The sequence below is a fragment of the Actinomycetospora sp. 2LY8.5 genome (assembly GCF_057180585.1).
Genome location: NZ_JBXUHE010000030.1, coordinates 1 through 57,671, shown reverse-complemented (window position 1 = coordinate 57,671; position 57,671 = coordinate 1). Strand labels below are relative to the sequence as shown.

50 protein-coding genes, 2 tRNA genes and 1 rRNA gene (1 of these 53 running past the window's edge) are annotated in these 57,671 nt (G+C 73.4%); 18 read left to right on the top strand and 35 right to left on the bottom strand.

Translation table 11 applies throughout. From position 1 onward, the window contains the following. The 3 genes from AC2A1K_RS25610 to tig all read right to left on the bottom strand — a co-directional run. Nucleotides 1-534, bottom strand: partial view of an ATP-dependent Clp protease proteolytic subunit gene (locus AC2A1K_RS25610; RefSeq protein ID WP_483899159.1) — the 5' portion only. It extends 120 nt beyond the left edge of the window; the window shows 534 of its 654 coding nt (coding positions 1-534); its start codon is at nt 532-534; the stop codon falls past the left edge of the window. Between the two features lie 17 nt (nt 535-551). Next, complete coding sequence (locus AC2A1K_RS25605; protein ID WP_483899194.1) at nt 552-1,154, bottom strand: ATP-dependent Clp protease proteolytic subunit; 603 nt, start codon at nt 1,152-1,154, stop codon at nt 552-554. Nucleotides 1,155-1,351: 197 nt separating this feature from the next. Further along, complete coding sequence (gene tig, locus AC2A1K_RS25600; protein ID WP_483899158.1) at nt 1,352-2,869, bottom strand: trigger factor; 1,518 nt, start codon at nt 2,867-2,869, stop codon at nt 1,352-1,354. A 607-nt stretch (nt 2,870-3,476) separates the two neighbouring features. On the opposite strand from tig, the gene AC2A1K_RS25595 reads away from it, so the two are divergent. Next, complete coding sequence (locus tag AC2A1K_RS25595; protein WP_483899157.1) at nt 3,477-4,259, top strand: pentapeptide repeat-containing protein; 783 nt, start codon at nt 3,477-3,479, stop codon at nt 4,257-4,259. Here the strand turns inward: AC2A1K_RS25595 and AC2A1K_RS25590 are convergent, their stop codons facing one another. From AC2A1K_RS25590 to AC2A1K_RS25580, 3 genes are all read right to left on the bottom strand, one after another. Further along, the gene (locus AC2A1K_RS25590; protein WP_483899156.1) at nt 4,260-4,616 is read right to left on the bottom strand and encodes a DUF4180 domain-containing protein; all 357 of its coding nucleotides are present in this window, start codon (nt 4,614-4,616) and stop codon (nt 4,260-4,262) included. A 319-nt stretch (nt 4,617-4,935) separates the two neighbouring features. Continuing rightward, a complete protein-coding gene (locus tag AC2A1K_RS25585) occupies nt 4,936-5,130 on the bottom strand; it encodes a helix-hairpin-helix domain-containing protein (RefSeq protein ID WP_483899155.1) in 195 nt (64 codons plus the stop codon). Between the two features lie 502 nt (nt 5,131-5,632). Then, a tRNA-Pro gene (locus AC2A1K_RS25580) sits at nt 5,633-5,706 on the bottom strand. 384 nt (nt 5,707-6,090) lie between these two features. On the opposite strand from AC2A1K_RS25580, the gene AC2A1K_RS25575 reads away from it, so the two are divergent. Both AC2A1K_RS25575 and AC2A1K_RS25570 read left to right on the top strand, forming a co-directional pair. Then, nucleotides 6,091-6,164: transfer RNA gene (locus AC2A1K_RS25575), tRNA-Gly, on the top strand. 142 nt (nt 6,165-6,306) lie between these two features. Beyond that, a complete protein-coding gene (locus AC2A1K_RS25570) occupies nt 6,307-6,840 on the top strand; it encodes a GNAT family N-acetyltransferase (RefSeq protein WP_483899154.1) in 534 nt (177 codons plus the stop codon). A 63-nt stretch (nt 6,841-6,903) separates the two neighbouring features. Here AC2A1K_RS25570 and AC2A1K_RS25565 read toward each other — a convergent pair whose 3' ends face one another. After that, nucleotides 6,904-7,413 (bottom strand): tyrosine-type recombinase/integrase, encoded by a 510-nt coding sequence (locus tag AC2A1K_RS25565; protein WP_483899193.1) that lies wholly within the window; start codon nt 7,411-7,413, stop codon nt 6,904-6,906. A 167-nt stretch (nt 7,414-7,580) separates the two neighbouring features. On the opposite strand from AC2A1K_RS25565, the gene AC2A1K_RS25560 reads away from it, so the two are divergent. Further along, on the top strand, nt 7,581-7,940 hold the full coding sequence (locus AC2A1K_RS25560; RefSeq protein WP_483899153.1) for a hypothetical protein: 360 nt from the start codon (nt 7,581-7,583) through the stop codon (nt 7,938-7,940). A 691-nt stretch (nt 7,941-8,631) separates the two neighbouring features. On the opposite strand, the gene AC2A1K_RS25555 is transcribed toward AC2A1K_RS25560, so the two are convergent. Further along, the gene (locus AC2A1K_RS25555; RefSeq protein WP_483899152.1) at nt 8,632-9,594 is read right to left on the bottom strand and encodes a DMT family transporter; all 963 of its coding nucleotides are present in this window, start codon (nt 9,592-9,594) and stop codon (nt 8,632-8,634) included. 47 nt (nt 9,595-9,641) lie between these two features. Beyond that, the gene (locus AC2A1K_RS25550) at nt 9,642-10,814 is read right to left on the bottom strand and encodes a serine hydrolase domain-containing protein (protein WP_483899151.1); all 1,173 of its coding nucleotides are present in this window, start codon (nt 10,812-10,814) and stop codon (nt 9,642-9,644) included. 120 nt (nt 10,815-10,934) lie between these two features. Here AC2A1K_RS25550 and wsfD point away from each other — a divergent pair, with 120 nt between their 5' ends. From wsfD to AC2A1K_RS25530, 4 genes are all read left to right on the top strand, one after another. Continuing rightward, nucleotides 10,935-12,428: a glycan biosynthesis hexose transferase WsfD gene (wsfD, locus tag AC2A1K_RS25545; protein WP_483899150.1), complete on the top strand. Its 1,494-nt coding sequence runs from the start codon at nt 10,935-10,937 to the stop codon at nt 12,426-12,428. A 9-nt stretch (nt 12,429-12,437) separates the two neighbouring features. Then, nucleotides 12,438-13,343, top strand: coding sequence for an NADP-dependent oxidoreductase (locus AC2A1K_RS25540; protein WP_483899149.1), 906 nt, complete (start codon nt 12,438-12,440; stop codon nt 13,341-13,343). Nucleotides 13,344-13,608: 265 nt separating this feature from the next. After that, nucleotides 13,609-13,869 (top strand): hypothetical protein, encoded by a 261-nt coding sequence (locus AC2A1K_RS25535; protein ID WP_483899148.1) that lies wholly within the window; start codon nt 13,609-13,611, stop codon nt 13,867-13,869. 146 nt (nt 13,870-14,015) lie between these two features. Continuing rightward, the gene (locus AC2A1K_RS25530) at nt 14,016-14,642 is read left to right on the top strand and encodes a TetR/AcrR family transcriptional regulator (protein WP_483899147.1); all 627 of its coding nucleotides are present in this window, start codon (nt 14,016-14,018) and stop codon (nt 14,640-14,642) included. Here AC2A1K_RS25530 and AC2A1K_RS25525 read toward each other — a convergent pair. The 5 genes from AC2A1K_RS25525 to AC2A1K_RS25505 all read right to left on the bottom strand — a co-directional run bounded on the left by AC2A1K_RS25525 (nt 14,639) and on the right by AC2A1K_RS25505 (nt 19,065). After that, a complete protein-coding gene (locus AC2A1K_RS25525; RefSeq protein WP_483899146.1) occupies nt 14,639-15,997 on the bottom strand; it encodes a uracil-xanthine permease family protein in 1,359 nt (452 codons plus the stop codon). The two genes, AC2A1K_RS25530 and AC2A1K_RS25525, sit on opposite strands and share 4 nt — an antisense overlap. A 24-nt stretch (nt 15,998-16,021) precedes the next feature. Further along, nucleotides 16,022-16,591: a TetR/AcrR family transcriptional regulator gene (locus tag AC2A1K_RS25520; protein ID WP_483899145.1), complete on the bottom strand. Its 570-nt coding sequence runs from the start codon at nt 16,589-16,591 to the stop codon at nt 16,022-16,024. A gap of 36 nt (nt 16,592-16,627) precedes the next feature. Next, nucleotides 16,628-16,822 (bottom strand): ferredoxin, encoded by a 195-nt coding sequence (locus tag AC2A1K_RS25515; RefSeq protein WP_483899144.1) that lies wholly within the window; start codon nt 16,820-16,822, stop codon nt 16,628-16,630. Between the two features lie 25 nt (nt 16,823-16,847). After that, complete coding sequence (locus AC2A1K_RS25510; RefSeq protein ID WP_483899143.1) at nt 16,848-18,071, bottom strand: cytochrome P450; 1,224 nt, start codon at nt 18,069-18,071, stop codon at nt 16,848-16,850. A gap of 106 nt (nt 18,072-18,177) precedes the next feature. Next, complete coding sequence (locus tag AC2A1K_RS25505) at nt 18,178-19,065, bottom strand: LysR family transcriptional regulator (protein ID WP_483899142.1); 888 nt, start codon at nt 19,063-19,065, stop codon at nt 18,178-18,180. 138 nt (nt 19,066-19,203) lie between these two features. On the opposite strand from AC2A1K_RS25505, the gene solA reads away from it, so the two are divergent. From solA to AC2A1K_RS25490, 3 genes are all read left to right on the top strand, one after another. Next, entirely contained in the window at nt 19,204-20,403 is a 1,200-nt protein-coding gene (gene solA, locus AC2A1K_RS25500) for an N-methyl-L-tryptophan oxidase (RefSeq protein WP_483899141.1), read from the top strand. Next, complete coding sequence (locus AC2A1K_RS25495; RefSeq protein WP_483899140.1) at nt 20,396-21,598, top strand: aromatic ring-hydroxylating oxygenase subunit alpha; 1,203 nt, start codon at nt 20,396-20,398, stop codon at nt 21,596-21,598. The genes solA and AC2A1K_RS25495 overlap by 8 nt, the downstream gene beginning before the upstream one ends. Before the next feature lie 226 nt (nt 21,599-21,824). After that, nucleotides 21,825-22,748 (top strand): SGNH/GDSL hydrolase family protein, encoded by a 924-nt coding sequence (locus AC2A1K_RS25490; protein WP_483899139.1) that lies wholly within the window; start codon nt 21,825-21,827, stop codon nt 22,746-22,748. Between the two features lie 9 nt (nt 22,749-22,757). Here AC2A1K_RS25490 and AC2A1K_RS25485 read toward each other — a convergent pair whose 3' ends face one another. The 6 genes from AC2A1K_RS25485 to AC2A1K_RS25460 form a co-directional block, all read right to left on the bottom strand. After that, on the bottom strand, nt 22,758-23,474 hold the full coding sequence (locus AC2A1K_RS25485; RefSeq protein WP_483899138.1) for a PIG-L deacetylase family protein: 717 nt from the start codon (nt 23,472-23,474) through the stop codon (nt 22,758-22,760). Nucleotides 23,475-23,508: 34 nt separating this feature from the next. Beyond that, nucleotides 23,509-23,847, bottom strand: coding sequence for an MmcQ/YjbR family DNA-binding protein (locus AC2A1K_RS25480; protein WP_483899192.1), 339 nt, complete (start codon nt 23,845-23,847; stop codon nt 23,509-23,511). Nucleotides 23,848-23,896: 49 nt separating this feature from the next. Next, a complete protein-coding gene (locus AC2A1K_RS25475; RefSeq protein ID WP_337702106.1) occupies nt 23,897-24,043 on the bottom strand; it encodes a hypothetical protein in 147 nt (48 codons plus the stop codon). Nucleotides 24,044-24,083: 40 nt separating this feature from the next. After that, nucleotides 24,084-25,025: a hypothetical protein gene (locus tag AC2A1K_RS25470; RefSeq protein WP_483899137.1), complete on the bottom strand. Its 942-nt coding sequence runs from the start codon at nt 25,023-25,025 to the stop codon at nt 24,084-24,086. Nucleotides 25,026-25,301: 276 nt separating this feature from the next. After that, nucleotides 25,302-26,117, bottom strand: a complete 816-nt coding sequence (locus AC2A1K_RS25465; RefSeq protein ID WP_483899136.1) for an Fpg/Nei family DNA glycosylase — start codon at nt 26,115-26,117, stop codon at nt 25,302-25,304. Nucleotides 26,118-26,145: 28 nt separating this feature from the next. Further along, on the bottom strand, nt 26,146-26,616 hold the full coding sequence (locus tag AC2A1K_RS25460) for a ribose-5-phosphate isomerase (protein ID WP_483899135.1): 471 nt from the start codon (nt 26,614-26,616) through the stop codon (nt 26,146-26,148). Between the two features lie 185 nt (nt 26,617-26,801). Between AC2A1K_RS25460 and AC2A1K_RS25455 the strand changes: the two genes are divergently transcribed. From AC2A1K_RS25455 to AC2A1K_RS25445, 3 genes are read left to right on the top strand one after another with little or no spacing between them, the layout of a single operon-like run. Continuing rightward, nucleotides 26,802-29,363: a glutamate--cysteine ligase gene (locus tag AC2A1K_RS25455; RefSeq protein WP_483899134.1), complete on the top strand. Its 2,562-nt coding sequence runs from the start codon at nt 26,802-26,804 to the stop codon at nt 29,361-29,363. Nucleotides 29,364-29,393: 30 nt separating this feature from the next. Further along, nucleotides 29,394-31,169: an N-acetylglutaminylglutamine amidotransferase gene (locus AC2A1K_RS25450; RefSeq protein WP_483899133.1), complete on the top strand. Its 1,776-nt coding sequence runs from the start codon at nt 29,394-29,396 to the stop codon at nt 31,167-31,169. 13 nt (nt 31,170-31,182) lie between these two features. Next, nucleotides 31,183-33,039, top strand: coding sequence for a S9 family peptidase (locus AC2A1K_RS25445; protein WP_483899132.1), 1,857 nt, complete (start codon nt 31,183-31,185; stop codon nt 33,037-33,039). A gap of 85 nt (nt 33,040-33,124) precedes the next feature. Here the strand turns inward: AC2A1K_RS25445 and AC2A1K_RS25440 are convergent, their stop codons facing one another. Beyond that, entirely contained in the window at nt 33,125-34,228 is a 1,104-nt protein-coding gene (locus AC2A1K_RS25440) for an acyltransferase family protein (protein WP_483899131.1), read from the bottom strand. 20 nt (nt 34,229-34,248) lie between these two features. On the opposite strand from AC2A1K_RS25440, the gene AC2A1K_RS25435 reads away from it, so the two are divergent. Beyond that, nucleotides 34,249-34,605: a DUF488 domain-containing protein gene (locus AC2A1K_RS25435; protein ID WP_483899130.1), complete on the top strand. Its 357-nt coding sequence runs from the start codon at nt 34,249-34,251 to the stop codon at nt 34,603-34,605. On the opposite strand, the gene AC2A1K_RS25430 is transcribed toward AC2A1K_RS25435, so the two are convergent. Both AC2A1K_RS25430 and AC2A1K_RS25425 read right to left on the bottom strand, forming a co-directional pair. Next, complete coding sequence (locus AC2A1K_RS25430; protein ID WP_483899129.1) at nt 34,586-36,016, bottom strand: aldehyde dehydrogenase family protein; 1,431 nt, start codon at nt 36,014-36,016, stop codon at nt 34,586-34,588. The genes AC2A1K_RS25435 and AC2A1K_RS25430 overlap by 20 nt on opposite strands. A 267-nt stretch (nt 36,017-36,283) precedes the next feature. Next, the gene (locus AC2A1K_RS25425; protein WP_483899128.1) at nt 36,284-36,892 is read right to left on the bottom strand and encodes a mycothiol-dependent nitroreductase Rv2466c family protein; all 609 of its coding nucleotides are present in this window, start codon (nt 36,890-36,892) and stop codon (nt 36,284-36,286) included. 124 nt (nt 36,893-37,016) lie between these two features. Here AC2A1K_RS25425 and pepN point away from each other — a divergent pair, with 124 nt between their 5' ends. Then, the gene (gene pepN, locus AC2A1K_RS25420; protein WP_483899127.1) at nt 37,017-39,605 is read left to right on the top strand and encodes an aminopeptidase N; all 2,589 of its coding nucleotides are present in this window, start codon (nt 37,017-37,019) and stop codon (nt 39,603-39,605) included. Nucleotides 39,606-39,704: 99 nt separating this feature from the next. On the opposite strand, the gene AC2A1K_RS25415 is transcribed toward pepN, so the two are convergent. The 4 genes from AC2A1K_RS25415 to AC2A1K_RS25400 form a co-directional block, all read right to left on the bottom strand. After that, a complete protein-coding gene (locus AC2A1K_RS25415; RefSeq protein ID WP_483899126.1) occupies nt 39,705-40,235 on the bottom strand; it encodes a DUF5130 family protein in 531 nt (176 codons plus the stop codon). After that, entirely contained in the window at nt 40,222-40,476 is a 255-nt protein-coding gene (gene ctaJ / locus AC2A1K_RS25410; protein WP_483899125.1) for an aa3-type cytochrome oxidase subunit CtaJ, read from the bottom strand. Before ctaJ ends, AC2A1K_RS25415 begins: the two co-directional genes overlap by 14 nt. A gap of 52 nt (nt 40,477-40,528) precedes the next feature. After that, nucleotides 40,529-41,935, bottom strand: a complete 1,407-nt coding sequence (locus AC2A1K_RS25405) for an amidase (RefSeq protein ID WP_483899124.1) — start codon at nt 41,933-41,935, stop codon at nt 40,529-40,531. 94 nt (nt 41,936-42,029) lie between these two features. Further along, a complete protein-coding gene (locus AC2A1K_RS25400; protein WP_483899123.1) occupies nt 42,030-42,695 on the bottom strand; it encodes an HNH endonuclease in 666 nt (221 codons plus the stop codon). 304 nt (nt 42,696-42,999) lie between these two features. On the opposite strand from AC2A1K_RS25400, the gene AC2A1K_RS25395 reads away from it, so the two are divergent. Together AC2A1K_RS25395 and AC2A1K_RS25390 are read left to right on the top strand one after the other, a co-directional pair. Continuing rightward, nucleotides 43,000-44,001, top strand: coding sequence for a mechanosensitive ion channel family protein (locus tag AC2A1K_RS25395; RefSeq protein ID WP_483899191.1), 1,002 nt, complete (start codon nt 43,000-43,002; stop codon nt 43,999-44,001). A gap of 52 nt (nt 44,002-44,053) precedes the next feature. Continuing rightward, nucleotides 44,054-44,452: a globin gene (locus AC2A1K_RS25390; RefSeq protein ID WP_483899122.1), complete on the top strand. Its 399-nt coding sequence runs from the start codon at nt 44,054-44,056 to the stop codon at nt 44,450-44,452. Between the two features lie 123 nt (nt 44,453-44,575). On the opposite strand, the gene AC2A1K_RS25385 is transcribed toward AC2A1K_RS25390, so the two are convergent. The 8 genes from AC2A1K_RS25385 to rrf all read right to left on the bottom strand — a co-directional run. After that, nucleotides 44,576-45,148 carry a DUF8010 domain-containing protein gene (locus AC2A1K_RS25385; RefSeq protein WP_483899121.1) on the bottom strand — a complete coding sequence of 191 codons (573 nt, stop codon included), beginning with the start codon at nt 45,146-45,148 and terminating at the stop codon, nt 44,576-44,578. Then, complete coding sequence (locus AC2A1K_RS25380; protein ID WP_483899120.1) at nt 45,145-45,723, bottom strand: acyl-CoA thioesterase; 579 nt, start codon at nt 45,721-45,723, stop codon at nt 45,145-45,147. Before AC2A1K_RS25380 ends, AC2A1K_RS25385 begins: the two co-directional genes overlap by 4 nt. A 34-nt stretch (nt 45,724-45,757) precedes the next feature. After that, entirely contained in the window at nt 45,758-50,728 is a 4,971-nt protein-coding gene (locus AC2A1K_RS25375) for an NAD-glutamate dehydrogenase (RefSeq protein WP_483899119.1), read from the bottom strand. Nucleotides 50,729-50,894: 166 nt separating this feature from the next. Next, nucleotides 50,895-53,468, bottom strand: coding sequence for a hypothetical protein (locus AC2A1K_RS25370; protein WP_483899118.1), 2,574 nt, complete (start codon nt 53,466-53,468; stop codon nt 50,895-50,897). A 13-nt stretch (nt 53,469-53,481) separates the two neighbouring features. Continuing rightward, a complete protein-coding gene (ettA, locus tag AC2A1K_RS25365) occupies nt 53,482-55,158 on the bottom strand; it encodes an energy-dependent translational throttle protein EttA (RefSeq protein WP_483899117.1) in 1,677 nt (558 codons plus the stop codon). Then, entirely contained in the window at nt 55,134-56,387 is a 1,254-nt protein-coding gene (locus AC2A1K_RS25360) for an IS110 family RNA-guided transposase (RefSeq protein ID WP_483899116.1), read from the bottom strand. The genes ettA and AC2A1K_RS25360 overlap by 25 nt, the downstream gene beginning before the upstream one ends. Before the next feature lie 248 nt (nt 56,388-56,635). Then, nucleotides 56,636-57,271, bottom strand: a complete 636-nt coding sequence (locus tag AC2A1K_RS25355; RefSeq protein WP_483899115.1) for a single-stranded DNA-binding protein — start codon at nt 57,269-57,271, stop codon at nt 56,636-56,638. A 290-nt stretch (nt 57,272-57,561) separates the two neighbouring features. After that, nucleotides 57,562-57,671: ribosomal RNA gene (gene rrf / locus AC2A1K_RS25350) — 5S ribosomal RNA — on the bottom strand; the annotation flags it as partial.

Below are 57,671 nucleotides of genomic sequence, written 5' to 3'. Positions count from 1 at the left end.
GCGGTTGGTGTGCGCGGCGAGCGTCTCCTCCATGAGGCGGCGCATGCGCGAGATCTCGTTGGCCTGGATCTCCAGATCGGAGGCCTGGCCGTAGAAGCCCTCGGTGGCAGGCTGGTGGATCATCACGCGGGCGTTCGGCACGGCGAGACGCTTGCCGGGCGCGCCGGCGGCGAGGATCACCGCGGCGGCCGACGCGGCCTGGCCGAGGCACACCGTGGCGATGTCCGGGCGCACGTACTGCATCGTGTCGTAGATCGCCATGAGCGCCGTGAACGAGCCGCCGGGCGAGTTGATGTACATCGTGATGTCGCGGTCCGGGTCGTTCGACTCCAGGAACAGCAGCTGCGCCATCACGTCGTTCGCCGACGCGTCGTCGATCTGCACCCCGAGGAAGATGATCCTTTCCTCGAAGAGCTTGTTGTAGGGGTTGGACTCCTTGACGCCGTAGCTGGTGCGCTCGACGAAGGAGGGAAGGATGTAGCGCGCGTCCGGCGACGCCGGAGCCGTGCCGCCGGGCACGTGGAGCTCACTCATCTGCTCTGTCTCCTGTCTCAGGAACCGGACCCGTCGCCGTTGCTGCCGCGCTGCTCGCTCGCGCGCGTCACGACGTGGTCGATGAAGCCGTACTCGAGGGCCTCGTAGGGGTCGAACCAGCGGTCGCGGTCCGAGTCCTCGGTGATCCGCTCGAACGTCTGGCCGGTGTGCTCGGCGATCAGCTCGGCGAGCTGGCGCTTGAGCTTGCGCATCGACTCCGCGCGGATCGTGATGTCCGATTCCGTGCCGCCGAGGCCGCCGGAGGGCTGGTGCATCATGATCTGCGCGTGCGGCAGCGCGAGGCGCTTGCCGCGGGCCCCCGCCGAGAGCAGGAACTGCCCCATCGAGGCGGCGAGACCCATGGCGACCGTGGACACGTCCGGCTCGATCCACTCCATGGTGTCGTAGATCGCCATGCCGGCGGACACGGAGCCACCCGGCGAGTTGATGTAGAGCGTGATGTCGCTCTTCGGGTCCTCGGCCGAGAGCAGCAGCAGCTGGGCCGAGATCTGGTTGGCGATGGTGTCGTTGACTTCCTGGCCCAGGACCACGATGCGCTCCCGGAGGAGGCGCTCGTAGACCGAGTCGTTGAGCGACATCGACCCGCCGGCGGTGCGCATGACCGCCCCGGCCGGGTCGGTGAGGTGCTGGGTCACCTGTGTCCCTGCTTTCTTCGCTGAGGTGATCGGTCTGGCGTCGGTCGGGCCCACCGACCTCGACAGTAACCACCGGAGCGGGCCGGACAGTCCGTCGACGGGCCGTGTTCGCTCCTGGCCGATGGATCGCCCAGGAGCGTGGGCCGAGCGCGCCGGTGAGGTCAGGCGCGGGACGTGGAGTCCGGCGCGCCGACGACCTCGGTGTCGACCGAGCCGTCGGCCTCCACCTGCGAGCTGGGCGACTCCGGGTCGCTCGCGTCGGAGTCGGCGTCGGCCACCTGGGTGGCCTCGTCGGTGGGCCCGGCGGCCGCGTCGGCGCCCTCGGTGGCGGCAGCGTCGGCAGCGTCCTCGTCGTCACCGGCGGTGCCGAACAGCTCCGAGAGGTCGACCTCGGAGCCCCCGGGACCGGTGATCGTCGCGGCCTGCACGACGGTGGCGAGCGCCTTGCCCCGCCGGACGTCGGCGAAGATCGCGCCGAGCTGGTTGGCCTGCTGCGCCTGCTGGATGTACTCCTCGGGGCTCACCCCGAAGCGCTGGGCCTGCATCATGATGCGTTCCATCAGCTCGTTCTGCTCGACCTGGACGTTCGCCTCGTCGGCGATCTTGTCGAGGAGCAGCTGGGTCTTCACGGCCTGCTCGGCGTTGGTGCGCAGCTCGGTGTCGAACTCCTCGCGGGTCTGGCCCTGGGACTCGACGTACTCGGTGAGCTTCTGCTCGTCGTGGTCGAACTCGTGGACGGCCTCGTGGGCACGGACCTCGACCTCGGACTGCACGACCGACTCGGGCAGCGGCACGTCGGCCGCCTCGAGCAGGGCGTCGAGCACGCGGTCGCGCGCCTGGCTGCCCTGCTCCATCTTCTTGACGCGCCCGTAGCGGGTGCGCAGGTCGTCCTTGAGCTCGTCGAGCGTGTCGAACTCGCTCGCGAGCTGGGCGAACTCGTCGTCGGCCTCGGGGAGCTGGCGCTCCTTGACCGTCTGCACCGAGACGGTGACCTCGGCGTCCTGGCCGGCGTGGTCGCCGGCGACGAGCCGGGTGGTGAACTGCTTGGTCTCGCCGGCGCTCATGCCCTCGAGCGCCTCGTCGAGGCCCTCGATGAGCTGGCCGGACCCGACCTCGTGCGACATCCCCGTCGTCTGGGCCTCCTCGACGGCCTCGCCGTCGACGGTGGCCGACAGGTCGATGACGACGAAGTCACCGTTCTGCACGGCGCGCTCGACCCCGGTGAGCGTGCCGAAGCGCGCCTGCAGGCCCTTGAGCTGCTCGTCGACGTCGTCGTCGGTGACCTCGGCGTCGTCGACCTCCACGGCGATCGTGGTGTAGTCGGGCACCGTGATCTCGGGCCGGATGTCGACCTCGGCCGTGAAGGCGAGCTTGTCGCCGTCCTCGATCTCGGTGACCTCGATCTCGGGCTGGCCGAGCGGCTGGACCTCGGCCTCGGTGACGGCCTCGCCGTACTTGGCGGGCACGGCCTCGTTGACGACCTCCTCCAGCACGACGCCGCGGCCCAGGCGCTGGTCGAGGATGCGCGCGGGCGCCTTCCCGGGGCGGAAGCCCGGAATGCGCACCTGCTGCGCGATCTTCTTGTAGGCCTTGTCGAAGGTGGGCTTGAGCTCGTCGAAGGGCACCTCGACGGCGAGTTTGACGCGCGTCGGCGACAGGTGCTCGACGGTGGACTTCACTGGTCGTCTCTCCTCGGGGCAGGGCCATCGTGCGCTCGTGCGGTGACCTGCCCGCACCCCCAGGGCGTACGGGCGGGTCGGTCCGTGGCGTGACGCGGGAGGCCGTCCTCACCGCTCACGGTCGAGGAGCACCGGCGAGCCGGTGCCTGTACCTGCTGACGCGCCCGCCCGGGCGTGGCGGCGAGTCTAGACGTGACCCCCGACCGTTCGCCGTGGCGCCCGTGCCGACACGTTCCGGGCGCCGTCGATCTCGCCGGGCCGACCGCCGATCTCATGATCACCGTGCGTGTCACGGGCGCCCGCCGTCGCGCAGCGCCGCCCGTCTCCCGCACCGGGCATCGTGTCGCTCGTCCGGGCCGCGACACGCCGAGGAATGCCACCGTTCGGAGCACAGAGCACGTCCCCACCGCGCCGCGGGACACGTCCGGGTCGGCCTGGCACGGTGGGGACGCCTCGCACACCGCTCCCCAGCCGCGGGGCCCGCCATGAGGAGGGACATGAGCCCCATGAAGAAGATCCGTGCCAACATCGAGCGTGCCCTCGAGACGTTCGAGGTCCTCGCCGGCTACGGCACCAAGCGTCGCAAGCGCGCCCGACGCTGACTCCTGTGTCGGAGTCGGCGGCGACCCCACCGAGGTCGGCGGACTGCTCCCGCTGCCTGGCGCTCTGCTGCGTCGGGCCGTCGTTCGCCGCCTCGGCCGACTTCGCCGTCGACAAACCCGCCCGCACCCCCTGCCGCCACCTGCGCCCCGACGACGGGTGCGGCATCCACGACCGGCTCCGCGCCCGCGGCTTCCCGGGCTGCGCCGTGTTCGACTGTTTCGGTGCCGGTCAGCAGGTCGTCCAGGTGGCGTTCGGCGGCGCCGCGGTCCGGGTGCCGTCGATGTTCGACGCCCTCGAGGTCCTGCGCCCGCTGCACGAGGTCCTCGCCCTCCTCGACGAGGCCACCCGCTCACCGGTGGGCGCCGGGGCCGTCGAGCTCCGGGGACAGGTCGAGGAGATGGTGGCGCGGCCCGCCACCGCGCTCGGTGACATCGACGTCGGTGCCGTGCGGCGGGAGGCCGGCGCGCTGTTCGACGACCTCGTGGCCGCCGCGCACGCCGGGCGGCCGGGCGTGGACCTGCGTGGTGCCGACCTCCTCGGCGCCGACCTGCGTCGCCGGGATCTGCGCTCCGCCCGGCTGCGCGGCGCGCTGCTCGTCGGGGCCGACCTGCGCCGGGTCGACCTCGACCGCGCCGAGCTCCTCGGCGCCGACCTGCGGGGCGCCGACGTCCGCGGCGCGCGGCTCGCGGGCGCGCTGCTGCTCACCGGCCCGCAGCTCGAGGCCGCCCGCGGGGACGCGGCGACGACCGTGCCCGGCCACCTCGCGCGGCCGGAGCACTGGGCGTGATCACGCCCCGCTGAGCCGCTGCTCCAGTTCGTCGAGGTCGGCGACGAACCAGAGCTCGCGGCCCCTGTTGGCCTCGCGCACCCAGTCGTCGACAGGCCCGGACGTGTCGCTCAGCGCGCCGACGATCACCAGACGGAGCCGGTAGTTCACGAACTTCTGCACGATCGCGCCGGCGACCCCGTTCGAGAGCTGCGCGAACGCCGGGTCGAGCCGCTCCACCGGTACGGCGACGACGTCGGCCTCGGTGCCGTAGGTGTCCCCGATGACGTCGAGCGCGCTCGCCTCGTCGCGCAGGATCGGGCCGTCGCGGTCGAGAACCTGCACGCGGACGCCGTGGAGCTCGGAGATCGTGGTCACGACGCGATCCTCTCGTGGCGGGCGACCCGATTCGGAGCTGGAGTGGCGGCCCTGCCGGTGAAGAGCCACCTGTCACGGCAGGGCCGCCCGGGGCGGCTGCTGCGTGAACCGCTGCCCGCATGGTGCCCGGTGATCCGAACGAAGCGGACACGGGGGGAACCCGTCGCGGGCGCCCCGGGTCGACCATCGTCAGCACGTTCAGGCCCGTCTCCGGCCCTGGACGCGGGACGTGCTCGAGGTTCGCGTCGACGTACTCGACCGGGAAGCCCTGCCACGGCTCGATGGTCGTGTCGATGACGGTCAGCTCGACGGGCGCGCGTCAGGACAACTGCATCCCCCGCTCCGCGAGCGCTTCCCCCAGCAGCCGGATCGCCTTCGGCCCGACGCCGTGCAGGGCGAGGAGGTCCTTCGCGACGACGCCGTCGAGCTGCTCGAGACGCGTGTTCCCCGCCTCGAGGAGCGCGCCCGTCGCCGGGCGCCCGATGCTGCGCGGGAGATCGACGTCCTCGGTCACGAGGAAACCGTACGAAGCGGGCGGCGTTGTGGCGAGAGGCGCGTGCGGCCGGCGTTCGAGCGTGGTGATCATGCGTGTCGTGCCGGTCGCGGGCCATGCTCCGCCCGGATGCTCCGGGAACGCTGCCAGATCGGGTTCGACGAGCACCTGGAGCGATCTCCAGTCGGGCGCCCGCCCGAAGCGTCGATCGCGCGCCGGTCCCGGGGCCGGCCCGTGCGGGCGGCGGCCGGATCGTCGGGCGGGTCCCCGCGCGGCCGCATCCGCACCTGCGCCCGTATCACCGGGACGACGACGGGCGGCGACGCCGACGACCACGGCGATCAGCAGGAACGGTCCCAGCAGGGCGACGGTCCGCTCACCCACGACGGCCCCCGATCTCCACGAGCCGCACCGTGATCGACGGTCCGGCTGTGCGCGGATCGGCAGGCGCCCTCCCACGGATCGGCGGTGGGGAGATCCTCTTCGGTGCCTCCGGCGGTCGTGGTCACGCCGGCCGGCACGGTCGGGGTGGCGGGATTCGAACCCACGGCCCCTCGCTCCCAAAGCGAGTGCGCTACCAAGCTGCGCCACACCCCGTGACGGTAAGTCTAGGGGCGAGGCGCGGGGACCGCGGAGGCGCCGCTGCCTCCCGGTCAGGTGTCGCGCCGGACGTCAGTCCAGCCCGCGGACGATGTGGTCGTCCTCCGTGCCCTCGACCCTGTCGACGACCTCTGTTGCGGTGATCATCATCTTTCTCCCTCCCACGTCGCGACTGCTCTCCCCATGGTGGCGAGGAGTAGACACCTACCGTCGCGTATTCGTAGGACGTCACTCTCGGCTGATCGTTCCAGTCGATCGGTCAAGAGTCTTTCCGGATCGTTCAGGAAGTCGTCGAGGCCTCGTCGCCCGCCGTTTCCACAGGACGTACCTCGACCCACCGGACAGGGCGGGGAGGGGCCATCCGCTACGGTGGAACCCGCCGCGGGCGTAGCTCAATGGTAGAGCCCCAGTCTTCCAAACTGGCTACGCGGGTTCGATTCCCGTCGCCCGCTCCACAGCAACACCGCAGGTCAGCGCAGCGTCGACCACGGCGGCGTGTCGTGGCACTTGCTCCTGGGCCCTTCGTTGTGCGATGAGCGTGCGATCAGCCCGAGGCTTCGAGGCTCTCCCGAAGGCCGTGTCAGGCACCCTCGGTGCATGGTCCAGATCGCCGGCAGCCGGGTCACTCTGCGCGCCTTCGAGCCCTCCGACGTCGAGGTCGCTTGGCGCTGGAGGCACGATCCCGCCGTCGTGCGTTGGTTGGAGACCGGGCGTCCGGAGTCGTTCCACCAGTTCCAGAGCCGATTCGACGAGGTCACACGTCCTCGTTACGAGCGCCTCGACCTCGCCATCGAGCCCCTCGACGACCGCACGCTGGTCGGGCTCGTCGGTCTGCGGGGTGCCACACCCGAGATGGGCGACGCCGAGCTTGCGGTCTACATCGGCGAGACCGACTACTGGGGTCGGGGTCTCGCCACCGACGCCGTCCGCACCATCTGCCGCTACGGCTTCGACGTCATGCGTCTGCACAAGATCTGGCTCAGCGTGTTCCCCCAGAACGAGAGCGCTCGCCACGTGTACGACAAGCTCGGGTTCGTCGAAGAGGGCCGGTTGCGCGAGGGCTACCGTGCCGAAGGCGCCTGGCACGACAAGCTGATCATGGGTCTCCTCTCCCACGAGCTGCGAGACTGACGCTGACAGGGACGCCCTGTACCGGACACGCGGACGCTAGGACGCCGCCGCATCGTCGTCCTCCTACTCTTCCTCGTCCTCTTCAGTCGACCGCACTCGCTCGACGTGAGCGCTGAGGCTGTCCGCGACCGCCCAGTCCCGGTCGTCGCTGGCGTGCTGGTAGATCAGCGCTGCGCGCATCGACGCGTGGCCCATACGCCGCGTCAGCTCCCGTGTGCTGACGCCCGAGATCGCCGCGAGCTGGTTGCCCGTGTGCCGCAGGTCGTGGACGTGGAACCCGGCAGGTAGCCCGACCTTGAGCACCGTCTTCGTCCATGCCGTCTTCCGGTGGACGTTGCCCCGACACAGCGCCGCGCCTCGCGCTCCGGTGAACTGCAGGCCTGCGGGGCCCGGCTCGCCGAAGCGCTCGACGTGCTCGGCCAGCTCCTCGACCAGGACGTCAGGCAACGCAACGCCCCGGACACCTGCCTCCGACTTCGGAGGCCCGACGACCATCTCCCCGCCCTGGGTCTGTCCGGGCCGCAGTGCGATCAGCTCACCCGCCAGCCCGGTGAACGCCACCGCCAGGACCAGCGCCCGGGAGCGCCCCGGGAGCGCGGCCCGGAGGCAAAGACCTGCGGGACCGAGGCGAACGGTCGCTCCGTGTTCGGTGCTGGCCAGCGCCCTTGATGCGGCACGGGTTCCGTGTCACACGCCCGTGGTCGACCGCTGTCGTCATCACCGCATGCAGGAACCTCATCATGCGCACTCGTCGTGACCTGCTCACCACCTGGGAGAACTGGTCGGCCCGCGACACCCTGGCCCCCGCCCGCGACCGCGTCACCACCGACGAAGCCCGTGAGAAGCTGCACCGTGCCTTCGACTGCACGCCCGAAGTCGACGCGCTCGACGCCCTGCGAGACGCCGCCGAGCTGGTCTCGCTGCTCGCCGGCTGGCAGTGGCAAACCGTCCACGCCGCCCGACGAGTCGGCGCCACGTGGGAACAGATCGCCAACGCCACCAACACCACCGTCGACGAGGCCCCGGGCGACTACGCCGCCGCCATCGAGCGCCAGGTGAACATCGGCGTGGACGTCACCGGCTACCGGGCGGTCCGGTGACCGTGCCGCTCTCGCGAGCCAATGCGGGGAAAGCTTCCCGCAGCGCTCCCCACTCCTGCCACTTCCCGATCAACCACGCTGCGACTTCCGCCTCGGTCATCCCGGGGAACTCGTCCATGAACGCCCGCAGTGTCCGGACAGCCTCCTCACGGTCGAGACCCTTCACCGCGGCGACCTCCAGGTACCCCTGCCGCGCAGCAGTAGGCCTGCCGCCACCAGCACCACGGCCCGGCAACTCGGCTCGCCAACGCATCACGTCGTCCAATCGCTCTGGCTCCCAGCCCGGCACTCCGTCCACTACGACGTCTGGGGCCGGGAACGGGTGGGAGGAATCGGGTCCATACCGGGCTCGCCACTTATGCACAGCGTGGCGTGTCACGCCCAGTCGCCCAGCCAGACCGACGACGCCGAGGTAGCAACGTGCCACGCCTTGTCGCCCCCGCTTCGACCCACGGGACTTCGCTCTGGGCAACAAGCTAGAGCCACAGTCGAACTTCGTCAACGGCCGAGACAACGTTGGACTTCGCGGCATCGTCGTGCGATCGGCGTGCGATGAGAGGAGCGGTCAACCAGGATCTGACGGGGATCGACCCGCCGGGCTCGGGCCCTGGTCGTGCCCTCTGATCCGAGGCAGGCGCGTCCTCACCGGCCGGCCTCGTCGTCGACTTCCTCGACGCCGAGGGCGTCGCGGTCATGCGGGATCCGCACGGGCACCTGTTCTGCCTCTTCGTCCCGGGCGCGTGAGCAGTCCGAGCCCGACGTACATGCCGACGAGCGCCACCGCGAGCCCGGCGACGGCGTGGAGCGTGAGCGACTCGCCCAGGATCGGGGCGGCGGCGAGCGCGGTCACCGCGGGGACGAGGTTGAGCAGCGAGCTGACGTGCACCGTCGAGCGCCACCGCAGCAGCACGAACATCAGCACGAACGCCCCCGCCGAGTTCACGACGCCGAGCCAGAGCGAGGCCCACCAGCCGGTCGCGTCGGCGGGCAGCCAGGCCGCGCCGAGGAACGGCATCGCGGCGGCGGTGACGACCAGCGAGGTCCCCATCTGCACCGCGACGCTCGTGGCGACGGGCGTGTCGTCGTTGAACCGCTTCTGGTACAGCGTCCCGGCGGCCATCGACAGCGCGCCCAGCACCGGCAGCGCGATCGTCCCGCCGAGGTCCCCGCCGAGCCGGTCGGACAGAACGATGTAGACCCCGCAGGCCCCGATGACCAGCCCGGTCACGGGCGCCGCGCCGAGGCGCGTGGAGAGCACCAGCGGTGTGAGCAGGCCGACGAGCAACGGCGCCATGCCCAGCACGAGGCTGGTGACGCCGGCCGGCACGCCGGCGGCGAGCCCCGCGTAGCAGAAGGCGAACTGCCCGACCTGCAGCAGCAGCGCCGTCACCACCAGGTGGACCCACGCCCGCCCGCGCGGCGGGGCAGGGCCCATGGCGACGACGGCGACCAGCACCACGACCAGCGCGACGAGGAATCGCCACAGCAGCACCGTCGGCACCGCCATGTGCGCGGTGGCGATCTTGCCGGCGATGAAGCCCGACGCGTAGACGGGCACGAACAGGGTGCTGAGCACCGGGACCAGCCAGGTCCGCGACGGTCCCGCGACGGCGACTCGCGGTGCCACGGGGCCGACGCGCCTGTCGCGGAGCATGGCCCCCAGTCCATAGCCCCGCTAACGACAACGCAAACGGTATCCGGTCACAACGCTGCGTAGAGCGCCGACTCGAAGTCGCCGTAGAGCTTCCACGCCTCGTGCTCGGAGATGAACGGCAGCGAGTTCGTGTAGATCGACGCGCAGATGCCCGTCGTGCGGTCGACCCAGAAGTGCGTGTTGAGCAGGCCGGCCCACGCACCGCTCCACGCCCGGCGGCGCCCGGGGACGTCGTCGGTGTTGAGCAGGAGCCCGTAGCCCCAGGTGAAGCCGGGCCCGAGGTGCAGGGTGTCGGTGGTCGCCGGGTCGGCGGTCGCGATCTCCTCGGGCAGCGGGATGCCGCCGAGCTGGTCGGAGAACGCGGCGTCCACCGTCTCCTGGCGCAGGATGCGCGCCCCGTCGAGCTCGCCGCCGCGCAGGAGGGCCCGCTCGAAGCGGATGTAGTCGCGGGGCGTCGAGTGGAGGCCGTGCCCGGCGGGCCACCACTCCGGGTAGTCGGGGAGGAAGTTGCCGGCCGACATCCACGCCCCGTCCTCGCCGCGCACGTGCACGGGGGTCTTGTTGCCCTGCCGCGCGTCGTCGAGGGCGAACATGGTGTCGTCCATGCCGAGCGGGCCGGTGACGTTCTCCTTGATCACCACGTCGAGCGTGGTGCCCGCGACGGCCTCGACGACGAGCCCGAGCCAGTCGGTGTTGATGCCGTACTCGTAGCGCGAGCCGGGGTCGGCGACCATCGGCGCGAAGAGGGCGCGCCGGTCGCCGGGCACGACGTTCGGCACGCCGGTGACCTGTTCGTACCGGCCGATGTCGGCGTTCCAGAACCAGTAGCTCAGCCCCGAGGTGTGGGTGACGAGGTGGCGGACCGTCGCCTTGCGCGCGGGCGTGCGCAGCTTCGGGGTGTCGCCGTCGAAGCCCTCGAGGACCTGAATCTCCGCGAACGACGGGACGTACTCCTCGACCGGCGCGTCGAGGTCCAGCTGGCCTCGTTCCACCTGTTGCAGGGCGGTGGTCGTGGCGACCATCTTGGTCATCGACATGATCCGGAAATGAGTGCCGCCCGAGACCTGGTCGGGCTCCCCGACGGCGCGCGGGCCTGCTCCGCCCTCGTAGAACACGCCGTCGGCGTCGGCGGCGATGGCGACGACGTGCGGCACGTCCCCGGCGTCGACCGCTCCCTGCAGCACCTTGTCGATCCCGGCGCCGTCGATCGTCCTGCTCATGGTGTGAACCTCCTGGAGTGACCGGCGGCACACAGTCTGGTGGGCCGGGCACTCCTCCGTCCCCGTCCGACCGGACAGGGCCCGGAGCCGACGACCGGGGCTCGGGCATCATGGGCGCCGATGGCGACGGGCACCGCGGAGACGGCCGTGACGAGCGGGCCGCCGCGACACGAGACGCGACCCGAGCCGCGCCACCGCGCCCTGATCGGGGTCGTCGCGGGTCTCGCGGCCACCGCGCTCGTCGTGCTCGCCACCCGGCTCTTCGCCCTCGGGGTCGAGGACAACGGTGACGGCTACCGCCTCTTCTGCGGCGCCGGCCTCACGCCGCTCACGGCGGACGGGTACGCGAGCTGGCGCGGCGGCTGGACCACCGACTTCGCCGTGGGACCGCCCGCCTGCGACGAGCCGGTGCCGTCCTCGGCGCTCCTGCTGGCCCGCGCGACCACGCTCCTCACCCCGGACACGTGGTCGCCGGTCGTGCTGGGGTGGACCTACGCCCTGCTCGTCGGCCTCGTGGTCGGGCTCGGCGCCTGGGCGGCCTCCGCCGCCGGCCGTCGCCGGGCCCTGGTCGTCGCGATCCCGGCGCTCCCCCTGGCCGCCGCCACGTTCCCGCGCTTCTTCGTCTCCACCTACAGCGAGCCCGCCGGTCTGCTCGGATGTGTCACCACCGCGGTGGGCGTGGCCGCGCTGCTGGTGACCCGCCCGGAGCACCGCGCGGCGCGGGGTGTCGCGCTGGCGCTGACCGCCGTCGGCGGGCTCGTCGCCACCACGGCCAAGGTCGCCTACATCCCCGTCCTCGGCGCGGCGGTCCTCGCGTGCGCGGTCGTGGCGGTCGGCGTGCGCAGACCCCGCGTCGCCGGGCCCGTCGTCGCCCTGGTGACCGTGATGCTCGCCGTGGCCCCCGTCGTCGCCGCGCTGGAGCGCCAGGAGGAGTTCTACGCGCCGGTCAACGCCCACAACCTCGTCTTCACGACGGTGCTGCTCGAGGTGGGTCCCTCGGCGACCCCGCCCCTGGGCCTGCCGCCCGACGCCGTCGCGCTCACCGGCAACGGCTACTTCAACGGTCCCCCACGCCCCGACGGCGTCCCGTGGTGGGAGGGCGCGGTGCTCGGCCGGCCGAACGAGACGCGGTCCGCGGCGTGGCTGCTGCTCGCCGAGCACCCCGCGGCGGCCGCCCGCGCCCTGGGCGTCGGGCTCCAGGCCACCACGCTGGCGGACCTGCCCTACCTCGACGCGCTGCCCGCCCCGTCGAGCGCGCCCTCGTCGCCGGACGGGCACCCGGGCTGGTCGGGGGCGCGCCAGCCCGATCTCGCCCAGGTCCTCGCCGACACCCGCCGCCCGCCGTGGCTGCCGACCGCGCTGGTGATCGTCGCGTTCGCGGCGGCGGCGACCGCGCGGTGGCAGGGCCGCGCCGGACGCTGGTCGCTCGCCGCCGGGCTCGCCGCCGCCACCGCGCTCGGTCTCGTGATCGTCGCGGTCGCCGGGGACGGCTACTTCGAGATCTTCAAGCACGTGTGGCTCGCGGCCTACCTGCTCGCGCTCTCCGCGCTCTGCCTGCTGGGCGGGGCCACGGCGGCGCTGTTCTCCCGATGGAGGGCCCGCGCCGGGGAGTAGGAAGGACCCGTGCACGCCTACGGATTCACCCGGGCCGGCGGCCCCGACCAGCAGGTCTACCTCGACGTCCCGGTGCCCGAGCCCGGGCCCGACCAGCTCCTCGTCCGCGCCCGCGCCGCCGGCGTGAACCCGGGCGACTGGCGGCTCCGCAACGGCGAGTACGGCCACGAGGGCCCGGCCGTGCTCGGGCGCGAGGTCGCCGGCACGGTCGTCGCGGTCGGCGAGGGCGTCACGGGCTTCACCGACGGCGACGAGGTGTTCGGCGGCTGCCCCGGCATGGTCGGTGGCTGGGCCGAGCAGGCGCTGGTGACGGCGTCGTTCGCCGCGCACCGCCCGGACGGGGTCTGCGCGCGCGACGCCGCCGCCCTGCCCGTCGCCGCCGGGACCGCGTACGACGCTCTCACGGCCCTCGCGCTGCCCGCAGGCGCCACGCTGCTCGTCAACGGCGCGGGCGGAGGGGTCGGCATCCCGATGGTGCAGCTCGCGCGCACCCGGGGCCTGCACGTGATCGGAACCGCGAGCGAGGGCAAGCAGGACCTGCTCGGGGACCTGGGCGCGACCGCCGTCGTCGGGAGCCGCGACGTCGCCCACCACGTGCGCGCGGTGGCCCCGGACGGCGTCGACGGCGTGTTCGACCTCGTCGGCGGGGACGCCCTGCGCGCGGTCGCCCCGCTCGTCGAGCCGTCCCACCTGTTCTCGGTCGCCGACAAGCCCCTGGTCGCCGAGCTCGGCGGCCGCGACATCCCCCGCGACCGCAGCACGGCGGTGCTCGACGACCTCGCCGCGCGCGTCGCCGCCGGCGACCTCGACCCCTGGGTCCGCACCGTCCTGCCGTTCGCGCGGGCCGCCGACGCCCTCGCCGCGGTGGAGGACGGACACGTGCTCGGCAAGGTCGTCATCGCGATGGACGCCTGACGCCCACCCCGAGCAGGAGATGTCACCGACAGCGAACACCATTGATGACATTTCACCCGAACGTTCTAGTCATCACTCCGTCGAGCGTTCCTGAGAGCCATCTGCTCAATCTGAATACTCCGTTCGGAGGGGCGTTTACCGCCGACCGTTTGACTGAGCGAACGTTCATCGAACGGCCCCTCGATGAACTGGCGCTCAGCGTCTCGGGAGACTCCTCGGCGCCGCGATCACCGCGGTGACGACAGACCCGAAGGGAAGATCAGGCATGAAGCGACTGCAGCGGATCGCCGCGGCGACCGCCCTCGCCGGCGCGGGCACCCTCGCCCTGTCCGGCGTGGCGAGCGCGACCGAGTCCCACTCGTCGGACGGCGGGAGCGAGTCGACGCACGGCCACAGCGAGGACCGCACCGGTCTGGTGACCGGGGTCGCCCAGGGCGTCGGCGGCCTTCTCGACGGCGTCGGTGGTGCCGCCGGCAGCGTGCTGGGGAGCGACGCGGTCGGCGACGTGGTCGACGGCCTGCTCTGACCGCACGGCGTTCCGACCCATCGGGGGAGCCGGAACGCCTGCCGACGAGCAGATGGGGGGTGCGGGGCCCGGTGGCGCCGGAATCGCCACCGGGCCTCGCACGCGTCGAGTTTGCAGGACAGTTCGACCATGACGACGCTGTGGCGGTGTCCGACCCGACCCCGCCCGGCGGCATCCCCCGTTCCGGCTCACGCGCCGAGGCGAAGGAGCGCACGCACGCCGGGCTGCTCGACGCCGCGGCCACCGTGTTCGCCGAGAAGGGCTACGGCGCCGCGTCGGTCGGGGAGATCGCCCGCACGGCCGGCGTGTCCGTCGGCGCCCTCTACGCGCACTTCCCCAGCAAGCAGGACCTCTTCCTCGCCCTCATGGATCGGCGTCGCGTCGCCGAGATGGGCGCCGCCCGCGGCTACCTCGCCGACGGCCTCCCGTCCGCCCTCGAGGCCCTCGACCGGCAGGTCGTCGACACCGCCGACGACGAGCGCGCCGCCCTCCTCGGCGCCGAGGCCTGGCTCTACGCCGTGCGGGACGCCGACTTCGGCGCGGACCTCGCCGCCCACCACGAGCGTCTGCTCGGCGACCTCCTGCCGCTGATCCGCGCCGAGCGCGAGCGCCGCGGCGTCGTCTGGACGCTGCGCGACGAGGAGGTCGCGGCGGTCGTGCTCGGAGTCTTCACCGGCCTCGTGCAGCACCGCCGCCTCGCCCGCGGCACCGTTCCGGCCGATCTCTACGGCCGGGCGCTGCTCGCGCTGCTCGACGGGCTGGCCACGGACTAGGACACGTCCTCGTCGTCCCGCTGCCCCTGAGCCGGCGCCAGCCGCCGCAGCGCGTGGTAGCCGACGATCACCACGATCGAGCCCAGCGCGATCCCCGACAGCGACCCGCCGCCGGCGGTCAGCGCCACGTCACCGATGCCGATGACGATGCCCGCGGCGAGCGGCACGAGGACTTCGGGCCGGGAGAAGTCGACCTTGTTCTCCACCCAGATCCGCGCTCCGAGCAGGCCGATCATCCCGTAGAGCACGACGGTGATACCGCCGAGCACGCCGCCGGGCGTGGCCGCGACCACCGCGCCGAACTTGGGACAGAAACCGATGAGGATCGCGACGACCGCCGCCACCCAGTACGCCGCGGTCGAGTACACGCGGGTCGCGGCCATGACGCCGATGTTCTCGGCGTAGGTCGTGGTCGGCGAGCCGCCGACGCCGCCCGCCACGGCCGTCGCGATGCCGTCCGCGGCGAGCGCCCGGCCGAGGTAGGGGTCGAGGTCCTCGCGGGTCATGCTCGCGACGCCCTTGACATGCCCGGTGTTCTCGGCGATCAGCGCGATCGCCACCGGCACGATCAGCAGGATCGCCGAGGCGCTGAACGCGGGCATGTGCAGCCCGGGCAGCTCCGGCGTGCCGAGCGGCAGCCCGATCCACGGGGCGTCGCCGACCCCGGAGAGGTCGACGCGCGGGTGCGCGGAGACGACGCCCGAGGCGTCCGGACCGGTGATCGGGCCGAGCGTGGCGTCGAGCAGCAGCGAGAGCGCGAACCCGACGACGAGCCCGACGAGCACCCCGAGCCGCGACAGCATGCCCCGCCCGGCGACGGCGGTGCCCATGACGACGAGCATCGTGATCAGTGCGACGAGCTCGTCCTGCGGCCAGTAGGTGCCGGCGACGACCGGGGCCAGGTTGAAGCCGATCAGCAGCACCACCGCGCCCGTCACCGCGGGCGGCAGCACGGCGGACACGAACCGGGACCCGCCGCGGTGCACTACGAGCCCGACGGCCGCGACGACCACGCCGCACACCGCGATCGCCCCGGTGACCTCGGCGCTCGTGCCCCCGTCGGCCCGGACCGCGGCGACGACGCCGACGAACGAGGCGCTGGTCCCGAGGTAGCTCGGCACGCGCCCGCGCGTCATCAGCAGGAACAGCATCGTCGCGAGCCCGGAGAGCAGGATCGCGAGGTTCGGGTCGAGGCCCATGAGCACGGGGAACACGAACGTCGCCCCGAACATCGCCAGCACGTGCTGGGCACCGAGGCCCACCGTGCGACCCCACGACAGCCGCTCGTCGGGCCGTACGACCTCACCGGCCGCGGGCGCCCGTCCGTCGCCGTGGACCGTCCATCCCTTGAGCACGGACGCCGAGACTAGGGAGCCCGGTCACTGCCCGCGCGGTCGCATGCCGTCGAGCACCAGACCGAGGTAGCGCGGCCAGCGCCGCGCCCCGTCCGCGCGGCCCTCGGCGGTGACGACGGCCATCTGCACGACGACGAGGAGGTCCTCGGGCTCGAGGTCGCCGCGCACCACGCCGGCGCTCTGCCCGCGGCGCAGCAGGTCACCGAGCGGCTCGAGCGTGCGGTGGGCGAGCTCGGGGGTGAAGGCCCCGACCGCCTTGGCGGCGGCCAGCAGCCCGCGGCGGCGGGTGACCCCGTCCACGAGCCCCTCGAGCACGCCGGTGAGCGCCGCCCACGGGTCGTCGACGGCCGCGGCGCGGGCCAGGAGCGGCTCGACGGACTCGGCGACGTAGTCGTCGAGCACGGCGGCGACCAGCTCGTCGCGCCCCGCGAAGCGGCGGTAGAGCGTCGAGGGTGCCACCCCGGCACGCCGGGCGACCTCCTCGAGCGCCACATCCGGCCCGTCGGCCTCGAGCGCGGCCCGCGCCGCGGCGAGGATCGCGGCGTGGTTGCGGGCGGCATCCGCGCGCAGGGGTCGATCCGGTGGCGCGGACATCGCCGTCACCTTAACCGGCGGTGCACGACCGGACGCTCAGTCGTCGACCAGCGAGAGCGCCCCGGACGGGCACTGGGCGACGGCGTTGCGGACCTCGGACACCTGGTCGGGTCCCGGGTGGTCCTCGAGCACCTCGACCAGGGCGTCGTCGTCCTGGTCGAAGACGTCCTCGGCGGCGAGCACGCAGTTGCCGGCGCCGATGCACAGGTCGCGGTCGGCCTGGATCTTCATGGTGATTCTCCCTCGGTGGTGGTGGTCACCAGGTCACGGGCAGCGCGCGCAGCCCGTGCACCACGGTGGCCGAGCGGAACTCGACCTCGTCGAACGGAATGGCCAGTGCGAGCCCCGGGAACCGTCGCAGCAGTGCGGGGAACGCCACCGCCATCTCGGCGCGGGCGAGCGGCGCGCCGAGGCAATGGTGCACCCCGTGGCCGAAGGCGACGTGCGGGGCGATCGCGCGGGTGACGTCCAGGTCGTCGGGGTGGTCGGTGGTCGCCGGGTCGCGGTTGGCGGCGGGCAGCGACAGGACGAGCAGCTCACCGGCCGCGACCGGGCGCCCGCCGACCGTCGTGTCGTGACGGACCAGCCGCGGCACCCCGGAGTGCACGACCGACAGGTAGCGCAGCAGCTCCTCGACCGCGGGGGCGACGGTGCCGGGCTCGTCGCGCACGTGCGCGAGCTGGTCGGGCGCGCGCAGCAGCGCGAGCGTGCCGAGGCCCAGCATGTTCGCCGTGGTCTCGTGGCCCGCGATGAGCAGCAGGGACGCGATCCCGATGAGCTCGTTGCGGGCGAGGTCGTCGCCGTGCTCACGGATCAGCATCCCGAGCATGTCGTCGCCGGGCGCCGACCGGGCGCGGTCGACCAGCTCGCCCATGTAGGCGCGGGACTCGGCGGCGACGCGGCCGCGCTCCTCGAGGGTGCGGCTGAGGTCGATCTGGCGGGTGGAGCGGCTCTGGAACTCGTCGCGGTCCGCGTACGGGACCCCGAGCAGCTCGCAGATGACGAGGCTCGGCACCGGCAGGGCGAAGGCGCTGACCAGGTCGGCGTACGGCCTCCGGCGCGTCGGCTCCGCTCCGCTTCGTGCCGCCCGGCGGCCCGCGGCCGCCATGGCGTCGAGGTGGTCGTCGACGATCTCGGCGATGCGCGGCTCGAGGCGGCGGATCCGCTTGACCGTGAACTCGCCGGTGAGCAGGCGGCGCAGCCGGGTGTGCTCGGGCGGGTCGGACGCGAGCAGGTTGCCGGCGCGGGGGTCCTCCTCCTGCTCGCCGTCGGGGGTGGGCAGCGGCGGCAGCCCGGTGTTGGAGAACCGCTCGGCGTCGCCGAGCACCTCGCGCACGTCGGCGTAGCGGGTCACGAGCCGGGCAGCGGTGCCGATGGCCGTCCGGATCGTCGGGAAGTCGTCCTCGTCGCGCGCCGCCTGCGTCTCCGGGACCGGGGCGAACCGGTCGCGCTGCATGTGGCGGGGAATGGTGGTGGGCATCGTCGCTCCCGAGGTCGGTTGCCGACGACGGTACTCGAACTGGGAGTAAACTTCCGTTTAGGCGACCCATGTGCGTACTTTCCGGGCCCATGGGCCCGGAAAGTACTCACGTACCCAGGGCGCGGGCCGTGTCGACGAAGTGGGCGACGGCGGGTGAGCGGTCGTTGCGGCGCCAGGCCACCTGCAGCGCGACCATCGGCACGTCGCCCGAGAGCGGACGGAACACCACGCCCGGCGGGCGCAGGTTCGCGTAGTACGCCGGCTGCAGCGACACCCCGAGCCCCGCGGCGACGAGGCCGAGCTGGGTCTCGATGTCCGCGCCCTCGGCCACGATGTCGGGGCTGAAGCCGTGCTCGCGGCAGTAGCTGGTGATGATGTCGAAGAACGCCATGCCCAGCGGCCGGGGCCAGAGCACGAACGATTCGTCGGCGAGCGCCTCGGGCTCGATCTCGTCGCGGTTCGCCAGCGGGTGATCCAGCGGCAGCGCGGCGAGCAGTGGCTCGGAGACGAGGTGCTCGACGGCCACGGTCGCCGTCGGCGGCGCCGCCCGCACCAGGCCGACGTCGAGCCGCCCGTCGGCGATCGCCACGATCTGTGCGGCGGTGTCCTGCTGGGAGACCTCGAGCTGCAGGTCGGGGAACGACGCCCGCATCGAGCGCAGGATGCGCGGAGTGATCGACGCGAGCGCCGTGCCGACCGATCCCACGACGAGCAGGCCCACCGCCCCGTTCGACGCCTGGGTCACCAACGACTGCGCGCGCTCGGCCTCGAACAGCACGCGCGGCGCCGCGTCCAGCAGCACGCGCCCGGCGGGCGTGAGCTCCGTGGCGCGGCTCGAGCGGTCGAACAGCGCCGCGCCGAGGGTCTTCTCCAGCGCCCGGATCTGCTGCGAGAGCGCCGGCTGGCTGACGTGCAGCCGCTTGGCCGCGCGGCTGAAGTGCAGCTCGGAGGCCACGGTGAGGAACACGCGCAGCTGCCTCAGCTCGACGTCCATGAACCGATCCTGCCCGCAGGCGACTCATAAGTCCGGCCTGATGAGACCAGTGGCAGGGCGGATCGCAGATCCGCTCCACACGAGCGGGTGAGCGGCGAGGGTGGAGACACATCCGAGAACCCACCCGGAGTGATCACCGTGCCTCGCACACGCCCCCGATCCGATCTGCGCCACGTCGTCGTCGGCTGCGGAGGCCTCGGCTCCGCCGCGGCCTACTGGCTCTCCCGCGCGGTCGGCGGCCGCGTCCTCGCCCTCGAGCGCCACGGCCTCGGCCACGACCACGGCGCCAGCCAGGACCACTCACGCATCATCCGCTACGCCCAGCACCAGGACGCCTACGCCGCCCTCGCCCACGACGCCTACGCGACGTGGCGCGACGTCGAGCGGGTCTCCGGACAGACGCTGGTCACCGAGACCGGTGGCCTGATCATCGAGGACGTCGAGGCCCGCCAGGGCCTGACCACCGGCGGGCGCGACATCGGCGGCTACGCCGCGGTGGCCGACCGCAACGACGTCGACTTCGAGCTCCTCGACGCCCGCGCGGTGCAGCGCCGCTGGCCGCAGTTCCGTCTCGCGGGCACCGAGGAGGCGATGTACCAGCGCCGCACCGGCATCGTCGACGCCGCCCGCGCCAACGCCACGCACCTCGCGCTCGCCCGGGGGCACGGCGCGGAGATCCGCGAGCACAGCCCCGTGCGCGCCCTGCGCCCGACCGCGAACCACGTCGAGGTCGTCCTCGACGACGAGGTCATCCGCGCCGAGCGCGTGATCGTCGCTGCGGACGCGCGCACCAACGAGGTGCTCGACGGGCTGTACGAGGTCCCGCTCACGGTCACCCAGGAGCAGGTCACCTACTACGCGACGCCGAACCTGCTCGACTTCTCGCCGTCCCGGTTCCCGGTGTTCATGTGGCACGGCGCGGACAACTTCTACGGTTTCCCCGTGTACGGCGAGGTCGCCACGAAGCTCGGGCAGCACATGGGCGGTCACGAGGTCACCGCCGACAGCCGCACCTACGAGCCGGACCCGCTGCGCCGCAAGCGCCAGGAGGAGTTCCTCGCCGAGCACGTTCCCGGCTTCCTCGGCCCGGAGCTCTACACGAAGACCTGCCTCTACACGATCCCGCCCGACCAGCACTACGTGATCGACACCGTGCCCGGCGAGCCGCGCGTGGCCGTCGGCGTCGGGGCCGGGCACGCGTTCAAGTTCGCCTCGCTGATCGGGCGCATCCTCGCCGAGCTCGCCACCACCGGGTCGAGCAGGCACCCGATCGGCACGTTCGCGCTCGACCGCCCGGCCCTGACCGACCCGAGCTGGGGGCGCGCCTTCCATGTCTGATCTGGTCGACCGCTCCCCCGGCTGGTCCCTGCCGCAGGCGGCCTACACCGACCCGGACGTCTTCGCCGCCGACCTCGACCACGTCTTCGCCGCGCACTGGCTGTTCGCCGGGCACACCGCCGAGCTCGACGAGCCCGGCCGTTACCTCACCGTCGACGTCGGACGCGACCGCGTGATCGTCGTCCGCGGCGAGGGCGGCGCCCTGCACGCCCACCACGACGTCTGCGCCCACCGCGGGTCGCGCGTCGCTCCCGAGAAGCGCGGGCAGGTCAAGGCGTTCGTGTGCCCGTACCACCAGTGGGTCTACGCGCTCGACGGCTCGCTGCGCTCGGCGCGGCTCATGGGCGACTGCTTCGCGACGAAGGCGTTCCGGCTCGCCCCGGTCGCGGTGCGCGAGACCGCAGGGCTGGTGTTCATCTGCCTCGCCGGAGGAGTCGATGGGGAGCCGCCGGCCTTCGAGCCCTTCGCCGACGCCCTCGAGCCCCGTCTCGGCCCGCACGGGCTCGCCGACGCGCGGATCGCGGTGCGCGAGCACTACCGCGTCGCGGCGAACTGGAAGACGCTCGTCGAGAACAACCGCGAGTGCTACCACTGCGCCGGCAGCCACCCCGAGTTCTCGCTGTCGAACTTCGACATCGGCGTCAACGGCGACGTGCGCACCAACCCGCGCTACGAGCGCGCGCTCGCCACGGCCCGCGCGCACTGGTCCGCCCAGGGCCTGCCGGCCCAGGACGTCAACTTCCCCGGCGGCGCCCCCTACCGCGTCGCGCGCCTGCCCCTGCGCGACGGCTTCCTGTCCGAGACCCTCGACGGCCGCCCGCTCGCCCCGCCGATGGGCTCGCTCTCGGACCCGGACGTCGGGAGCCTGCGCGTGATCTCGCTGCCGAACATGTGGGCGCACGCCAACGCGGACTACGCGGTGACGACCCGCCTGACCCCGATCGACGCGGGCACCACCGACGTCGAGCTCTGCTTCCTCGTCGCCCGTGACGTCACCGTCGACGAGGAGGCCCTCGCCGCGGTGTGGCGCGCGACCTCGGAGCAGGACTGGGAGCTGTGCGAGAAGAACTACGCCGGCGTCGCGTCGCGGGGCTACCGCCCGGGCCCGCTGTCCCCGGTCGTCGAGGCGTCGGTGGAGCTCTTCCTCGACTGGTACACCGCCGCCCTCACCACCTCCTGCTCCGCGGCCGCCTGACGCACGGGGTGTGTCGGCCCGGCGGCCACCTGCGGCACGAAGCGCAGCGAGAGCCGCCGCGCCGGAGGCGGACGACCGCGTCGAACGTCGGGAATCCCCACGATCACTCCACCCGTGTGGGTGGTCGAACCCCCTCGATGGCGTGACACCACCCCCTCGTGTGGCTGTCGAGACCGACACTGACCGCCGTCGGACGGCGTGATCATTGCGGAGATCGGGGGCGGGGATGGGCTGTCGATCGGTGGTGGCGACGGCGCTCGTGACGGCGGCGCTGGTCCTGGGCTCGGTGCCGGCCGTGGCGGCCGTCGGCGCCGGGAGCCCCGGCAGCGGCGGCGACGGCAACCGGCGGGTCGTGCTCGGCGATTCCTGGGCGGCGGGCACCGCGGCCGGCGACATCGAGCCCGGGTCCGGCCCCTGTCGGCGCAGCACGCTCGCCTACCCCGCGCTGCTCGCCCGCGCCGCCGGCGAGGCGGCCTGGACGTCGCGGGCGTGCGCGTCGGCGTCCGGCGGCGGGAACGGGCAGTTCACCTCGCTGTCGGACGCGACCGAGGTCGTCACCGCGACCGTCGGTGCCGACGCCACCGGGCTCGGCGCCCTCGGCGCGGCGTGCTCGAGCGCGGGCACGCCGGCCCGCTGCGACGAGGCCGCGGGCCGCTTCGACCGCGCGCTGCACGCGCTGCCGGGGTCGTTGGATCCCGCGCTCGCCGACATCCGCCGCCGCGCCCCGCGTGCCGCGGTGACCTTCACCGGCTATCCCCTCCTCGCCGAGGGCAAGGCCTGCCCGGCCGGGGCCGCGGACACCGCGCGGGCGGCCCGTCTCGACGACGCCGTGAACCGCCTCGACACGGTGCTCGCCGAACGCGTCGCCGCGGCGGGGATGCGTTTCGTCGACGCCCGCCCCGCGTTCGCGGGCCACGGTGTCTGCGGACAGGCGCCGTGGCTCACGCCGCTGACCGAGGGCGAGGCGCTCCTCGCCGGCGGCCCGAACGCCGAGGGTCACGCGATGGGCGTCCTGCCGGCGCTCGCCGCGGCCACGGCCACCCCCGCGCCGGCCCCGATCGCCACGACGCCGACCACCCCGACGGCACCCGCGACCACCCCCGCGCCGCCCGCCGACGGGCGCGCGGCGCCGGGGCTCTTCCCGGGCTGAGACCGGTCCTCAGCCGAACACCTCGAAGCGCACCCGCGCCCGGCCGTCCTCGTCGCCCGTGCTCATGAGGACGACCTCGCGGGCCTGCTCGGCGACCGGGCGCGGGTCGAGCGCCGCGAGGTAGGCCCGGTGCTCGGAGAGCGACGCGATCGCCGCGTCCCGGTACCCGGTCACGTCCAGCTCGTGCGTCGGCTGCGTCGACCCCGCGACCGCGACGTGCTTCACGCCGTCCCAGGGCTCGAAGCCCTCCTCCACGAGTTCCGGGAAGATCCACCGGTTGCCGGCGTCGCCGGCCGCGTCGATGGTCGCCCGGCCGACGGCCCGGTGGTCGGCGCTGTTCCACGCCCCGGGCCCGAACGTCTCGTGATGGCTGTTGACCACGACGAGCTCCGGGCGCGCGCGGCGGATCTCGCGCGCGAGGTCACGGCGCAGCTCGATCCCCTCGACGACGACGCCGTCGCGGTGATCGAGGAAGCGCACGTCGTGCACGCCGACCGCGGCGGCGCTCGCCCGTTCCTCCTGCTCACGCACGGCGGCCGCCTCGTCGGGCGGCGTGGTGGCGATCCCGGCCTCGCCGCGGGTCACGAGGACGTAGGACACCTCGCGCCCGGACGCCGTCCACGACGCGACCGCGGCGGCCGTGCCGTACTCGAGGTCGTCGGGGTGCGCGGCGACGGCCAGGACTCGCGCGAAGTCGTCGGGCAGGGCCGGCAGGTCGGTGCTCATGACGACCAGGGTGAAACCTGGAGCAATGTCGAGGTCAAGCACCCTCGTCGAGACGCGCCGAGAGCCGCTTCGGTGCGACGACCCGGTAGGCGTCGGTGACGACCTCGCGGACCTCGTCCCAGTCCGGCCCCTCGGGCTCGACGTCGAGGCGCATCCCGAGCCACCCGCGGTGCCCCACGTACGGCGGGACGAAGAACCGCGAGGGCTCGGCGGTGACCATCTCCTCCTGCGCCCCCTCGGGCGCGGCCACCCACATCGCGAGGTGCTCGTCGCCGTGGTGGTGGCCCACACAGCTCACGAACATCTTGCGCACGAACCACGAGGGCGACCCGTGGCTGATCTTCTCGGTGGTCTCGGGCAACGCGAGGCACATCTGGCGCAGGCGCTCGATCAGTTCCTGCGGGTCCACCCCGGCATCCTGCCTACAGGGCCAGCGCGCTCACCAGGGTGGCGATGACGAACACCGCCAGGACGATCAGGGTGACCACCCGGATCCAGGGCCGGTGCGTGGTCACCCCGGGCTCGGAGGCGCCCTCGGTGGGGTCGGTGCGCTCGGCGGGCTCGGTCATCTCGTTCCTCACGGACGGGACGGATCGGACAGCACCGAGGCTACCGACCGACGTGACCGACGCTCGCGTGCCGGCCCGAGTTCGGCCCCGGGGTGCCCCGGCGGGCGGCGACGGGGTCCTCGACGTCGGCGCGGTGGCGGGGCGCCTTCGGCGCCTCGGTCTCCGCGGCGTGGCGTCGTCCGGTGGAGCGCGGCGCGTGCCCGGACGTCCGGGCGCCCGCGGTCGGCAGTGGTCCGGAGATCAGCGAAGGGGCGCGCGGCGCCGGGGCGAGGTCGACGGGTGGTCCGAGCGCCGGGAGCGGCGTGGACGGGTCGAGCGGATCCGGCCGGGCGCTGCCGAAGGACAGCGAGGAGCCGGCACCGGCCAGCATGGTCGTCGCCGGCACCCCGGCGGCCGGGCGGGGTCGGGGCTGCGCGCGGGCGGGCTTCGGCGCCGCGGCGGCCGGGCGGATGGCCACCGTGGTGGGCTCGGGAACGGGAACGGGCTCGCGAACACGCTCGGGGGCGGGCACCGGGCGCTCGGGACGGCGGACGCGGGTCGCCACCCGCGGGGACTCGGCGGGGGCGGGACGGCGGGTGTCGGCGGCACCGCTTCGCGACGGCGCCGGGCGCCGGACCGCCTCGGTCCGCGCGGCGGCGGGACGCACCGCCTCCGTGCGCGCGGCAAGTGGCACCTCCTCCGTCCGGGGCGTGGCCTCCCGCTCCGGTACGGCCCCCGCGGGAACCGCCGACGACTTCGCCCGCCGCGGTCGGGGCCGGGCCGGGCGGACGGGCACCGGGACGACCTCCTCGACCGGCGCGGCGGGCACCGGCGCCGGTGCGGGCCGGCGGCGCTCGCGCAGGCGCTGCGCCACGGCCGACAGGAGATAGCCGAAACCGACGAGACCCCAGAACGCCACGAGCGCGATCTGGATCACGGTCGGGGGGTCGCTCAGCATCGCCACCTGCACGCCCGCGACCGCGAGGCCGGCGAGCCCGAGCACGAGTGCGAACCGTGAGCGAGTGGTCAGCTGCCACCGCCAACGCTTCTGGGTCTCCCGTGTCGAGGGTCGAGCTCCGCTGCGCTGCGTCTCCCGTGCCGATCGTCGAGCTCCGCTGCGCTGCGTCTCCCGTGCCACGCACACCTCCCACACCGGACCCGAGGACCCGGACAGAACGGACTCACTCGGAGACGTTACGTGACCGGTTCCCCCGTTCGGGATCGGCCATACGTCATCCCCTCGGGTGACGCATCGGTGCCGAGCACCGAAACGTAACGGTCAGGTCGCGGCCTGGCAGCGGGCGCACCAGAACAGATTGCGGCTCGCGTGCGTCCGTTTGCTGATCTCCGTGCTGCACACGCGACACGCCTGGCCCGTCCGGCGGTACACGTACACCTCGCGGCCACAGCTGGGTCGGTGCGGTTGGTCGTGCTCGTGATCACAGGACCGGTGCTCGTACCGGACGGTGTCGATCGCACCGCGGCGGACGCCGTCGGCGAGCAGGTCGACGAGGTCCGCCCACACCGCCTCCCATCGCTCCCGGCCGAGCTCGCGACCCGGAAGCAGCGGATCGAGACCGTGCCGGAAGAGCACCTCGGCGCGATAGACGTTCCCGACCCCGGCGACCACCGACTGGTCCATCAGCAACGTCGCCAGCGGCGCGCGGGAGCGCGAGATACGCGCCCACGCCGTCTCCGGATCGGTGTCGCGCCGCAGCGGGTCGGCGCCGAGCCGCGAGCGCAGGCCCTCGACCTCGCCCTCGGTGAGCACCTCGCAGGCGATCGGCCCGCGCAGGTCGGCCCAGTGCGTCGGGCCGACCATGCGCATCCGGACCTGGCCGCGCGGGGGCGTCTCGTCCCCGGTGTGCATCGTGAACGTCCCGTACAGCCCGAGGTGGACGTGCACGACGAGGTCGTCGGCGTAGACGTGGAAGAGGTGCTTGCCGTGGGCGTCGGCGCGCTGCAGCACCTGCCCGTCGACCAGCGCGGCGTCCTGGGCGAACCGGCCCTGCGGGGACGACACGGCCACCTCGCGCCCCACGAACCCTCGGGTGTGGGTCCGCACGAGGCGGCGGATCGTGTGGCCTTCGGGCACGCGCCCGCCTACCCCGCGCGGGAGCCGGTCACTCCTCGGGCAGAGCCGGGGGCACGCCGGTCTGCTCGTAGGCGCTCAGCATGTCGATGCGGCGCTGGTGACGTCCGCCCTCGAACGCGGTCGCGAGGAAGGCGTTCACGATCTCGGTGGCCTGCTCGTCGGTGTGCATCCGAGCGCCGACGGCCACGACCTGCGCGTTGTTGTGCTTGCGCGCGAGCTGCGCGGTCTCGACGCTCCACGCGAGCGCGGCGCGGCAGCCCGGCACCTTGTTGGCCGCGATCTGCTCGCCGTTGCCCGAGCCGCCGATGACGATGCCGAGGCTGCCCTCGGCCGACACGGTGCGCAGGCCGGTCTGAACGCAGAACGGCGGGTAGTCGTCGTTGGGGTCGAGCTCGGCGGGACCGACGTCCACGACGTCGTGGCCGGCCTTGGCCAGCTCGCGGAGCAGATGGGCCTTGAGCTCGAACCCGGCATGGTCCGATCCGACGAAGACGCGCACCGGCGCAGTGTGTCAGGGAGACCATGCCCCGCGGAGGTCGACCACGGGGCAGGGACACGCAGCGACTGGGGGGCACGCCGAGAGGGGCGCTGGACCTGGGACGACGGTGTGAAACCCGACGCGGCGAGGCCCACGATCGGGACCTGGGAAACATCCTCGTGACACGCCACGCCTAGTTTGACGACATGTCACTGACGCCGGCCCGCGAGGTCGTCATGGGGGTGGAGGAGGAGTTCCACCTCGTCGACCTCGAGACGCGCTCGGCGGTGCCGCGGGTGCCCGAGCTGCTCGACGAGCTGCAGACTCTCGACGGCGAGGCGTTCGCCGCCGAGCTCAAGCCGTCGATCATCGAGACGAACTCGCGGCCCACCGCGGACCTCGCCGACCTGCGCACCGACCTGGTGCGGCTGCGCGGGATGCTCGCGAACATCGCCGACTCGCACGGCCTCGGCGTCGTCGGCGCCGGCAGCGTCCCCCTGATCGACGGCTCCGCCGAGGGCATCACACCGTCGCCGCGCTACGAGCGGATGCGTGACGAGTACCAGATGCTCGCGTTCGAGCAGCAGATCTGCGGCACCCAGGTGCACGTCGACGTCCCCGACCGCGACGCGGCGATCGCCGTCATGCAGCACAGCGGCCCGTGGCTGCCGGTGCTGCTCGCGCTCTCGGCGAGCTCGCCGTTCTGGAAGAGCGAGGACACCGGTTACGCGAGCAGCCGCACGCTGGCCTGGCACCGCTGGCCGACCGCCGGTCCCCCGGCGCCGCTGACCGACGCCGCCGACTACGACGGGCTCATCGCCGATCTGCTCGCCTCCGGGACGATGTCCGACCCCGGCATGGTCTATTTCGACATGCGTCCCTCGGCGCACCAGAACACCGTCGAGGTCCGCATCTGCGACGCCAGCCCGAGCGTCGACGGCGTGGTGCTCATCGCGGGCCTGTCGCGGGCGCTCGTGCGTCACGGGGTGCGCGCCCACCTCGAGGGCCGCCCGAAGCCTCGCTACCGCCCCGAGCTGCTGCGCGCGGCGAGCTGGCGGGCGGCGCGCTCGGGCCTCGAGGGCGACCTCGTCGACGTCCCGGGCCGCGAGCTCGTGCCACCGTCGCGCGCGGTGCGGCTCATGCTCTCCCACCTCGCCGACGACCTCGACGAGGCCGGGGACCGCGCCGTCGTCGAGGAGCTGGCGCTCGAGGCGCTGGCCCGCGGCAGCTCGGCGGCCCGCCAGCGCCAGCGCGCCAACCGCAGCGGCGGACTCGAGGCCGTCGTGGACATGCTCGTCGCCGAGACCCGCGGCGCCCCGGACTCGCCGGTCGACGCCCCGGTGTCCGACACCGTCGCCCCGATCATGCTGGCGGACTACCGCCCGCCCGGCTTCGACGAGGCCGTCTCCGAGGACGGCACGGTGCGCCCGGCGTACTCGTGGCTGGTCTCCACGCTCGAGCGGATCGGGCCGTCCGGCCTGCTCGTGCACGAGAAGAGCCGCGACGCCGAGCAGCGCGCCCGCGGCATGTTCTTCCCGCAGGGCGACGACGCCGAGCGCCTGTTCCCCCTCGACCTGGTGCCCCGCCTCATCACCCCCGGCGAGTGGGCAACCCTGTCCGAGGGGCTGATCCAGCGCGCCCGCACCTGCGAGGCCCTGCTGCAGGACCTCCACGGGGAACGCGCCTGCCTGCACGACGGCGTCCTGCCCGAGGCCGCCCTGCGCTGGGTCCCGGCGCCGCACGAGGCCGCCATGAACCTGGCCCCGGGCGCCGTGCGCGCTCTGGTCAGCGGCCTGGACCTCGTGTGCGACGCCGAGGGCGGGTGGAAGGTGCTCGAGGACAACCTGCGCATCCCCTCGGGCATCGGCTTCGCGATGGCCGACCGGCGCGTGGTGCGCAGCGTCCTGCCCGAGCTGCAGGCCCCCGACGGCGTGCTCGACGCCGACGAGGGCCCGGCGCTGCTGCGCGAGGCGCTGCTGGCGTGCGCCCCGCCGGCGGCCGGGCACGACCCGGTGCTCGCCGTCGTCACCGAGGGCGTGAGCGACTCCGCGTACTTCGAGCACCGCATGCTCGCCGAGGAGATGAGCGTGCCGTTGCTCACGCCCGGCGAGCTCCGCGCGGCCGCCGGGATGATCACGATCGCGGCCACCGGCCGGCCCGTCGACGTCCTCTACCGGCGCATCGACGAGGAGGTCCTCTTCACCGCCGGCGACGCGTCGGGCGTCCGGCTCGGCGACCCCGTCCAGGAGGCCGTCCGCACGGGCCGGCTGACGCTCGCCAACGCGCCGGGCAACGGCCTGGTCGACGACAAGGGCGTCTACCCCTTCATCGCTGCGCTCACCGAGTACTACCTCGGCGAGAAGGCAACCCTCGCGGCCGTCCCGACCTGGTCGTGCGCGGATCCCGAGCAGCGCGACCACGTCCTCGCGCACCTCGACCAGCTCGTGCTCAAGCCCGTCGACGGCTTCGGCGGGCAGGGCATCGTCATCGGCCCCCACGCGGACGCCGCGGAGCTCGAGCAGGCGGCCGCCGCGGTGCGGGCGGACCCCCCGGGCTTCGTCGCGCAGGAGACGATCCGGATCTCCACGCACCCCACGTTCACCGGCGCGGCGCTGGAGCCGCGCGTGGTCGACCTGCGGGCGTTCGTCGTCCTCGCCCCGACCCCGACGGTCCTGCCGACGCCGCTGACACGAGTCGCGCCCGCCGACTCGCTCGTGGTCAACTCGTCGCGCGGCGGGGGCTCGAAGGACACCTGGATCCTGCGCTGAGAGCGCGGATCACGACCGAGGAGGCCACACGTGTGCGGCATCGCCGGTGAGTTCCGCTTCGACGGCCGTGCGGCCGAGGTCGCGACGGTGCTCGACATGGCCCAGGTCCTCGAGCCCCGCGGGCCCGACGGCTGGGGCGTGGTCGGGCACGGGCCGCTGGCCCTCGCCCACCAGCGTCTCAAGATCATCGACCTGTCCGAGGCCGGCGCCCAGCCGATGGTCGACTCCGACCTCGCCCTCACCGCCGTCTTCAACGGGATCATCTACAACTACAAGGAGCTCCGCGAGGAGCTGCACGCGCAGGGCTACCGGTTCTTCTCCACCTCGGACACCGAGGTGGTGCTCAAGGCCTTCCACCGCTGGGGCAAGGCCTGCGTCGAGCACTTCAAGGGCATGTTCGCCTTCGCGGTGTCCGACCGGCGCACCGGCGAGCTCGTGCTCGGCCGCGACCGGCTGGGGATCAAGCCGCTCTACGTCGCCCAGGTCCCCGGCGCGCTGCGCTTCGCGTCCTCGCTGCCCGCCCTGCTCGCGGGCGGCGGGCTGAACACCGACGTCGACCGCATCGCCCTGCACCACTACATGAGCTTCCACTCGGTGGTCCCGGCGCCGCGCACGATCCTGCAGGGGGTCCGCAAGCTCCCGCCGGCGACGGTCCGCACGGTCTCCCCGGACGGCGGCACCGACGACTGGGTCTACTGGGAGCCGACGTTCACCCGCAACGGTGAGCGCTCGGAGCAGGAGTGGGCCGAGACCGCGCTGTCGTCGCTGCGCACCGCGGTCGAGCGCCGCATGGTGGCCGACGTGCCCGTGGGCGTGCTGCTCTCGGGCGGCATCGACTCGTCGATCGTCGTGGCGCTGCTCGCCGAGATGGGCCAGTCCGACCTCAAGACCTTCTCGATCGGCTTCGAGTCCGAGGCCGGTGAGACCGGTGACGAGTTCGACTACTCCGACCTCGTCGCGGCGACCTACGGCACCGATCACGTGAAGTTCGCGGTCCCCAAGCACGAGACCGACGACGCGCTGGAGGGCGCGGTGGCGGCGATGGCCGAGCCGATGGTCAGCCACGACGTGGTCGCCTTCTACCTGCTCTCCCGCGAGGTCTCGAAGTCGATCAAGGTCGTGCAGTCCGGGCAGGGTGCCGACGAGATCCTCGGCGGCTACGACTGGTACCCGCCGCTGGCCGGGGTACCGCGCGACGGGGCCGTCGACGCCTACCAGAAGGCGTTCTTCGACCGCCCGCACAGCGAGGTCGCCCAGCTCCTCACCCCCGAGGCCCTGGTCGACGACGACGTCAGCCGCGCGTTCGTCGCCGAGCACTTCGGGCGGCCCGGGGCCGACTCGGCGGTCGACGCCGCCCTGCGCCTCGACACCACGATCATGCTCGTGGACGACCCCGTGAAGCGCGTCGACAACATGACGATGGCCTGGGGCCTCGAGGCACGCGTGCCGTTCCTCGACCACGACTTCGTCGAGACGATGGGCGCCTGTCCGCCCGAGCTCAAACTGGCCGACGGCGGCAAGGGCGTGCTCAAGGCCGCCGCCCGCGGGGTGCTCCCCGACGAGATCATCGACCGGAAGAAGGGCTACTTCCCGGTGCCGGCGATCCGCCAGCTCTCGGGGCCGGTGCTCGAGCGCGTGCGCGGGGCGCTCACCGACCCCGCCGCCACGTCGCGCGGGCTCTTCCGCGCCGACGCCGTCGCGACCATGCTCGACGACCCGAATTCCGGGCGCACGAACCTCGGCGCCAACGCCCTGTGGCAGGTCGCCCTGCTCGAGATGTGGCTGCAGGCGCACGGCATCACGTAGGTACGGTGCGGCGGTGGACGAGTGGATCAGCGCGACACGATGCTGGTCACCCAGCCCCTCCCCGGACGGGACGACGATCGCGTTCGTCTGGGACGGCGACGGCCGCCCCCAGGTCCGCCTGCACCGCCGCGCCACCGGCGAGGAGTGGTCGCTCGACACCGGTGACGACCTGGTCGCGACGGTGCGCTGGTCCCCCGACGGGGCGTGGCTCGCGGTGGAGACCGCGCCCGACGGCGGCGAGCGGACCCAGGTCGCGATCATCCGCCCGGACGGCACCGACCTGCGCCCTGTCCGCGGCGTCGGCGACGGCGACCGGGGCGCGGTGACCCTCGACCGCTTCACCCACACGGGATCGGTCCTCGCGATCACCGAGTCGGACATCGAGACGACGACGGCCTGGCTGGTCGACGCCGACACCGGGCAGCGCCAGCGCGTGGGCTCCGGGCACGCCCTGCAGATCCTCGACGTGAGCCGCGACCGCCGGCGTGTCCTCCTGCGCCGTGGCCGACGCGGGTCCCGTCACGTCGGGATCGTCGACCTCGACGGCACCGAGGGCTGGCACGAGATCGACGTCCAGCGGGGTCCCGGCGGGCCGCCCGGCGCGGTCGAGCACCCCGTGGCGATCACCCGCGACTCCAGTGCCGTCGCCGGCCGGTTCACCCCCGACGGCACGAAGATGCTGCTGCTCACCGACGGTGGCCGCGAACGCGCCGCGCTGGTCTCGGTGGACGTCGCCACCGACGCGAGCCCGATGACCCCGGAGGTGCTCGCCGAGCGCACCGACGCCGACCTCGAGCGCTTCGCGCTCACCGAGGACGCCGCGCTCGCCGCGCTCGTGTGGAACGTCGAGGGGCGCAGCGAGGTCGACCTGCTCGACCTGGACAGCGACAAGTGCTCGTCGTACGCCCCGCCCGGCGACGTCGTCACCAGCGCGGTCTTCAGCCACGACGGCGACTCGCTGGTCATGGGCATCCAGTCGCCCGAGGTGCCCGCCGCCGTGTGGTGCCACGAGCTGTCGTCGGACACGACCGCGCTGATCTGCCCGCACGAGGAGCCGCGCTGGTCGCCGGGCCAGCTCGTGCACCCGACACTCGAGGTCGTCGCCACCCCCGACGGCCTGCGCCTGCCCGGCTGGCTCTACCGCCCGCGCGGGAGCGCCGGGCCCCTGCCGACCGTGATCTACCTCCACGGTGGGCCGGAGGCCCAGGAGCGGCCGGTGTTCACGCCGCTCTACCAGCACCTGCTCGCCCGCGGGATCGCCGTGTACGCCGCCAACGTGCGCGGCTCCTCGGGCTTCGGGCGCTCGTTCGTCAACGCCGACAACGGCGCCGGGCGCTTCGCGGCGATCCGGGACGTCGCGACGTGCGTGGAGCACCTCGTCGAGGGCGGCGTGGCCGACCCCGCGCGCGTCGCCGTCATGGGCCGGTCCTACGGCGGCTACCTGACCCTCGCCGCACTCGTGAACCACCCCGAGCTCTTCGCCGTCGGCATCGACGTGTGCGGCATGGCCGACTTCGAGACGTTCTTCGCCCGCACCGAGCCGTGGATCGCCGACGCCGCGGTCGGCGAGTACGGACACCCCATCCACGACCGCAACCTGCTGCGCGAGCTGTCCCCCGTGCACCGCATGGAGCGCCTGCGCGCGCCCCTGCTCGTCGTACACGGGAAGTGGGACACCAACGTGCCCGTGCACGAGGCCGAGCTCGCGGTCCACGGCGCCAAGGCCGCCGGCGTACCGGTGCGCTACCTGCTCTTCGACGACGAGGGCCACGAGATCCAGCGCACCGAGAACCGCGTGCGCTTCATCCACGAGTGCGTCGACTGGCTCAGTACCCACTTCGAGCTCGACGAGCGCGCGGACGCGGGGTAGCTCCAGGTCGATCTCCCCACCCCGACCTCGAGCCCGACCCGACACACGGCGGACGCCCGGCGCGCGGTGTCCCGAGCCCCGAGCCCTACCGCAGCTCCACCCGACGGAACACCACGACGAGCCCGGCGAGGACCACCGCCGGCGCCACCAGCCAGAACGGGCGGGCCACCACCCAGTCCGCGTCCGGAACCCCGTCCGGCGCCACACCGAGGCGCTCGGTCGCGAGGAACACCGCGGCGAACGCCGTCATGTGCCACACGAACAGCGTCATCGCTGTCGCGTTGATCCCCACGACGCACCGCCAGGGTCGGCGGCGGCGCAGCAGACGGTCCGCGACAGGGGCGACGAGCGCCAGGAGACCGAGCTGCAGGACGGCCAGCGCGACGACCGCCGGCGTCGTCGGCCACAGGTTCGCGCCGACCATCGACCGCGGGTAGCCGAGCGCGCCCGTCGCCACCACGAGCGACACGAGCCCGACACCGGCGACCGCCAGCGCCACCCCGCGCGAGACCCGACCGCGGTCTCGCCAGAGGTAACCGAGCTGGTGGACGAGCAGCCACACCAGCGCCGACGACACGTAGCCGACGACCGCCGGAACGGTTGCGCGCCGTAGCGTCTCGGCCACCGCCACCGCGAGCAGCAGGACGACGAGGGTCCTCGTCGGGGCGCGGCGGTGCCACCGCGCCGTCACCGGCACCAGAACCGTGACCAGCGTGTAGACCCCGAGAAACCACAGCGGGGTCAGCACCCCCGGGAACCACGCCACCAGCGGGGTCGGCGCTCCCGCCGCCGTCGCCACCCCTTCGACGGCGGCCCACGCGCCCACCCACACCCCCACCGGCGCGAGCAGGCGCCGCGCTCGCCGCCGGAGGAACGCGCCCGCGCGGTGACCGGCGGCATCCCACCCGGCCAGGTTCGCGAACCCGCCGACGACGAAGAACGCCGGCATCACCTGGAGCACCCACGTCGCCGCCCATCCCAGGGGCACGGCGTCGACCGGATTCGGCATCACGACGACGCCGTCCGAGCCGCGGTGGGTGAGCGATCCGACCCAGTGCCACAGGATCACGACCAGGATCGCGGCGGCCCGCGCCCCGTCCACCAGCCGGTCGCGCCCGGCCGGGGTCGCGTCGGCGAGGGCCGAGACGCCGGCGGGCGCGCGATGCCCGTCGCCCCGTCCGGTCGTCACGTGAGGCACCATTCCCGACGATGACCGTGCAGGTGAAGCGGGTGCGCGAGGCACGCGCCGACGGCGACGGCACGCGGGTGCTCGTCGACCGGCTCTGGCCGCGCGGGCTCGCCAGGACCGACGCCGACCACGACGCCTGGATCCGCGACGTCGCGCCCAGCGCCGCGCTACGGACGTGGTTCTCCCACGACCCCGCGAAGTACGACGAGTTCGCCCGCCGCTACCGCGCGGAGCTCGATGCGGAACCCGCCGCGTCGGCACTCGCGTCACTGCGCGACACGGCGGGTCCGCTCACCCTGCTGACCGCCACCCGCGACGTCGACCACAGCCACGCCCGGGTACTCGCCGAGGTGCTGTCTACAGCTGGATCGACTTGACCTCGAGGAACTCCTCGAGCCCGTAGCGGCCGAGCTCGCGGCCGGTGCCCGACTGCTTGTAGCCGCCGAACGGGGCGAGCGGGTTGAACTGGCCACCGTTGACGTCGACCTGGCCGGTGCGCATGCGCTTCGCGACCTCGACCCCGCGCTCCTGCGACCCCGCGAACACGGCGCCGGCGAGTCCGTACACGGTCGCGTTGGCGATCTCGACGGCCTCGTCCTCGTCCGCGTAGGGCATCACCGACAGCACCGGACCGAAGATCTCCTCCTGGGCGATCGTCATGTCGGGGCGCACGCCCGAGAAGATCGTGGGGCGGACGTACGCGCCGCTCACGAGCCCGTCGGGACGCCCCGGGCCGCCCGCGGCGAGCTCGGCGCCCTCGGAGACACCGGTGGTGATGTAGGCGTCGACCCGCTCGCGCTGGCGCTCCGAGGACATCGGCCCGATGCGGGTCGACTCGTCGGTGGGGTCGCCGACCGTGTACTTCGCGGACTGCGCCACGGCCAGCTCGACGACCTGGTCGTGCAGCGACCGGGGCACGAGCAGCCGGGTCCAGGCGGTGCAGGTCTGCCCGCCGTTGATGAAGCAGTTGCCGAGGCCGAGCTTGACGGCCTGGGTGAGGTCGGCGTCGTCGAGGACGATGTTGGCCGACTTGCCCCCGAGCTCGAGCGCGACGCGCTTGACGGTGCCGGCCGCGACCTCCTGCACGCGGCGCCCCGCGGGCACCGACCCGGTGAACGACATCATGTCGACGTCGGGGTGCGCGGCGAGCGCCTCGCCGGCCTCGGGACCGGTGCCGTGCACGACGTTGAACACCCCGGCGGGCAGCCCCGCCTCGCGGGTGATCTCGGCGAGGATGCCGGCGGTCAGGGGCGCGACCTCGCTGGGCTTGAGCACGATCGTGGCGCCCGCGACCAGCGCCGGCGCGACCTTGGCGACGATCTGGTGCAGCGGGTAGTTCCACGGCGTCACCGCGCCGACGACGCCGACCGGCTCCCGCACGACCAGCGAGTTGCCGATCTCCTCGGTCCACGGGAACGACTCCGCGAGCCCGGCGACGCCCTTCGAGGTCGCCATCGGCATGCCGACCTGGACGGTGTTGGCGAACGTGATCGGCGAGCCCATCTCAGCGGTGATCGAGGCCGCGATCTCGCCGCTGCGCGCCTTGAGGCCCTCGCGGATGGCCAGCACCATCGCCACCCGGTCGGCCAGCGGGGTCGCCGCCCACCGTGGGAACGCCGCGCGCGCGGCCAGTACCGCGGCGTCGACCTCCGCCTTCCCGCCGGCGGGGACTTCCGCGATCGTCTGCTCCGTCGCCGGGTTCACCACGGCGATCGACCCGGACCCCTCCTGCCACGCGCCGTCGATCCAGTGCCTCGTGAGGGTGTCCGTCGCAGTCGTCGTCTCCATGGCTCCACCCTGCCCGACGGGGCGACGTCCTCGCCCGTGTCACCTACCGTGTGAGGACGGACACACATCGTGGAGCACCTACCTTCCGCGAACCCACTGCCCTCGAGCCACGCCGAGGAGATCGTGCGTGGCGAGCGGCGCGCTGGGCCCCTCACGACCCGCGGCCGTGCCTGGTGCCGCCGGACCGGTCGGGCGGCTACACCAGCCTGTTCGCCCTGCCGCAGAACGGGGCGCCGGCGTCGATGTGACGCCGACGCCCCGGCCGGTTCAGTCGAACTGCAGCTCGGTGTCGCGCGTGCGCTTGAGCTCGTAGAAGTACTCGTAGCCGGCGAGGAGCCTGGCGCCGTCGAAGATCTGACCGGCTTGCTCGCCCTTCGGGATGCGGGTCAGCACCGGGCCGAAGTACGCCGAGCCCTCGACGTGGATCACGGGGGTGCCGACGTCCATGCCCACGGGGTCCATGCCCTCGTGGTGGCTCTTCTTCAGTGCCTCGTCGTACTCGTCGGTGTGCGCGGCCTGGGCGAGCGAGGCGTCGAGGCCGACCTCGGCGAGCGCCTTCGGGATGACGTCGTCGAAGTCCTTGTTGCCGTTGTTGTGGATCTCGGTACCCATCGCGGTGTAGAGCGGGGCGAGGACGTCGTCGCCCTTCTGCTGCGCCGCGGCGATCGCGACCCGGACGGGACCCCACGCCTTCGTCATCATCTCGGCGTAGTTCTCGGGCAGATCGCGGCCCTCGTTGAGCACGGCGAGGCTCATCACGTGCCAGTGGGTCTCCACGTCGCGGACCTTCTCGACCTCGAGCATCCAGCGCGAGGTGATCCAGGCGAACGGGCACAGCGGGTCGAACCAGAAATCGACGCGAGTCTTGTCTGCCATGACGATCGGGTTCCCTTCTCGGAGGTCCTCACTGGGGCAACCCCCGGGACGCCCCGTGATGTTCCCGGTCGCAGTCCATGGTCCGGCTCCGCTCGGCTGCGCGGACCGGCCGTAGGGTGTCGCCGTGGCTGCCCCGAACCTGACCCGCGACGACGCCGCGACGCGCGCCGAGCTGCTCGAGGTCGACTCCTACGACATCGACCTCGACCTCACCGACCCGGCGACCGGCGGACCCGGCGAGTCCACGTTCCGCTCGATCACCACCGTGCGCTTCCGCTGTGCGCAGCCCGGCGCGTCGAGCTGGATCGACATCGTGGCCGCCGGCGTGCGCTCGGCCGTGCTGAACGGAACCCCGCTCGACGTGTCCGACTACGACGAGGAGAAGGGGATCGCGCTCCCCGACCTCGCCGCCGACAACGAGCTGGTCGTCGACGCCGACTGCCGCTACATGAACACCGGCGAAGGCCTGCACCGCTTCGTCGACCCCGTCGACGGCGGGGTCTACCTCTACAGCCAGTTCGAGACGGCCGACGCGAAGCGGATGTTCGCCTGCTTCGACCAGCCCGACCTCAAGGCGACCATCGCCGCGACGGTCACGGCGCCGTCCGGCTGGGAGGTCATCGCCAACGGCGCGGCCACCGAGGCCTCGGCGTCCTCGGCGGCGGGCGGCGTCACCCGGCACACGTTCACCACGACGCCGCGCATCTCGACGTACCTCGTGGCGCTGGTCGCGGGCCCGTACGCCAAGTGGACCGACACCTACAGCGACGAGCACGGCACGATCCCGCTCGGGATCTACTGCCGCTCGAGCCTCGCCGAGTTCATGGACGCCGAGCGGCTGTTCACCGAGACCAAGCAGGGCTTCGGCTTCTACCACCGCAACTTCGGGGTGCCCTACCCCTTCGACAAGTACGACCAGCTCTTCGTGCCCGAGTTCAACGCCGGCGCGATGGAGAACGTCGGCGCGGTGACGTTCCTCGAGGACTACGTCTTCCGCAGCCGCGTGACCCGCTACCTCTACGAGCGCCGCGCCGAGACGGTGCTGCACGAGATGGCGCACATGTGGTTCGGCGACCTCGTCACCATGCGCTGGTGGGACGACCTGTGGCTCAACGAGTCGTTCGCCACCTGGGCCAGCGTCGTCAGCCAGGCCGAGGCCACCGAGTACCGCAACGCGTGGACGACCTTCGCCAACGTCGAGAAGTCGTGGGCGTACCGCCAGGACCAGCTGCCCTCGACCCACCCGGTCGCCGCCGACATCCCCGACCTGCAGGCCGTCGAGGTCAACTTCGACGGCATCACGTACGCCAAGGGCGCGTCGGTGCTCAAGCAGCTCGTCGCCTACGTCGGGCAGGACGAGTTCCTGTCCGGGCTGCGGCTGTACTTCTCGCGCCACGCCTACGGCAACGCGACCTTCGACGACCTGCTGGGCGCGCTGACCGAGGCGTCGGGCCGTGACCTGTCGGGTTGGAGCGCGCAGTGGCTGCGCACCACCGGGCTGAACTCGCTCTCGCCGTCGTTCTCGGTCGGGGAGAACGGCCGGTACACGGCGTTCGAGGTCGTCCAGGGCGGCGCCCGGCCCGGTGCCGGCGAGCTGCGCACCCACCGGCTCGCGGTCGGGATCTACGGCGACAGCCAGGAAGGGGATGAGCGGGGCTCGGGCAAGCTGGTCCGGCAGCACCGCGTGGAGCTCGACGTCAGCGGCGAGCGCACCGAGGTCCCCGAGCTGGTCGGCGTCCCGGCCGGCGCGCTCGTGCTCGTCAACGACGACGACCTGACGTACTGCACGATGCGCCTCGACGAGCGCTCGCTGACCACGCTGATCGACCGCATCGGCGACATCGCCGAGCCCCTGCCGCGCACCCTGTGCTGGTCGGCGGCCTGGGAGATGACCCGCGAGGCCGAGCTGCGCGCCCGCGACTTCGTCGCCCTCGTCACCGGAGGGATCGCCGCCGAGTCCGAGGTCGGCGTCGTGCAGCGACTGCTCCTGCAGGCGCAGACCGCCCTCGCCTCGTACGCCGAGCCGGCCTGGGCGGTCGACGAGGGGTGGCCGACGTTCGTCGCGCGCCTGCTCGAGCTCGCGCACGCCGACCCGGGCTCGGACCACCAGCTCGCGATCGTCAACGCGCTCTCGGGGTCGGTGCTCACCCCCGAGGCGATCGACGCCCTCGCCGGGTGGCGCTCGGGGACCTCGCCGCTCGAGGGCCTCACCGTCGACACCGACCTGCGCTGGCGGCTCCTGCACGCGCTGGTGGCCCACGGCGCCGCGGGCGAGGCGGAGATCGACGAGGAGTACGCGCTCGACAACACCGCCACCGGGCGCCGCATGGCCGAGCGGGCGACGGCGCTGATCCCCACCCCGGAGGCGAAGGCCGAAGCGTGGCGGCGCGCCGTCGAGGACGACTCCCTGCCGAACGCGATCAACGCCGCGATCATCATGGGCTTCTCGCACCCCGCCCAGCAGGCGCTGCTCGCCGACTACGTCGAGAAGTACTTCGCGGTCGTCGACGAGGTGTGGGCGCGCCGCTCGTCGGAGCAGGCGCAGCCGATGGTGCAGGGCCTCTTCCCGTCCTGGGCCGTCGAGCCCGCGACGGTCGAGGCCGCCGACTCCTGGCTCGCGGGCGACCACCCGCCGGCCCTGCGCCGCCTGGTCACCGAGGGCCGCGCCGGTGTCGTCCGCGCCCTCGCGGCCCGGGAGTTCGACCGCGGCTGAGGCCTCCCGGAAGCAACGAACGCGCTGTTCGCTGCGCTAGAAGCAGCGAACATCCTCGTGAGCACGCCGATAGGGCGTTCGTCCAGTACTTCGGAGCGCCTAGGGGTGGGCGTGGCCGGCCTGGTCGGCGAGCATGGTGATGCCTTCGACCATGCCGCCGACGAGGTCGGACTCCTTGAACGAGGCGACCATGCTCATCACCGCGAGCTTGGCGCCGCGGTCGTCGATGCGGCGGCTGGACTCCGCCCCGGTGACGATCTCGACGACGCGCTCGCCCGGCGACACGGCGACGACGATCGACTCGGCGGCACGGTCGCCCAGCGAGGCGTGCAACTCCTCGGCGCGCTCCCGCGAGCGGGCGCCGAGCGCGCCCACCCAGAGGGTGAACAGCAGCCCGGTCTCGCGACAGGCCAGCGTCAGCGCCTCGTCGAGCCGGGACAGCTGGGAGGCGGAGAACGGGGTGCGCGAGTCCTCGGCCAGCACGTCGCTCGCCTCGGAGATCCGCCCGGAGAGGGTGGCGACGCGCGCCTGTCCGTACACCGGGTCCTCGAGGACACCGGGGCCGCGGGTCAGACGGGTGGTCTCGCCCGGCGCGTCCTGACGTGCCGGGACGACCTCACCATGTGCCACGAGCGCCTCCTCGGGCGGTGTGATCGGTGGCCGAGCCGGACGGCACGGCCTCGACGGTCGGCCCGGCGACGCCTGAGCCTCGGGGGTTGCCCATCCACCACAGCGGCTCGTGGTCCCACGCGTCGCCGGAGCGGTAGCGCGCGCCTCGCGACGAGGGGCGGACGAGGGTCAGGAGGGCGATGAGGCCGATCCCTCCGAGCGAGGTCACGCCGTAGAGCAGGAAGGTGGTCAGCGGGCTCACGCGCAGCACCGTAGTGGATGTCTCCCACGACGTCCCGTCGTAGACCGCGTCCTCACACCTCGGGCGGACGGCGGTCCGCCCACGGCCGCGCCGCCTCGAGCTCGGCGGCCAGCCCGAGCAGGACCGACTCCTCCCCTCGGCGCCCGCGCAGGGCGACGCCGAGGGGCAGCCCGTCGGCCCACCCCAGCGGCAGCGAGATCGCCGGCTCGCCGGTCATGTTCGCGATCGCGTTCCACGGCGTGAAGGCGATCTGGCGGGCGAAGTCGTCGGCGGGGTCGCCGGTCTCGGTGAACCACCCGACCGGGCGCGGGGGCAGCGCGACGGTCGGGGTGAGGACCGCGTCGTAGCCCGCGCGCTCGGCGACCATCGCCCGGGTCACGCCCTGCACCGTGTGCAGCGCCGCCATCGCCGTCATCCCATCGCACTCGCGACCCCGGGCGCGCAGCCAGCGGGTCAGCGGCTGCAGGCGCGGCTCGTCGACGGGGTGGACGGGGTCGGCGAGCGAGAGCACCTTCCACAGCGTCAGGAACGCGTCGACGCCCGCGTCGGGCAGGCGGATCGCGACGGGCTCGACGTCGTGGCCGAGCTGGGCGAGCAGCGCCCCGACGTCCTCGGCGGCACTCCGGCAGGCGGGGTCGACCGCGACCCCGTCCAGCGGGGACTCCACGGCCAGCGCGATCCGGTGTCGCGGCGCCGGCCGCTCGAGCGCGCCGAGGTAGCCGCCCCCGGGCGCCGGCGCCGGCACGAACGGCTCCCCCGCCGCGAGCACGGCCATCGCGTCGAGCAGGGCGGCGGCGTCCGCGACCGTGCGGGCGAGCGGGCCGTGCACCGAGAGCCCCGCCGGGTCGCCGCCCGCAGGGCCGGCGGGGACGCGTCCGCGGGTCGTCTTCAGCCCGACGAGACCGCAGACCGAGGCGGGGATGCGGATCGAGCCGCCGCCGTCGGTGCCGTGCGCGACGGGCAGGATGCCGGCCGCCACCGCGGCCGCGGCCCCACCCGAGGACCCGCCGGCCGAGCGTGTGCGGTCCCACGGAGTGACGGCCGGCGGCCCACCGGCCGGCTCGGTGTAGCAGGGCAGCCCGAACTCGGGCACCGCGGTCTTGCCGATGCTGATCGTCCCGGCGCTGCGCAGCAGGCCGACGACGTCGTCGTCGCGAGCGGGCACCCAGCCGTCGTAGATCACCGAGCCGCGGCCCGTCGGGACGCCGGCGGTCGCCGTCAGGTCCTTGACGGCCGTCGGGACCCCGGCGAGCGGACCGGTCCCCTCGAGCCCCGACCGGTCGAGCGCACGGGCCGCGTCGCGGGCGCGCTCGGCCGTGAGCACCGCGAACGCCCCCAGGGCGGGCCCCAGGCGTTCGGCGCGCGCGAGGGCCGCGTCGACGACGTCGAGGGCCGTGACGTCTCCGCGCCGCACCGCGGCGGCGGTCTCGAGGGCGCTCAGCTCGTGGAGATCGCTCACGGTTGCCCCATGCTGCCGCATCGCGGGGCGCGCTGCGTGTCAGGCCGCTGTCAGGCCGCTGTCAGGCCGCTGTCAGGCCGCTGTCAGGCCGCTGTCAGGCCGCGCTCTCCCCCAGGTACGGCAGCCAGAGCGGGTCGGCGTCGACGAGCCCGGCGAGCAGGCGCCAGTGCCGTCCGCGCGGTGCGGTCGGCATGACGCGCAGCGGCCACCCGAGCTCGGCGACCAGCTTGTCCGCCTTGCGGTGGTTGCACCGTGCGCAGCAGGCGACGCAGTTCTCCCACGTGTGGGTGCCGCCGCGGCTGCGCGGCACGACGTGGTCGATGGTCTCGGCCCGCCCGCCGCAGTACGCGCACCGGAACCGGTCGCGGTGCATGAGCGCGGCCCGTGTCAGTGGTACGCGCGCCCGGTACGGCACACGAACGTAAGTGCAGAGCCGGATGACGGACGGGACCTCGACCGAACCGGTCGCCGAGTGCAGGACGAGCCCGGCGGCGTCGCCGTGGACCACCTCGGCCTTGCCGCAGACCAGCAGCACGATCGCGCGCCGGAGGGGCAGCGCCGTGAGGGGCTCGAAGGTGGCGTTGAGGAGCAGGACCCGGCGGCGGCCCCAGGGCGGCGACGGCAGGGGCGGGGCGGGGGGATCGTCCGGGGAGTCGGCGGGGGGAGGGGGAGCGACGGTCAGTTCGGGGACGGGATCGGGAGGGTCGAACGCGCCGCGTGGCGCGGTGGTGGGCGGGACCTCGCTGACCAGCGGAGTCACGCTGCCGGGTTGTCGTTCGTGCACACGACCACCTCCCGCCGAGTTGGCCCTAGTCGACCACACAACGGGCCCGATCGCACGTGTGTTCTCACCGAACGCATCGGCGCGTCACCCGCCCGTCACCGTGGCGCCGGGAGGGCCCGGCCGCCGGTCGGGGCGTGCTCTACCGTCGGGCGACGTGACCGTGCCGTTGTCGACGCCCTCTCCGGGCAGCCCCCCGGCCACCCCGACGCCGAGCCCCGAGCCGGCCCCCGACTTCGCCTCGCCCCTGTCGTCCCCGCTGTCGTCCCCGCTGTCGTCCCCGCTGTCGTCCCCGCTGTCGTCCCCGCCGCCCGCCTGCGCGACCGACGCCGGGTCGCTCTGCCAACGGGTCTACGAGCTCACCCAGACCGACTGGCTCTCCCGCTCGGCCGACCAGCTGATCACGCACCTGATCGTCGTGCTGCTGATCATCGTCGTCGCGGTCGTGCTGCGGTTCGCCGTGCACCGGGCGATCGCCCGGCTCACCAACGGTGCCCGCGAGGGCCGGGTCCCGGCGCTGCTGCGACCTCTGCGCGACCGTGCGGTCCGCACGCTGCGCGATGCCGCCCCGCTGATGGTCGAGCGCCGTACGCAGCGCGCGCAGGCGATCGGCTCGGTGCTGCGGTCGTTCTCGACGATCCTGATCTACGGCGTCGCCTTCGTGCTGATCCTGGGCGAGTTCGGGGTCGACCTCGCCCCGATCATCGCCTCGGCCGGCATCGTCGGTGTCGCGATCGGGTTCGGCGCGCAGAACCTCGTCCGCGACTTCCTGTCGGGCATCTTCATGATGCTCGAGGACCAGTACGGCGTGGGCGACGTCGTCGACCTCGGCGAAGCCACCGGCACGGTCGAGGCCGTCGGCCTGCGCGTCACGACACTGCGCGACATCGCCGGAACCGTCTGGTACGTCCGCAACGGCGAGGTGCTGCGCGTGGGCAACTCCAGCCAGGGCTACTCGGTCGCCGTCGTCGACACCCCCGTGGGCCACAGCGCCGACGTCGACGAAGCCCTCGCGATCGCCGAGCGCGCCGCGAACGCCGAATGCGCCGAGCCTGGGATCGCGAGCAAGGTGATCGCACCGCCGGAGATGCTCGGCGTCCAGTCCGTCACCGCCGAGGGCGTGCTCATGCGCCTGACGATCAAGACACGCCCGGGCGAGCAGTGGGCCGTGCAGCGCGCCGTCGCCGCCGAGATCAAGACCCAGCTCGACGCGGCGGGGGTGGCCGCGCCCTACCCGTTCACGGGACGCCCCGGCGTCGCGGGGCCCGGAACCCCCGCCGTCTGAGTGGGGCGGGTCTGATCCCACCCGCCACCGCGGGATCTGGGACGGTGGTGGGGTGAGCGCACCACAGGCCGGTCGACCCGACACGTTCTACGAGGCCGTGGGCGGGCACGAGACGTTCGTGGCGATCGTGCACCGCTTCTACGAGCAGGTCGCCGACGACCCCGTCCTGCGTCCCCTCTATCCCGAGGAGGACCTGGGCCCGGCCGAGCAGCGGCTGCTGATGTTCCTCGAGCAGTACTGGGGCGGCCCGCAGACCTACTCCCACCAGCGCGGACATCCCCGGCTGCGCATGCGGCACGCCCCGTTCCCCATCGGGCCGCTCGAGCGCGACGCGTGGCTGCGCTGCATGCGCGTCGCCGTCGACGAGGTCGACCTGCCCGAGGAGCGGCGCCGCCAGATGTGGGAGTACTTCGAGATGGCCGCGACGAGCATGATGAACAAGGCCTGGTGATGGCTGCTTCGACGCCCTTCAGGCGACGCCCTGCAGGCACCGACGACTCCGGCCCGCATCGCCTGGAACGAGCCCCTGGACTTCCTGCGCGCCGACCTGCGCTGACCGACCTAGCCGACCGGCCTATGTGAGGACGGTGAGGGAGGGACGACGGTGGCGGACGATCGCCGCGCCGCCGACGTCCAGCCGCATCCACGCCCCGCCCCCGGAGAGCGCGACGGGCACCGCCGCGCCGCCCTCCGGCCAGCCCATCCCTGCCACCGCGACGACGCAGCGTGCGGGCACCCGCACCCCGCCCTCCTCCCACACCGTCGCGTCGAGCCCCGACGGGTCGGCGCGAGCGACGATCGCCTCGACCTCGGCCGCCGGGATCGCGCCGACGACGTCCCAGATGAGCTCGCCGGGGAGGTCACCACGCCAGCGGTCGTCCACGGCGGGCCCGGGGTCGAGCTCCGGGGCGTCGACGACCGACAGTGCCGCGAGCAGGTCCGACGCCATCACCGTGACGTCGGCGGGCGCCACCCGGCCCGCCGCCCCGGACGTCACCAGCACCGCGAACGGCGTGCCGGCCCACAGCGACACCGTCCCCCCGCTCGCACGGAGCCGCACCACCGCCGCCGGGTCCAGACGCACGACCCGCCCGACGACGTCGGCGAGCGCCGCCCGGTCGCCCGCGTCGGGGACCGTGAGCGTCACTGCGACTCGATGGTCGAGCTCCGCTGCGCTGCGTCTCCGGACTCGATGGTCGAGCTCCGCTGCGCTGCGTCTCCGGACTCGATGGTCGAGCTCCGCTGCGCTGCGTCTCCGGACTCGATGGTCGAGCTCCGCTGCGCTGCGTCTCCGGCGTACTCGGCGAGGAACGTCCGCTCCTCGGCCGTGAGCCGCCGGGGCCGTTCGGTCGCCAGGTCGTAGGGCACGAGCTGGGTGGTCGCCGTCGCCGCCGGCTTCGCCTCGTCGAACCCGCCGTCCCCGCTGCCGGAGGGGAGCAGGAGCCGGTACGCGACGAGGAACGACGCGGCCTTGACGTCGTGCGCCGTCATCTCCACCCGCACCCCGGCGGGCGTCCAGCGGATCGGCCGGCGGTAGCGCACTTCCAGGGTGGCCACGAGCAGGCCGGCCTCGAAGGCGGCGACGCCCGCCCTGGTCGCGGCGTCGAAGAGCAGGCCGGTCCGGGCGTCCTCGAGCAGCGTCACCACGCGGGCGTGGTTGACGTGCCCGTAGGCGTCCTGGTCGGACCAGCGCACCGCGACGTCGTTGACGTAGGGCGCCACGCGTGTTCCTCCGAAGGGTCGTGGGTGGGAAGAGTCAGCGGACCATGCTGCGGATCTGGTGGGCGGCGACCGAGACGGTCGCGAGGTCCGCGTGACCCACCTTCGCGATCTCGGCGAGCGCCGTGCGCGCCCGCATCAGCCGCGATGCGTTCGCCTGCTCCCAGTGCTCGATCTTCTCGTCCGAGGACTCGTCGAACCCGGTGTCCGCGAGCACGTCGAGGGTGATCGCGCGCAGCGAGGAGTAGAGCTCGTCGCGCAGCGACAGCCGCGCGAGCGCGTGCCAGCGGTCGGCGCGCTCGAGCCCGGCCACGGCCGTCAGGAGCGCGTCGAGGCCGAGGTGCTCGGAGAGCGCGTAGTACAGCTCGGCCACCGCGAACATCTCCTCCTCGGTGACCTCACCGTCGTCGGCGCGCAGCCCGCCCTGTTCCCGCTCGGCGAACTCGGCGATCTCGACGACGTCGAGCAGGCCGAACGCGTAGAGCCCGCCGACCGCCCGACGGGCCAGGTCGACCGGCGCGCCCCCGTCCACGAACGCCTGGGTGCGCTCGGCGAGCCCCTCGGCTTCGGCGCCTCGCAGCAGCTCGGGCACCCGCGGCGCCAGCTGCGCCACCCACGGCGAGAATCGCGAGACCTCCGCGCCGACCGCCAGGGGCTGCGGGCGGTGGGTGAGGAACCACCGCGCGGCACGGTCGAGCTGGCGGCGCGAGGCGAGGGTGAGACGGTCGGCAACCAGCGTCGGCAGCGTCCGGTCCCCCGCCGCGACGTCCTCGGCGAGCACGTCGAGCCCGAACACCGTGGTGGCGACGTGGTAGGCGCGCGTCGCGTCGCCCGGCGTGGCCGCGACCTCCTGGGAGAGGCGGTGGACGTAGGTCAGCCCACCGCCGTCGACCACGGCGTTCGACAGCATCGTCGTGACGATCTGGCGGCGCAGCGGGTGCGCCGCCACCGCCTCCGGGTAGCGCTCGGCGAGCACCGCCGGGAAGTAGGACGGTAGGCGCCGGGTGAACACCTCGAGGTCGGGCACCTCCGACGCGGCGAGGGCGTCGGTGAGGTCGAGCTTGACGTGCGCCATGAGCGTCGAGAGCTCCGGGCTCGACAGGCCCTCCCCCGCGGCGACACGGGCGGCGAACTCCTCGGCGGTGGGCAGGACGTCGAGCTCACGATCGAGCCGGCCCCGCGCCTCCAGGTCGTCGACGAGCGACTCCTGCACGTGCGCCATCGGCGCCGCGTGATACCGCGACACCCCCAGGACCTCGTTCTGGCTGACGTTGTCGGCGAGCACGAGCTCCGCGACCTCGTCGGTGGTCGCGGCGATCTGCTCGTCACGGTCGGCGGGCGCGAGCTCGCCGCGCTCGACCAGCGAGTCGAGCAGGATCTTGATGTTGACCTCGTGGTCGGAGCAGTCGACGCCCGCGCTGTTGTCGATCGCGTCGGTGTTGACCTTGCCGCCGCGACGCGCGTACTCGATGCGGCCGCGCTGGGTCAGGCCGAGGTTGCCGCCCTCCCCCACCACCGCGACGCGCAGCTCGTCGCCGTCGACCCGCACGTTGTCGTTGCTCTTGTCGCCGACGTCGGCGTGCGTCTCGGTCGACGCCTTGACGTAGGTGCCGATGCCGCCGTTCCACAGCAGGTCCGCCGGCGCGCGCAGGATCGCGCGCACGAGCGACGGCGGGTCGAGCTCGCCCGCGTCGATGCCGAGGACCTCCGCGGCCCGCGGCGACACCGGGATCGCCTTCATCGTGCGCGGGTACACCCCGCCGCCGTCGCTGATGAGCGTCTCGTCGTAGTCGGCCCACGACGACCGCGGCAGCTCGAACAGGCGGCTGCGCTCGGCGAACGAGACGGCCGGGTCCGGGTCCGGGTCGAGGAAGACGTGCCGGTGGTCGAAGGCGGCGACGATCTTCAGGTGCTCGGAGAGCAGCATCCCGTTGCCGAACACGTCGCCGGACATGTCGCCGACGCCGACGACGATGATCTCGTCGCTCGCGACGTCGCGGCCGAGCTCTCGGAAGTGGCGGCGCACGCTCTCCCAGGCGCCTCGGGCGGTGATGCCCATGGCCTTGTGGTCGTAGCCCACCGAGCCGCCGGACGCGAACGCGTCGCCCAGCCAGAAGCCGTACTCGCCGGCCACGCCGTTCGCGACGTCGGAGAAGGTCGCGGTGCCCTTGTCGGCCGCGACCACCAGGTAGGGATCGCCGCCGTCGTAGCGCACGACGTCGGACGGGGTGTGGGTCGCCGACTGCGCCGCGTGCCCGGCCCGGTTGTCGACGAGGTCCAGGAGCCCGGAGACGAACATGCGGTAGCAGGTGACACCCTCGGCGCGCATGGCATCGCGGTCGGCGGCGGCGTCGCCGGTCGGGGCAGGGGGGCGCTTCACGACGAACCCGCCCTTGGCGCCCACCGGCACGATCACCGCGTTCTTCACGGCCTGTGCCTTGACCAGCCCGAGGATCTCCGTCCGGTAGTCCTGCAAGCGGTCCGACCAGCGCAGCCCGCCGCGCGCGATGTCGCCGAACCGCAGGTGGACGCCCTCGACCCGCGCCGAGTACACGAACGTCTCGATCGCCGGCGCCGGGTCGGGCACGCCGGGCACCTGCGCCGGGTCGAGCTTCAGCGCGAGGAACGGGCGGCGGGGCGTCCGGAAGTAGTTGGTGCGCAGGGTCGCCCGCACCACGCCCAGCAGCGAGCGCAGGATGCGGTCCGCGTCGAGGCTCGTGACCTCGGCGATCGCCGCCGTCACGCGGCCGTCGACCTCGGCGACCCGACGCGCGCGCTCGTCGTCGTCCAGCGCGGGGTCGAACCGGGCCTCGAACAGCTCGACGAGGCCCACCGCCACGTCGCGGTGCGCGCCGACGACGTCGGTGATGTAGCTCTGTCCGTAGGAGTTGCCGATCTGGCGCAGGTACCGCGAGAACGCCCGCAGCACCGCCGCCTGGCGCCACGTCAGGCCCGCGCGCACGACGAGCGCGTTGTACCCGTCGGCGCCGGCGAGCTCGCTCCACACGGCGTCGAAGGCGTCGGCGAACCGCTCGGTGAGGTCGTGCTCGGTGCCCGGCGGCACGGTGTCCGCGCCGCCCAGGCGCAGACCGAAGTCGTTGATCCAGCACGTGACGCCGTCGCCGCGGGTGACCTCGTAGGGCCGCTCGTCGACCACCACCACGCCCAGCGACTGCAGCGCCGGCAGCACCGACGACAGCGTCGCGCGGCGCCCCGCGAGGTAGAGCTTCAGGCGCCGGTCGCCCGCGTCCGGGTTGGTCGGCCGGTAGAGCCGCACCGCGGTGTCGCGGCCCTCGCCCACGGTGTCCTCACCGGTGGTCGAGCTCCGCTGCGCTCCGCGTCCGGCCGGCGTCAGGCCCTCGAGGACCCGCAGGTCCAGCAGCCCCCGCTCCGGCCCGAAGTCCTCCTTGTAGGCCTCGGCGAACGGCTCCCCGATCGCCGCGATGACGGCCCGCTCCTCGCCGCTGGCGGCCTCGCGCAGGCGGTCCGACCAGGTCCGCGCGGCCTCCGCGAGGTCGTTGGTGAGCGTCTCGAGGTCGGGGGCCACCGGATCCTCGCGTCCGGTGTGCACCGTGACGTGGAGCAGGGCGAGCTGGTCCTCGGTGACCCGCGCGGTGTGCTCGAGGTCGGTACCACGCAGCTCCCGCATGAGGACGTCCTGCATCCGCAGGCGCGCCGCGGTCGTGTACCGGTCCCGCGGCAGATAGATCATGCAGGAGAAGTAGCGGCCGAACGGGTCGCGGCGCAGGAACAACCGGACCCGCCTCCGCTCGGCGAGGTCGAGCACTCCCGTGGCCGTGGCCTCCAGCGATGCGCGGTCGGTGCACAGCAGCTCCGCGCGCGGGTAGGTCTGCAGCACCTCGAGCAGGCGCTGCCCCGACCACGAGTCGACCGGGAGCCCGGCCTCGACGACGACCTCCTGCACCCGCCGCGAGACCACGGGGATGCCGAGCACGTCGGCGTGGCGCGCGGCGACGGTCAGGATGCCGAGGAACCGGTGCTCGCCGACGAGGCGGCCGTCCTCGTCGAAGATGCTGACCCCGACATAGAGCGGGTGTTCCGGGCGGTGCACCGTCGAGCGGGCGCTGGCGCGCGTGAGCACGAGCAGCCGCCGGGACGCCGTGTCGCCGCCGGTGCCCGCGGGGCTGACGCTGTCCGGGCTCGCGGTGAGGGTGCGGGCGACGAGGCTGTCGCGGCGCAGCACACCCAGACCGGTGGCCAGGACTCCGCGCAGCGCCGGGCCCTCCGGGGTGTCGACGACCTCCTGGCGCCGGTACCCGAGCATGATCAGGTTGCCCTGCGCGAACCATCGCAGCAGGGCGACGGTGTCGGCGGTCTCGGCCGTGTCGTCCGGGCCGACCGCGGCGTCCAGCTCGTCGGCGAGCGCGCGGGCGGTCGAGTTCATCCGGTCGCCGTCCTCGACGACCTCGCGCACGTCGGTGAGCACGCTCGACAGGCGCGCGTGCAGGTCCGCGGCGAGATCACGCGCCGGGTCGGAGCCGGGCAGGTCACCGAGCTCGATGTTCATCCACGACTCGGCGACGGTGCCGGGCGGCGGCGCCGCGGCGTCGGCGAGCGGGAGTATGTCGAGCAGCTCGCCCCGCACGTCGCGACGCACCACGACCACGGGGTGCACGACGCGGTGCACGCTCGCGCCCGTGCGGTCGAGCTCGGCGAGCACCGAGTCGATGAGGAACGGCATGTCGTCGGTGACGACGAGCACCGAGATCCGGCCCTCCGAACCCGGGGTGTCGAGCACCGCGGTGACCGGCTTGCCCGGCACCCGCAGCCGCGCGAGGCTGCGGTGGGCCCGCACCGTGGCGAGCGCGTCCGCCGGATCCGCGACGAGCTCGCCGTCGGGCACGCGGTCGAAGTAGGCGACCGCGAGCTCACCCAGCGCCGAGTCGGGCGGGCGGTGCTCCGCGGCCACGGTGCGCAGGACCCCGCGGTCGGTCGGCCACCCGCCGGTGTCCAGGGGCGTGGTGACCGGCTCCGTGCCCGTCGTCATGCCGCGCCTCCGCGCGTCAGGGGCCGTCGAGCCGTCATCGACTCGGCCTGGGATCGTCGCCGTTCCTCCGGGCGTCCACGCCCGCCACCCTAACGATCCGCCCCCGAGCCGCCGCCGTCCGGACGTCCGGGGCGACGTGTCTCCCCGGTCGCTCGAATTCCGACGATCAGCGGCGCGCCCGCCGATCGTCCGCGGGCGTCGTGCCGGGGCCGGCGGAGTGGCCGGCGGAGTGGCCGGCGGAGTGGCCGGCGGAGTGGCCGGCGGAGTGGCCGGCGGAGTGGCCGGCGGAGTGGTACGCGTCCATCGCGTCGGCGAGCAGGTCCGCCAGCCGGGGTCCGGAGTCGTCCGCCCGCCGAGCCGAGGGCACCCCGTTGCGGGTTCCGTCCCGCGCCGGCGAGCGCGTCCGTCCCTCCCCGTTCGTGGCGGCGGAGCGCCCGTGGATCCGAGAGGTCGCGGGAGGCGGTGGCTGGGGTGCCGGTGGGGCTGCGTCCTGGTACTCGCTGAGCAGGTCGACCAGAGTCAGCGCCAGCTCACGGCGGTACTCGTCGTCGTCGACGCCTGTCGTCGACGTCCCCGCCGCGAGCCCCTCGCCCCGGCGTCCGGCGGGGGTCACGGGGTCGTCCCGGTGGTCGCGGCGCTCGTCGGACCGGCGCTCGGCGGGTCGGTCCTCGTCGCCCCGGCCCTCGCGGCGGCCGTCCCCGCGGGTCTCGTCCTCGCAACGAGGTCCCGCGCCGGTGTGCCCGGTGAGATCAGCGTTCCCGGTCACGGCCACGTGGACCGCGTGGCCGGCTCCATGCGCGCGGTCGTTCACGCAGGACCACGAACTCTCCGAGCCTCTCATGACCTGCCCGCCGCCCACGACCCCGTGGCCGTTGCTCGGAGGCGAGTGTCCGAGGATGTCGTCCTCGGCCCGCCGGTACCGGCCCTCGCCTCCGCTCGCGTCCGAGCGGCCCGCGGCACGGGGCAGCGTGTCGCCGTCTGGCCTGCCCTCGTCGGAGTGAGCGCCGAGCGGGTCCGACCGACGCCGGTGTCGCTCGCTACCGCCGACGGCATCGCCTGGGTCGGGACAGCCCGCGGACGGTCGCGGTGCCTCGCCGTCCGTCCGCTCACCCAGTGCCGTGGAGACGTCGCCGGCGACTCCGCTCCGCGGCTCGGGGCGGCGCGGGAGCAGGGAGTCGCTCGTCTCCCACCGGGCGCGGGCACGCTCGAGACGCCGGCTGCGGGCCTCCGCCGCGCCGTCCCCCGAGGTGTCGTCCCGCGCCTGATCCCGCCCCTCGTCGTCGGTGGCGTCGGCCTGCGGTGTCAACGCCGCCGCGAACGCGTCGATCCCGCCCTCGCGAGCAGCAGCCAGGGCCGCGGCCAGAGCCTCGCCCGGATCGTCGTCGTCACGGTAACGGCCTCGCCGCCGGCGAGGCGGCTCCGGAGCCGCCTCGTCCTCGACCGGCGGAGCCACTGTCAGCGGGTCGGCGGTCACCTCGCCCCGGACCGACCCGAACTCCTCGACGGTTCCGGGCATGGTCGACGCGAGCGTCGCGGCGAGCGCGTCGGCCGGCGACTCGCTGCCGTCCTCACCCACCCCCGATGTGGCCAGAGCGGCGAGGGAGGCACGGGCCTCGGCCCACGGGTCGGGATCGGGCGCGGAACCGGCGCCGTCGGCGTCCGACGGGCTCGGTGTGTCGTGGGGGCTCGGCGGCGGCTCGGTCCGGGCGAGGGCCACGGCCAGGGCGATCCGCGCCCGGGTGGTCTCCTCGCGCGCCGCCGTCGCGTGGGCGTGGGCGCGCCGTAGCTCGTCGAGCGCGTGGCGGCTCTCACCCCGTCGAGCAGCGACCTCCGCGAGCACCTCGATCGCCTCGGCGGCCTGGGCCTCGTGGCCGCGCTCGATCAGGTCGGTCTCGGCCTCACGTGCCAGTCGCGCGGCGGTGTCGAGGTCACCGGCAGGGAGCGCGACGAGCCGCGCCAGCGCGCAGCGCACCCGCCCCACCGCGAACGCGGTGGTGGCCTGCGGCGTCGCCGCGAGCGACGGCTCGCCGACCTCGCGGGCCTCGTCGAGGCGACCGAGCTCCGCGAGCAGTTCGACCTGGTCTGCGACGAGCATCGCAGTCTCCCGGCCCCCGTCGAGCCGGCCCCCGTCGAGCCCGCCCCCGTCGATCGTGGCGTTCCGGAGGACGGCGAGCGCGTCGGTCGCGTCGCCCGCCACCCGCCGAGCTCGTGCCCGGGACCGTTGCACGGCGAGGCGGCGGACGTCGTCGCTCGGTTCCCCGACCAGGTCCTCGACCTGGCGGGCGGCGGCGTCGACGCCGGGGACGTCCCCCCGCGTCGCGCGTGCCGCCGCCCACGCGACCAGGGCGTCCGCCCGCACGGCCGCGGGGAGGACCTGGCCGTCCGCGAGCGGCCCCAGCAGGGCCTCCGCGGCCTCGACCTCCTCGCACCGCACGGCCGCGAGGGCCAGCTCGCAGCGCAGCACGGCGGCGTCGGCTGCGCGTGCCTCTCGCTCGGCGTCGCGCAGCTGCGGCACGGCGCGCAGGATCAGCGCGGCCGCCCGGTCCGACTGGCCGAGCGCGAGCACGGCCGAGCGCTCGGCCGCGTTCCGCGCGCCGGCGTCGTCGCCCGCCGACCGCGCGACGTGCTCGGCCAGCGCGACGCTCAGCGCCGGGTCCGTCCACCGCAGACCCTCGGCGACCTCGAGGATCGCGCTCGCACTGAGCCCGTGGACAGCGGGCTGCCGCGCCGACCCCTCCACCGTGTGCCGGTCCTCAGTCCCGGGTCAGCTTGCGGTGCGTCACACGGTGCGGGCGCGCGGCGTCCGGGCCGAGGCGCTGGATCTTGTTCTCCTCGTAGTCGGCGAAGTTGCCCTCGAACCAGAACCACGACGCCGGGTGGTCGTCCGTGCCCTCCCACGCCAGGATGTGGGTGCAGACGCGGTCGAGGAACCAGCGGTCGTGGGACACCACGACCGCGCAGCCGGGGAAGTTCTCCAGCGCGTTCTCCAGCGACGACAGCGTCTCGACGTCCAGGTCGTTCGTCGGCTCGTCGAGCAGCAGCAGGTTCCCGCCCTGCTTGAGCGTCATCGCCAGGTTCAGCCGATTGCGCTCGCCGCCGGAGAGCACGTTCACCGGCTTCTGCTGGTCGGGTCCCTTGAAGCCGAACGCCGAGATGTAGGCCCGAGAGGGCATCTCGACGTTGCCGACCTGGATGAAGTCGAGGCCGTTGGAGACGACCTTCCAGACGTTCTCCGTGCCGGACAGGCCCTCTCGTCCCTGGTCGACGTAGGACAGCTTGACCGTCTCGCCGACCCGGACGTCGCCGGAGTCGGGTTTCTCGAGCCCGACGATCGTCTTGAACAGCGTCGTCTTGCCGACACCGTTGGGCCCGATCACGCCGACGATGCCGTTGGGCGGCAGGGAGAACGACAGGTCCTTGATGAGCAGCCGGTCGTCGAAGCCCTTGTCGAGGTGGTTCACCTCGACCACCACGTTGCCCAGACGCGGGCCCGGCGGGATCTGAATCTCCTCGAAGTCGAGCTTGCGCGTCTTCTCCGCCTCGGCGGCCATCTCCTCGTAGCGAGCCAGACGCGACCTGCTCTTCGCCTGCCGCGCCTTCGCGCCGGATCGCACCCAGGCGAGCTCGTCCTTGAGCCGCTTCTGCAGCTTCGAGTCCTTCCGGCCCTGGACGGCGATCCGATCGGCCTTCTTCTCGAGATAGACCGAGTAGTTGCCCTCATAGCCGATGGCTCGACCGCGGTCCAGCTCGAGGATCCAGCCCGCCACGTTGTCGAGGAAGTAGCGGTCGTGGGTGACGGCCAGGACGGCGCCCTCGTAGCTCGCCAGGTGCTGCTCCAACCACTGGACGCTCTCCGCGTCCAGGTGGTTCGTCGGCTCGTCGAGCAGCAGAAGGTCGGGCTTGCTGATCAGGAGCTTGCACAGTGCCACACGGCGGCGCTCGCCACCGGAGAGGTGCGTGACCGGCTCGTCGCCGGGCGGGCAGCGCAGCGCGTCCATGGCCTGCTGCAGCTGCGAGTCGAGGTCCCACGCATCGGCGTTGTCGAGCTCTTCCTGGAGGCCGCCCATCTCCTCCATGAGCTCGTCCGAGTAGTCGGTCGCCATGAGCTCGGCGATCTCGTTGTAGCGCGCGAGCTTGGTGGCGACGTCGCCGGCGCCCTCCTGCACGTTGCCGAGGACCGTCTTCTCCTCGTTGAGCGGCGGCTCCTGCTGCAGGATTCCGACGGACGCACCCGGGGCGGCGAACGCCTCGCCGTTGTTCGGCTGGTCGAGTCCGGCCATGATCTTCAGAACGCTCGACTTGCCCGCCCCGTTGGGACCGACCACACCGATCTTGGCGCCGGGCAGGAAGCTCAGCGTGACGTCGTCGAGGATGACCTTGTCACCATGGGCCTTGCGAACCTTCTTCATGGTGTAGATGAACTCAGCCACGCCCACGATGGTAGTTGGCACGACTCGGCGTCCCCCGGCCCCGGGGTTCCTCTGTGTCTGTCAAGCTGCAGGGTGCGAGGTCGTAGTCTCGGTGGCGGCGGGTCCGGGAAGTGACTTGTCCGAAGAGCTGGTGTTCGGGGTTGAGCCAGCCGCGCTGGACGACAGAGTCGCCCCCGTGTGTCCTCCCGGGCCCGCCCTTCTGCTGATGATCGTCGCTCGTCGGCGAGCATGGTGCGCCAGACGCGGTCGGCGAGGCGGCGCTTGAGGCAACGCATGGCTTCGTTGTGGGTCTTGCCCTCGTCGATCTTGCGGTCGTAGTAGGCCCGGCCCGCGCTGGTCCGCATGCGGACCTGGGTGAGCGCGATGACGTGCAGGGCGAGATTGAGCTGACGATCTCCACCCCAGGGCAGCCGGTGCCGTGCCCGCCCGCCGCTCGCGACCTCGACCGGAGCGACGCCGGCGTCGTTCGCGAACGCCGACGCGCTCGGGAACCGCCCGGCGCGGCGGGTGCGCCCGAGCAGCCGCGCAGCGACCACCGGGCCGACACCGTCGAGCTCAGTGAGCCTGGTGCCGTGCTCGCCCAGCACACGCGACATCTCAGTGGTGATCCTCTTGAGTCGGGCGGAGAGGTCGCGGACCTCGGCGACGAGGTCGCGGGCGAGGGTCTTGCGGGCAGTCTCGACCGGCCCTGCCGGCCGGAGGGCGGCCAGCATCTTGGCCGCGGCGGTTGCGGTGAGATCGGTGCGAGCGCCGCCGGGCACCACATCACGCAGCAGGGCATGGAGCTGGTTGATCGAACGGGTACGTGACGCGACCAGGTTCGCGCGCCTCTCGTCGAGCAATGCCAACACGGTGGTCAGGTCCTCGGCGGCCACAGGCCTGGCGTCGCCGGCGAGCAGCGCGACGCTGGCCGCGGCTGCGGCGTCGATGACGTCGTTCTTGCGGCGTCCACCTCGGGAGAGCTCCCGGACTCGCGCTGTGGCTGTCGTTGCCACATCGTGCACCGACTCATCCAAAGCGAGTAACCATCCCGCCAGATGAGAGCCCAGCCCGCGGGCATTCTCCACCGCCCACCGTCGCTCGCTGAATCGTGAGGCCCACCGCAGCAGGCGCCGGTCACCCGCCAGCGTCGCCTCGATCTCGAGGCTGGCCAACACCCGGTGAGTGCCCGGCTCGAGCGCGCTGACGGTGTGCGTGCGCTTGTCGGGGTCGACCCCGATGACGACCACGGCAACGTGCCTTTCGCTCGACGACCTGGGCGGGCGACCGCGGACGACATGCCGACTTCCAGCGCCGGAGCTCCGGACACTCTCCTCTGTTGGGTCAGACCACGGCCTGGAGCGCTGGCCGGCGCGACCAACCCCGGGTCAGCCAGCCCGAAAGCGGCATGCGGTTCACGAGTCAGACCGGCCAGCGCTCCAGCGAGGACGCTAGATCAACTACCTCCACCGTCCCGGTAGCCATACAAGTCGGCGGTTCAGGCGCTCGCGCGTGCGGAGGCGGACCGGCGGCGTTCCCCGGCAGCGATCCCGGTCACCGTTGCGCCCTCCGGCGCGGCGTCGCCCGCTTCCACCGACCCGTCGACCCCCTCGATCCCCTCGACGTCGTCGCGGCCCGCGGACCCCGAACGGTCGCCCACCGGTCCGCCCGGCGCGCCCGCCTCCGCGACGGGCCCGGCGGTCTCGGGTGCGCCCATACCGGCGCCGGCGTCCGAATCACCGACCACGCCCGCGGCGCCCTCGATCGCCCCGGCGCGCCACGGGTTGACCGTGGCCGTGCACCGACCGAGGTCGGGGCCGACCGCCGTCGCGCTGATCTCGGTCATGTACCGCCGCACGCCCTCGACCTCGTACTCGCGCACCGACAGACGCCCCGTCACGACGACCGGGTCGCCCTTGACGAGGAGCCGCGCACCGTCAGCCAGGCGCCGCCAGCAGTTCACCAGCGCCGTGAAACGGTCACCGTCGACCCACGTGTCGGTTGCCTTGTCGTACCTGCGCTCCGAACTCGCGACCCGGAAGGTCACGAGGAGATGCTCCTGGTTGACGCCCACCCGCTTGGTGATCACGTCGCCGGCGACATTGCCCGTCACCGTCACCATCGTCTCGTTCATGTCGCACTCCGCTCGCTCCGCGCCGGGACGATTCCCGGCTGGCGGCGAGAAGCATCGCGGTCGTGCGACGGGAAGCGTGAGCGTCGATCGGCGCGCTGTGGATGAACCGGCGGGGTGGGGACAACTCGTCGCCCGGCTGGCCCCGGTTCTGGGCCGGTCGCCGCATACCCTTGGGCCGAGCGACGGACAACGCCCCGGGCTCTACCGGAGACACCAAAAGGGGCGGGCTCTCCTGGGTGGGAGTGCTCGCCCCTTTTTTGGTGTGGGGGTGTGGTGGGGGTGGTCGGGTGTTCCGGCGGTGTCCTACTCTCCCACGACCTGTCGGTCGCAGTACCATCGGCGCTGGAGGGCTTAGCTTCCGGGTTCGGGATGGGTCCGGGCGTTTCCCCTCCGCTGTGGC

Bases quoted from the DNA above. Each gene is read 5' to 3' on its own strand.
- AC2A1K_RS25560 (WP_483899153.1), top strand. From the start codon at position 7,581: ATGCGCACTCGTCGTGACCTGCTCACCACCTGGGAGAACTGGTCGGCC.
- wsfD (WP_483899150.1), top strand. From the start codon at position 10,935: ATGGCGACGGGCACCGCGGAGACGGCCGTGACGAGCGGGCCGCCGCGA.
- AC2A1K_RS25550 (WP_483899151.1), bottom strand. From the start codon at position 10,814: ATGAGCAGGACGATCGACGGCGCCGGGATCGACAAGGTGCTGCAGGGA.
- AC2A1K_RS25605 (WP_483899194.1), bottom strand. From the start codon at position 1,154: ATGCGCACCGCCGGCGGGTCGATGTCGCTCAACGACTCGGTCTACGAG.
- AC2A1K_RS25495 (WP_483899140.1), top strand. From the start codon at position 20,396: ATGTCTGATCTGGTCGACCGCTCCCCCGGCTGGTCCCTGCCGCAGGCG.
- AC2A1K_RS25435 (WP_483899130.1), top strand. From the start codon at position 34,249: ATGACCGTGCAGGTGAAGCGGGTGCGCGAGGCACGCGCCGACGGCGAC.
- AC2A1K_RS25515 (WP_483899144.1), bottom strand. From the start codon at position 16,822: ATGAAGATCCAGGCCGACCGCGACCTGTGCATCGGCGCCGGCAACTGC.
- AC2A1K_RS25355 (WP_483899115.1), bottom strand. From the start codon at position 57,271: ATGAACGAGACGATGGTGACGGTGACGGGCAATGTCGCCGGCGACGTG.
- AC2A1K_RS25430 (WP_483899129.1), bottom strand. From the start codon at position 36,016: ATGGAGACGACGACTGCGACGGACACCCTCACGAGGCACTGGATCGAC.
- AC2A1K_RS25505 (WP_483899142.1), bottom strand. From the start codon at position 19,065: ATGGACGTCGAGCTGAGGCAGCTGCGCGTGTTCCTCACCGTGGCCTCC.
- AC2A1K_RS25375 (WP_483899119.1), bottom strand. From the start codon at position 50,728: ATGACGACGGGCACGGAGCCGGTCACCACGCCCCTGGACACCGGCGGG.
- AC2A1K_RS25510 (WP_483899143.1), bottom strand. From the start codon at position 18,071: ATGCCCACCACCATTCCCCGCCACATGCAGCGCGACCGGTTCGCCCCG.
- AC2A1K_RS25535 (WP_483899148.1), top strand. From the start codon at position 13,609: ATGAAGCGACTGCAGCGGATCGCCGCGGCGACCGCCCTCGCCGGCGCG.
- AC2A1K_RS25475 (WP_337702106.1), bottom strand. From the start codon at position 24,043: ATGACCGAGCCCGCCGAGCGCACCGACCCCACCGAGGGCGCCTCCGAG.
- AC2A1K_RS25455 (WP_483899134.1), top strand. From the start codon at position 26,802: ATGTCACTGACGCCGGCCCGCGAGGTCGTCATGGGGGTGGAGGAGGAG.
- AC2A1K_RS25555 (WP_483899152.1), bottom strand. From the start codon at position 9,594: ATGCTCCGCGACAGGCGCGTCGGCCCCGTGGCACCGCGAGTCGCCGTC.
- AC2A1K_RS25425 (WP_483899128.1), bottom strand. From the start codon at position 36,892: ATGGCAGACAAGACTCGCGTCGATTTCTGGTTCGACCCGCTGTGCCCG.
- AC2A1K_RS25520 (WP_483899145.1), bottom strand. From the start codon at position 16,591: ATGTCCGCGCCACCGGATCGACCCCTGCGCGCGGATGCCGCCCGCAAC.
- AC2A1K_RS25485 (WP_483899138.1), bottom strand. From the start codon at position 23,474: ATGAGCACCGACCTGCCGGCCCTGCCCGACGACTTCGCGCGAGTCCTG.
- AC2A1K_RS25480 (WP_483899192.1), bottom strand. From the start codon at position 23,847: ATGTGCCTCGCGTTGCCCGAGACCACCGAGAAGATCAGCCACGGGTCG.
- AC2A1K_RS25490 (WP_483899139.1), top strand. From the start codon at position 21,825: ATGGGCTGTCGATCGGTGGTGGCGACGGCGCTCGTGACGGCGGCGCTG.
- AC2A1K_RS25570 (WP_483899154.1), top strand. From the start codon at position 6,307: ATGGTCCAGATCGCCGGCAGCCGGGTCACTCTGCGCGCCTTCGAGCCC.